54 protein-coding genes, 4 pseudogenes and 1 CRISPR repeat array (2 of these 59 only partly in view) are annotated in these 57671 nt (G+C 36.9%); of the genes and pseudogenes, 26 read left to right on the top strand and 32 right to left on the bottom strand.

Annotated elements, in window-relative coordinates:
• The 10 genes from acnA to MHB44_RS10785 form a co-directional block, all read right to left on the bottom strand.
• Positions 1-572 carry the 5' portion of an aconitate hydratase AcnA gene (acnA, locus tag MHB44_RS10830; protein ID WP_341302775.1) on the bottom strand. The gene continues 2134 nt to the left of window position 1, outside the view, so 572 of the gene's 2706 nt are visible here — the first part of the coding sequence; the start codon lies at positions 570-572; the stop codon falls past the left edge of the window.
• Between the two features lie 990 nt (positions 573-1562).
• Positions 1563-1868 (bottom strand): hypothetical protein, encoded by a 306-nt coding sequence (locus MHB44_RS10825; RefSeq protein WP_341302774.1) that lies wholly within the window; start codon positions 1866-1868, stop codon positions 1563-1565.
• Positions 1869-1925: 57 nt separating this feature from the next.
• Positions 1926-2339 (bottom strand): NUDIX hydrolase, encoded by a 414-nt coding sequence (locus tag MHB44_RS10820; protein WP_341302773.1) that lies wholly within the window; start codon positions 2337-2339, stop codon positions 1926-1928.
• Between the two features lie 349 nt (positions 2340-2688).
• Positions 2689-3300: a hypothetical protein gene (locus MHB44_RS10815; RefSeq protein WP_341302772.1), complete on the bottom strand. Its 612-nt coding sequence runs from the start codon at positions 3298-3300 to the stop codon at positions 2689-2691.
• A 99-nt stretch (positions 3301-3399) separates the two neighbouring features.
• Complete coding sequence (locus MHB44_RS10810) at positions 3400-3600, bottom strand: hypothetical protein (protein WP_341302771.1); 201 nt, start codon at positions 3598-3600, stop codon at positions 3400-3402.
• 208 nt (positions 3601-3808) lie between these two features.
• Entirely contained in the window at positions 3809-4156 is a 348-nt protein-coding gene (locus MHB44_RS10805) for a hypothetical protein (protein WP_341302770.1), read from the bottom strand.
• Positions 4157-4257: 101 nt separating this feature from the next.
• On the bottom strand, positions 4258-4716 hold the full coding sequence (locus tag MHB44_RS10800) for a YkvA family protein (RefSeq protein ID WP_341302769.1): 459 nt from the start codon (positions 4714-4716) through the stop codon (positions 4258-4260).
• A gap of 133 nt (positions 4717-4849) precedes the next feature.
• Positions 4850-6916, bottom strand: a complete 2067-nt coding sequence (locus MHB44_RS10795) for a catalase (RefSeq protein WP_341302768.1) — start codon at positions 6914-6916, stop codon at positions 4850-4852.
• A gap of 207 nt (positions 6917-7123) precedes the next feature.
• On the bottom strand, positions 7124-7597 hold the full coding sequence (locus MHB44_RS10790) for a GNAT family N-acetyltransferase (protein ID WP_341302767.1): 474 nt from the start codon (positions 7595-7597) through the stop codon (positions 7124-7126).
• Between the two features lie 167 nt (positions 7598-7764).
• Complete coding sequence (locus tag MHB44_RS10785; RefSeq protein WP_341302766.1) at positions 7765-9249, bottom strand: methyl-accepting chemotaxis protein; 1485 nt, start codon at positions 9247-9249, stop codon at positions 7765-7767.
• Positions 9250-9387: 138 nt separating this feature from the next.
• Between MHB44_RS10785 and MHB44_RS10780 the strand changes: the two genes are divergently transcribed.
• Entirely contained in the window at positions 9388-10344 is a 957-nt protein-coding gene (locus MHB44_RS10780; protein WP_341302765.1) for an MBL fold metallo-hydrolase, read from the top strand.
• Positions 10345-10888: 544 nt separating this feature from the next.
• Here MHB44_RS10780 and MHB44_RS10775 read toward each other — a convergent pair.
• From MHB44_RS10775 to MHB44_RS10760, 4 genes are read right to left on the bottom strand one after another with little or no spacing between them, the layout of a single operon-like run.
• Positions 10889-11761 (bottom strand): ABC transporter permease, encoded by an 873-nt coding sequence (locus MHB44_RS10775; RefSeq protein ID WP_341302764.1) that lies wholly within the window; start codon positions 11759-11761, stop codon positions 10889-10891.
• Positions 11761-12669 (bottom strand): ABC transporter ATP-binding protein, encoded by a 909-nt coding sequence (locus MHB44_RS10770; protein WP_341302763.1) that lies wholly within the window; start codon positions 12667-12669, stop codon positions 11761-11763. Before MHB44_RS10770 ends, MHB44_RS10775 begins: the two co-directional genes overlap by 1 nt.
• Positions 12670-12675: 6 nt before the next feature.
• Complete coding sequence (locus MHB44_RS10765; protein ID WP_053995660.1) at positions 12676-13080, bottom strand: DUF3021 family protein; 405 nt, start codon at positions 13078-13080, stop codon at positions 12676-12678.
• A gap of 1 nt (position 13081) precedes the next feature.
• Positions 13082-13540: a LytTR family DNA-binding domain-containing protein gene (locus tag MHB44_RS10760; protein ID WP_341302762.1), complete on the bottom strand. Its 459-nt coding sequence runs from the start codon at positions 13538-13540 to the stop codon at positions 13082-13084.
• 485 nt (positions 13541-14025) lie between these two features.
• On the opposite strand from MHB44_RS10760, the gene MHB44_RS10755 reads away from it, so the two are divergent.
• Complete coding sequence (locus tag MHB44_RS10755; RefSeq protein WP_341302761.1) at positions 14026-14298, top strand: hypothetical protein; 273 nt, start codon at positions 14026-14028, stop codon at positions 14296-14298.
• 574 nt (positions 14299-14872) lie between these two features.
• Here MHB44_RS10755 and MHB44_RS10750 read toward each other — a convergent pair.
• On the bottom strand, positions 14873-15091 hold the full coding sequence (locus tag MHB44_RS10750; RefSeq protein ID WP_341302760.1) for a hypothetical protein: 219 nt from the start codon (positions 15089-15091) through the stop codon (positions 14873-14875).
• A gap of 724 nt (positions 15092-15815) precedes the next feature.
• Here MHB44_RS10750 and MHB44_RS10745 point away from each other — a divergent pair.
• Positions 15816-16136: pseudogene (locus MHB44_RS10745) on the top strand (Ltp family lipoprotein); the annotation flags it as partial.
• Between the two features lie 154 nt (positions 16137-16290).
• A pseudogene (locus MHB44_RS10740) lies at positions 16291-17572 on the top strand (IS3 family transposase).
• 279 nt (positions 17573-17851) lie between these two features.
• On the opposite strand, the gene MHB44_RS10735 reads toward MHB44_RS10740, so the two are convergent.
• The 3 genes and pseudogenes from MHB44_RS10735 to MHB44_RS10725 all read right to left on the bottom strand — a co-directional run bounded on the left by MHB44_RS10735 (position 17852) and on the right by MHB44_RS10725 (position 20914).
• Positions 17852-18943, bottom strand: a complete 1092-nt coding sequence (locus MHB44_RS10735) for an S-layer homology domain-containing protein (protein WP_341302759.1) — start codon at positions 18941-18943, stop codon at positions 17852-17854.
• A 279-nt stretch (positions 18944-19222) separates the two neighbouring features.
• Positions 19223-20347: pseudogene (locus tag MHB44_RS10730) on the bottom strand (IS4 family transposase).
• A gap of 240 nt (positions 20348-20587) precedes the next feature.
• The gene (locus MHB44_RS10725) at positions 20588-20914 is read right to left on the bottom strand and encodes a hypothetical protein (protein ID WP_341302758.1); all 327 of its coding nucleotides are present in this window, start codon (positions 20912-20914) and stop codon (positions 20588-20590) included.
• A 922-nt stretch (positions 20915-21836) separates the two neighbouring features.
• Between MHB44_RS10725 and MHB44_RS10720 the strand changes: the two genes are divergently transcribed.
• The 4 genes and pseudogenes from MHB44_RS10720 to MHB44_RS10705 all read left to right on the top strand — a co-directional run bounded on the left by MHB44_RS10720 (position 21837) and on the right by MHB44_RS10705 (position 24029).
• A complete protein-coding gene (locus tag MHB44_RS10720) occupies positions 21837-22151 on the top strand; it encodes a hypothetical protein (protein WP_341302757.1) in 315 nt (104 codons plus the stop codon).
• A gap of 177 nt (positions 22152-22328) precedes the next feature.
• Positions 22329-22523 (top strand): DUF4177 domain-containing protein, encoded by a 195-nt coding sequence (locus MHB44_RS10715; protein WP_341302756.1) that lies wholly within the window; start codon positions 22329-22331, stop codon positions 22521-22523.
• A 419-nt stretch (positions 22524-22942) separates the two neighbouring features.
• A pseudogene (locus tag MHB44_RS10710) lies at positions 22943-23157 on the top strand (IS4 family transposase); the annotation flags it as partial.
• Between the two features lie 563 nt (positions 23158-23720).
• Positions 23721-24029: a tyrosine-type recombinase/integrase gene (locus MHB44_RS10705; protein ID WP_341302755.1), complete on the top strand. Its 309-nt coding sequence runs from the start codon at positions 23721-23723 to the stop codon at positions 24027-24029.
• Between the two features lie 71 nt (positions 24030-24100).
• On the opposite strand, the gene MHB44_RS10700 is transcribed toward MHB44_RS10705, so the two are convergent.
• The 5 genes from MHB44_RS10700 to MHB44_RS10680 all read right to left on the bottom strand — a co-directional run bounded on the left by MHB44_RS10700 (position 24101) and on the right by MHB44_RS10680 (position 29053).
• On the bottom strand, positions 24101-25306 hold the full coding sequence (locus MHB44_RS10700) for an EAL-associated domain-containing protein (protein WP_053995594.1): 1206 nt from the start codon (positions 25304-25306) through the stop codon (positions 24101-24103).
• A 323-nt stretch (positions 25307-25629) separates the two neighbouring features.
• Complete coding sequence (locus MHB44_RS10695) at positions 25630-26733, bottom strand: hypothetical protein (RefSeq protein ID WP_341302754.1); 1104 nt, start codon at positions 26731-26733, stop codon at positions 25630-25632.
• Between the two features lie 14 nt (positions 26734-26747).
• Entirely contained in the window at positions 26748-28079 is a 1332-nt protein-coding gene (locus MHB44_RS10690) for an SPFH domain-containing protein (protein WP_341302753.1), read from the bottom strand.
• Positions 28080-28241: 162 nt separating this feature from the next.
• Entirely contained in the window at positions 28242-28616 is a 375-nt protein-coding gene (locus MHB44_RS10685) for a DUF423 domain-containing protein (RefSeq protein ID WP_341302752.1), read from the bottom strand.
• Positions 28617-28627: 11 nt separating this feature from the next.
• The gene (locus MHB44_RS10680; RefSeq protein ID WP_341302751.1) at positions 28628-29053 is read right to left on the bottom strand and encodes a thioesterase family protein; all 426 of its coding nucleotides are present in this window, start codon (positions 29051-29053) and stop codon (positions 28628-28630) included.
• A gap of 1020 nt (positions 29054-30073) precedes the next feature.
• Here MHB44_RS10680 and MHB44_RS10675 point away from each other — a divergent pair.
• The 11 genes from MHB44_RS10675 to MHB44_RS10625 all read left to right on the top strand — a co-directional run bounded on the left by MHB44_RS10675 (position 30074) and on the right by MHB44_RS10625 (position 44856).
• Positions 30074-30481, top strand: a complete 408-nt coding sequence (locus tag MHB44_RS10675) for a hypothetical protein (protein ID WP_341302750.1) — start codon at positions 30074-30076, stop codon at positions 30479-30481.
• Positions 30482-30583: 102 nt separating this feature from the next.
• Complete coding sequence (locus tag MHB44_RS10670; RefSeq protein WP_341302749.1) at positions 30584-32116, top strand: hypothetical protein; 1533 nt, start codon at positions 30584-30586, stop codon at positions 32114-32116.
• A 93-nt stretch (positions 32117-32209) separates the two neighbouring features.
• Positions 32210-33540, top strand: a protein-coding gene (locus tag MHB44_RS10665; RefSeq protein ID WP_235473289.1) for an IS3 family transposase whose coding sequence is annotated in 2 segments (ribosomal slippage) — positions 32210-32594 and positions 32594-33540 — 1332 coding nt in all. Because the reading frame shifts where the segments join, the coding sequence is not laid out codon by codon here.
• Entirely contained in the window at positions 33480-36923 is a 3444-nt protein-coding gene (locus MHB44_RS10660; protein WP_341302748.1) for a DUF4132 domain-containing protein, read from the top strand. The genes MHB44_RS10665 and MHB44_RS10660 overlap by 61 nt, the downstream gene beginning before the upstream one ends.
• A gap of 379 nt (positions 36924-37302) precedes the next feature.
• On the top strand, positions 37303-38580 hold the full coding sequence (locus MHB44_RS10655; protein ID WP_341302958.1) for an IS110 family transposase: 1278 nt from the start codon (positions 37303-37305) through the stop codon (positions 38578-38580).
• 389 nt (positions 38581-38969) lie between these two features.
• Positions 38970-40175 carry a Ger(x)C family spore germination protein gene (locus MHB44_RS10650; protein ID WP_341302747.1) on the top strand — a complete coding sequence of 402 codons (1206 nt, stop codon included), beginning with the start codon at positions 38970-38972 and terminating at the stop codon, positions 40173-40175.
• 173 nt (positions 40176-40348) lie between these two features.
• Positions 40349-41545 carry an IS256 family transposase gene (locus tag MHB44_RS10645; RefSeq protein ID WP_053993757.1) on the top strand — a complete coding sequence of 399 codons (1197 nt, stop codon included), beginning with the start codon at positions 40349-40351 and terminating at the stop codon, positions 41543-41545.
• Between the two features lie 259 nt (positions 41546-41804).
• Complete coding sequence (locus MHB44_RS10640; protein WP_341302746.1) at positions 41805-42677, top strand: effector binding domain-containing protein; 873 nt, start codon at positions 41805-41807, stop codon at positions 42675-42677.
• Positions 42677-43243, top strand: coding sequence for a GNAT family protein (locus MHB44_RS10635; protein WP_341302745.1), 567 nt, complete (start codon positions 42677-42679; stop codon positions 43241-43243). The genes MHB44_RS10640 and MHB44_RS10635 overlap by 1 nt, the downstream gene beginning before the upstream one ends.
• A 121-nt stretch (positions 43244-43364) precedes the next feature.
• Positions 43365-44300 (top strand): bile acid:sodium symporter family protein, encoded by a 936-nt coding sequence (locus tag MHB44_RS10630; RefSeq protein ID WP_341302744.1) that lies wholly within the window; start codon positions 43365-43367, stop codon positions 44298-44300.
• Positions 44301-44463: 163 nt separating this feature from the next.
• A complete protein-coding gene (locus MHB44_RS10625) occupies positions 44464-44856 on the top strand; it encodes a hypothetical protein (protein ID WP_341302743.1) in 393 nt (130 codons plus the stop codon).
• Positions 44857-45288: 432 nt separating this feature from the next.
• On the opposite strand, the gene MHB44_RS10620 is transcribed toward MHB44_RS10625, so the two are convergent.
• From MHB44_RS10620 to MHB44_RS10610, 3 genes are read right to left on the bottom strand one after another with little or no spacing between them, the layout of a single operon-like run.
• Positions 45289-45579: a hypothetical protein gene (locus tag MHB44_RS10620; RefSeq protein WP_341302742.1), complete on the bottom strand. Its 291-nt coding sequence runs from the start codon at positions 45577-45579 to the stop codon at positions 45289-45291.
• A 17-nt stretch (positions 45580-45596) separates the two neighbouring features.
• Positions 45597-45737: a hypothetical protein gene (locus tag MHB44_RS10615; RefSeq protein WP_341302957.1), complete on the bottom strand. Its 141-nt coding sequence runs from the start codon at positions 45735-45737 to the stop codon at positions 45597-45599.
• A gap of 52 nt (positions 45738-45789) precedes the next feature.
• The gene (locus MHB44_RS10610) at positions 45790-46161 is read right to left on the bottom strand and encodes a phosphotransferase (protein WP_341302956.1); all 372 of its coding nucleotides are present in this window, start codon (positions 46159-46161) and stop codon (positions 45790-45792) included.
• Positions 46162-46370: 209 nt separating this feature from the next.
• Here MHB44_RS10610 and hutG point away from each other — a divergent pair, with 209 nt between their 5' ends.
• The gene (gene hutG, locus MHB44_RS10605; RefSeq protein WP_341302741.1) at positions 46371-47324 is read left to right on the top strand and encodes a formimidoylglutamase; all 954 of its coding nucleotides are present in this window, start codon (positions 46371-46373) and stop codon (positions 47322-47324) included.
• A 51-nt stretch (positions 47325-47375) separates the two neighbouring features.
• Here hutG and MHB44_RS10600 read toward each other — a convergent pair whose 3' ends face one another.
• From MHB44_RS10600 to MHB44_RS10590, 3 genes are all read right to left on the bottom strand, one after another.
• Entirely contained in the window at positions 47376-48632 is a 1257-nt protein-coding gene (locus MHB44_RS10600) for a polysaccharide deacetylase family protein (RefSeq protein WP_341302740.1), read from the bottom strand.
• 216 nt (positions 48633-48848) lie between these two features.
• Positions 48849-49670 (bottom strand): D-alanyl-D-alanine carboxypeptidase, encoded by an 822-nt coding sequence (locus MHB44_RS10595; protein ID WP_341302739.1) that lies wholly within the window; start codon positions 49668-49670, stop codon positions 48849-48851.
• A 120-nt stretch (positions 49671-49790) separates the two neighbouring features.
• A complete protein-coding gene (locus MHB44_RS10590; protein ID WP_341302738.1) occupies positions 49791-51479 on the bottom strand; it encodes an AAA family ATPase in 1689 nt (562 codons plus the stop codon).
• 84 nt (positions 51480-51563) lie between these two features.
• Here MHB44_RS10590 and MHB44_RS10585 point away from each other — a divergent pair, with 84 nt between their 5' ends.
• The gene (locus MHB44_RS10585) at positions 51564-51995 is read left to right on the top strand and encodes a hypothetical protein (protein WP_341302737.1); all 432 of its coding nucleotides are present in this window, start codon (positions 51564-51566) and stop codon (positions 51993-51995) included.
• A gap of 222 nt (positions 51996-52217) precedes the next feature.
• Positions 52218-54254: direct repeats of the CRISPR family, unit length 33 nt; unit sequence ATTTCAATCCACTCTCTTCATACAAAGAGAGAC.
• Positions 54255-54618: 364 nt separating this feature from the next.
• On the opposite strand, the gene MHB44_RS10580 is transcribed toward MHB44_RS10585, so the two are convergent.
• The 3 genes from MHB44_RS10580 to MHB44_RS10570 are packed head-to-tail and all read right to left on the bottom strand — an operon-like array spanning position 54619 to position 55864.
• Entirely contained in the window at positions 54619-54933 is a 315-nt protein-coding gene (locus tag MHB44_RS10580) for a YbjQ family protein (protein ID WP_341302736.1), read from the bottom strand.
• Between the two features lie 2 nt (positions 54934-54935).
• The gene (locus MHB44_RS10575; RefSeq protein WP_341302735.1) at positions 54936-55424 is read right to left on the bottom strand and encodes a nucleoside 2-deoxyribosyltransferase; all 489 of its coding nucleotides are present in this window, start codon (positions 55422-55424) and stop codon (positions 54936-54938) included.
• Complete coding sequence (locus MHB44_RS10570) at positions 55421-55864, bottom strand: GNAT family N-acetyltransferase (RefSeq protein WP_341302734.1); 444 nt, start codon at positions 55862-55864, stop codon at positions 55421-55423. The genes MHB44_RS10575 and MHB44_RS10570 overlap by 4 nt, the downstream gene beginning before the upstream one ends.
• A gap of 150 nt (positions 55865-56014) precedes the next feature.
• Here MHB44_RS10570 and MHB44_RS10565 point away from each other — a divergent pair, with 150 nt between their 5' ends.
• The 5 genes from MHB44_RS10565 to MHB44_RS10545 form a co-directional block, all read left to right on the top strand.
• Positions 56015-56218, top strand: a complete 204-nt coding sequence (locus MHB44_RS10565) for a hypothetical protein (RefSeq protein ID WP_341302733.1) — start codon at positions 56015-56017, stop codon at positions 56216-56218.
• Positions 56215-56631: a hypothetical protein gene (locus MHB44_RS10560; protein ID WP_341302732.1), complete on the top strand. Its 417-nt coding sequence runs from the start codon at positions 56215-56217 to the stop codon at positions 56629-56631. Before MHB44_RS10565 ends, MHB44_RS10560 begins: the two co-directional genes overlap by 4 nt.
• Positions 56632-56646: 15 nt before the next feature.
• The gene (locus tag MHB44_RS10555; RefSeq protein WP_341302731.1) at positions 56647-56883 is read left to right on the top strand and encodes an Imm26 family immunity protein; all 237 of its coding nucleotides are present in this window, start codon (positions 56647-56649) and stop codon (positions 56881-56883) included.
• Positions 56884-56895: 12 nt separating this feature from the next.
• Positions 56896-57174 carry a hypothetical protein gene (locus MHB44_RS10550; RefSeq protein WP_341302730.1) on the top strand — a complete coding sequence of 93 codons (279 nt, stop codon included), beginning with the start codon at positions 56896-56898 and terminating at the stop codon, positions 57172-57174.
• Positions 57175-57240: 66 nt separating this feature from the next.
• Positions 57241-57671, top strand: the beginning of a protein-coding gene (locus MHB44_RS10545) for a YdcF family protein (RefSeq protein WP_341302729.1). Its footprint extends 604 nt past the window's final position; 431 of the gene's 1035 nt are visible here — the first part of the coding sequence; its start codon is at positions 57241-57243; its stop codon lies off the right edge, out of view.

Here is a 57671-nt window from a genome sequence, read left to right as displayed (position 1 = left end):
GGAGCTAAGTACTCTAAGTTTACTTGGTGAACGATACCTGTTGCTGGTGGTACAGCACGGAAATTATCATAAGCAGTTTGTGCCCATTTTAAGAAGTTATAACGCTCAGCGTTACGTTCGAATTCTAGGTCCATATTTGCTTGTAATGCAGATGCATTACCATATTTGTCAACTTGTACAGAGTGGTCAATTACAAGGTCAACTGGAATAGCAGGGTTGATTTTGCTTGGGTCGCCACCCATTTCCTTCATTGCAGAACGAAGAGATGCAAGGTCAACAACTACTGGTACACCAGTAAAGTCTTGTAATACAACGCGAGAAGGTTTGAATGGTACTTCAGCTTCTGGATCAGCACCATTACCCCATTTTGCTAATTCGTTTACGTGTTCTTCTTTAATTACATACGCATCGTATTGACGTAAAACAGATTCTAATAATACTTTGATTGAGTAAGGAAGGTTTGAAACTTTTGCAACGCCAGCTTTTTCAATTGAAGCTAAGTCATAGTAATTGTAAGTTTTACCGTTTACTTCGAATGATGCACGACTATTGTGTAAATTACCTTGTGCCATTTGCGGATCCCCCTAATTATATCTTTTTGAAAAGGCTTTAAAAAATGTAGCATCTTTTCTCCAATACTCATCATAACCCATTTATATTCATAAGTAAATTACATTAATATTATCTTTTTTTATAAGTTTCCCTTATGACTCTGCATCCTATCTACGTGTTTTTAATTTCAAGATTGTTGATATATCAAGGTTTTGTTTTCGTGGTGGTTTCTATACCTATGTATTTAAACGTATTTAAGGGTATTTAACTCAGGTACAATGTGAGGTACAAACTGAGGTACACGTACTTTTTTAAAAAAGTGTACCTCAGCAATAAATAGGTAGGATAAATTTCATCCGGACAGGTATTTATAATAGTTTTTTTTATACATCAACAGTTAGAAATATGATACAATTTATATAAATAAATAGGAACGGGGAACACCCTCGTCATTTACTTACTATCTACAATAAATAGATGGTTTGTTTTTGACGGGGGTGTTTTTGTTTCTATAGAGAAAGGAGATTAAAAAAATGGTAATTTTGAAATGGTTAATAATTTGCATTTTGCTAGTTTTTGCTGCATTACTATATGCTCGCAAACATGACTTATTTGGCTTGTTGGTTGTACTTGCATTTGCACTTGCTATTGTTTTGTAACTCCAAAAGCCCAGGCTCAAAATGAGTACCTGGGCTTTAATTATTTTAGTTACTTTTCATTTGATTTAAATACGTCATTTCACTAGCGTCGCATTAAAATAATTGAATGTGAAATTAAAATCTAAATTTTCAGAAATCATATTTACCCAACAAAAAATCCTTTATAATGGTTGGATGGTAGGAACCTATCCAAATCCAATATAAAGGACATACACATGGACAAGTTTACACGAAAAACATCATTTGAACAATGGCTTTCACCGATTTCCTCGACAAAACTAGAGGAATTGGTGGAAACCCATCAATTATTTTTTATCGGAAATTAAATACATAACTTCATAAGAATTTCGCTTACCGTCCAGTAACCCTAGCTTGAGTAGTTGGTGACGAGCTATATGCACGGAATTTATCAGAGCCTATATAAGGATGATCAAAATAAAGAGTTATTTCCCCGTCAAACACTTTATAAAAAATTGCACCTTCAACACCTGTCATAAAACCATCAGCATCTACTTGGAATTTCTTATCCATGCCCAACGAAATTTTGATGAGTGTAGATACCCATACCCCATGTGCAAGATTAGCTTTGCTTCTTAACTGCAATTCATTTTTTAAAATATTACTAATTTCAATATGTACTTTATATGCAGACACCATTTAACATTCTAGTAATAACTTATCTGAATATAACTCAACTTTACCTTCTTCTACACCTTACATGGTTCCTTGATTGTTATAGCGTGCATATCCTTGCATCAGTTTTTTAATACCCCCTGCATAATAAGGCATTCGTTGATCTGCTTTTTCTATACTAACCCATTCGATTTGCAAAATTTCATGTGGCATACTAATCTTTTTTGTACCTCCAACGACTTGTGCTTCAAATATAAAAAATAGTGTATGATGATTTCTTTTTAAAAGTTTAGCTTCGTTAACAGCCAATAAATCTCCAACTTCAATCAAAAAACCTGTTTCTTCATATACTTCACGAATTGTTGCTTCCACAAGCGTTTCATCCGCTTCAGCCTTTCCCCCAGGAAGTGACCAATGTCCCTCATGATTATCCACCATTAAAATCTGATGATCCCTATTTTTAATCAAGGCATGTACAACTTTCACTTCTTCCACTCTAAAACCTCCGTTGTTTACTAATTATCTGCTAGCCAATAATTGTACAACACATTTAAAATAAAAACACTAAGTCTCTATTGGTCTTTCAATCTTGTTTTCGGTTTGACACTTAGTTTTCGTGCCATAGGTTTACAGTTATCTTGTGCGACTCTTGAAAGCTATCGCCAACCGACATTCATCTCCCACTTACTCATTGGGCTATACCTTACACATTCCTTGGAGCGGGCGTCTTCTGTCGGAAAACGATAAAAAAACAACCGAACTCTTGAATACAAGCCAACTAAAAGAAAAACTGTAGGCATACACAAAATTTCCAGTGCTTCCTACAGTTTCAAAATAATTACCTTTATTCGAAATCATCGGGATACATAAATGTTTCAATAACCTCTCCCGTTGAGGCATCCTTAATAATTATTGCCATTTTAATTTGGTCATGCTCTACATTATTGAAAATATGATAGAACACACCTGTTAGTGCAAGTTCATCTATTGCTAATGTATCTAAACTATTTTCAAATAATTCTTTGTTTACCGTCAAAGTAAACTCCGTAAAATCGTTATTGTGAGTGACATCTTGAATGTATGTAAAGTCTTCATCTGTTTTTACTTCTTCTACCATTTCATTAACGACTTCCTTCAGATCTTCTATAAATCTTTGATGAACAGACTTTGACATCCTTAATGTTAACGAGCCATCCTCATTTTTAATAGCTTCCTCAACGCCATCCTCTTTTGCATCTGCAATCATTTCATCAATCTCTTCACCTTCAAACAAAATTGCTGGTAAAGTGAGCTCCATATCTATAGGCTCTTTCTCTGGTTGTGATGATTTCGTTTCTGCTGATGTTTGATTAGCATCCTCTGTTTTCTTAGCACTATCACTGTCCTTTTCTTCATTACATGCTACTAAAAAAATACTAACTAGCAGGGTAAGTGATAGTATGAATAATTTCTTCATTTTTCAATCTCCTCCTCTATTTAACTGTATATGGATATTAGAGGAATTTCCACATTTATTTTCTTATTTAGACAATTTTCTTAATTTATAACTACACACTCAAATCCCCAAGACGGAAATAATTTGAGTTGATGTACTTTTTTGTTGAATCCAAGCCTGTAATTCAGCAATTAACAAGGCAAGTTGTTTGTTATTGATATCATAGCTTTCTTTAAATTCCCTCTCAGAATAGCTAAATGGACAACCAATCACATCTTTGAATGAATCGGGAGGGGAATTGCTCATTAAAAATCGTTTCATCCCCTCTAATTTCTGATTAATTCATTGCCCTATCTCTACATCTATCTCATTGAAGGCAATTCCTTGTAGCATTTTTCGAAAGCAGGCAAATTATAGTCAAAACTGTCTTCTGTCAAAAAAAGAGAAGATGGGTCCCAGTATTTTCTCTTATAGCGATTAGGTAGAATCTCGATATAACAAACGAATATCATGAATGATTTCAATCATTCTATGCACCTCCTAAAAATTTATTGATAAAGAAAATCGTTAAGCCAAGCATGATTACACTATTGTTAATAAAAGGAATTTTCAAATGAAACTTTATTTTGAAGAAAGACAGCAAGACATAATAAAGCAGTAAAAAGATAGTCAATACAATAAAGTGTGCAAATGAAAAGAAAAAGCTTGCTACGATTAAAAAAGAATTGCTAACATCACCAGGATAGCTATCAGCGGCGGTAAATCGCACACTACCGACAACTAACACGGTTAACCATTGCATCCAGTAGGTAACGAAAATTACTACGGCGAAATAAATCATATAAGTAAAAGATAGCAGTAATGATTTTGTATACAATATGACACATCCTGACAATTAAAGTTATTTCACTGACGCTATAGCAAGCTAATTTGTTGCATAGAAAAAGCATCCCCTTAGTAAGAGAATGCTTTATATGACTATGCTAATTTATTATCAATGTCAGAAGTATCTACATCGTCGCCGAACCAGTCTGTTAGCTTGGCTCTTGCCTGTTGCTTCACATCGTCATCAATATACATCGCAACCTGCACAATAGCAGCTAATAGTGCGCCCATATCATCGGCATAGCCTACACCTGCTGCCATATCAGGAATTAAGTCAAAGGGTAAAATAAAATAACCTAATGCGCCAATAATAATCGCTTTATCTTTCTTTGGCACTTCCTCTTTTTGTAGGACAAAATACAAAATTAATACCGCATAGACAACGGAGGAGCCTGCTTTTTTAGCATATTTCTTAATCTTATGCCAAAGCCCATCCTCAGAATAATGCTCACTATGCTGCTTTAGTATTTCTTCATTTATCGTTTTAGGTAGATGGATTAAATTTTCCTCGCTATCTTCAATTTGCTTGTTCTTTTTAAATTTCTCAAACATTTACATCACCCCTCATTATAAGCTATCATATATTATTTTTATAATCGCTTCAAAAATAAGGCTTTAAGTTGTAAGACAAACATAAATAGACAAAGTCAGTATACCGACTTTGCCTATCAAATAATTTTATTTTTCACCCAGATGAAATACTTGAAGGGTACAGATAACTTGGACGATCCCAGAAGCGCTGCTGAGCCATTATATCAATAAAGCTTTTAGCGAAATCTGGGCTACTATCATTCATTACCCCTATCCTGTTATCATACACTAAATTCAATGGTTCGAGCACTGCCTCGCCATTCTGCATTGTCGCAATTGGTTTAAAATGATTATAGATATTAACCGTGTATTTTTGAGCTTCATACGTAAAATAAGGTGTAATATTGCCGCTTCCTACAATTAAAACCCCATCATATGTTAGCGACGAGCCTGTTAAAAAGCTATCATCCACTTCATATTGAACGCCCTCTGTTCCAGTCACAGTGCCTAATCGATCATGCACAATTACAATTTGCAGCTTTGCCTTGACCAATGTGTCTAATAATTTTTTCACACTTGGACCGTCAAACCCTTCCGCTAAGAACACTCCTACACGTAATGTATCAGGTACAAATGTAGTATTCATTAGACTTAATGCAGGTGAGGACTTTGTGACAGTAGATTCCGGTACATCTGGAACAGTCGTGCCTAATTCCTTTGAAACATTTCTCGCTAAATCATGGCTAATATGGGCAAGTACATTGACCATCCCTTGCCGTACAAAAGGTCGACATTTGCCAAGCTCAAAGCAAAAAGCACCGATAATTTGTTGCTTTTCCACATCGCTCATACTATTCCAAAACATTCTAGCCTGAGAATAATGATCTTTAAAGGATGGGGCTGTTTGTCTTACCTTACGCCCCTCTACTGTTGATGGATAAGTAACAAAACCACCCTGTGTACCTGGAACAGGATAAGGTGTATTATTGGCAAGTCCATTACGATGATAGGAAACTTTGCCACGATCAATAATTAATCTTGATGCCCCATCACGCTGGTTATTGGCAAACGGGCATACTGGTCTATTGATAGGTAGCTGTTGATGATTCGGACCAAGACGAGCCTGTTGCGTATCTGTGTAGGAAAATAATCTGCCCTGAAGAAGAGGATCATTTGAAAAATCAATCCCTCTCACAATATTACCTGGATGGAATGCACTCTGCTCTGTTTCTGCAAAGGCATTGTCTACATTACGATTAATAGTGATTTTGCCTATTTCCCGCAAAGGTACATCTTCTTCTGGCCATAATTTTGTAGGGTCTAGTATATCAAAGTCAAAGGCAAATTCATCTTCTTCCTTAATAATTTGAATCGCCAGCTCATATTCAGGATAATTGCCATTTGCAATATTTGTCCATAAGTCTCGACGATGATAATCTGCATCAGCACCCAGTTGCTGTGCTTCATCCCATATTAATGTATGGACACCCAAAATTGGTTTTATATGGAACTTCACAAAGTGAGAAACACCATCCTTATTGACTAAGCGGAACGTATGCACACCAAAGCCTTCCATCGTTCTAAAGCTTTTAGGAATAGCTCGACCAGTCATAATCCATAACGACATATGTGCAGTTTCTTTATTAGAACCCATAAAATCCCAAAAAGTATCATGTGCAGTTTGTCCTTGAGGATATTCATTATCAGGCTCGGGTTTCACAGAATGAATTAAATCAGGAAATTTAATGGCATCCTGAATAAAAAATACCGGCATATTAATGGCAACCAAATCAAAATTTCCTTCATCCGTATAAAACTTGAGAGAAAAGCCCCTAACATCACGGTTTGTTTCGTTACAGCCTCTTGAGCCAACCACTTGTGAAAAACGGACAAAAAGTGGTGTTTTTTTATTGGGATCCTGCAAAAAATCAGCCATTGTTATATCCGATAAAGATTCATATAGCTGAAATTCTCCATGTGCGCCATAGCCCCTTGCATGTACAACACGCTCAGGAATACGCTCACGGTCAAAGTGTGCTAATTTCTCACGTGCAAGGAAGTCTTCAATCAGTGTCGGCCCACGATCACCAGCGGTTAAACTATTTTCATCATCTGAAATCGGAATCCCTTCATTTGATGTCATCTTTTTGCCTTCTGTTTCATGAATAAAAGGCTCTAATTGCTTGCGTTTTTCATTGGAATAATCTATATTTTCATTCATGCTATTCTACACCTCACATCCGTAATTATTCATTAAGTATAGACAGAGATGTGAAATTATATTCTATATTCTCGGTGATTATGCTGTTCTCCAATAAAGTGAGCCTTCTATAGAAAAACTGCACCGCCAATTGTTCTAACAATTGGTGTACAGTTCCATTTGACTAGCTTATTTTTTCTGTTTACCGTCATTCGAAATACAGAGGAATTACTCTAAAATTTTACAGAACAATATCCGATCCTGGTTTTCTCCACCATAGTTTGTATAGACCGATACATTATCGATTGTTTTATCACCTTTTTCCATTCTAAATCCCATATTTGTATGGAAAGCGATCGACACCTTATTTGTTGGTGATGTTACACATTTTACGATGTTTCGATTGTATTGCTTGACGACATGGAAGAAAACATCATACAGTCTTTTTGCAATATTCTGTTTTCGATAACCAGGATGCACGCCAACAAAATGAATAAATGCTTCATTTGATTGAGACTGCGATAAAAAACCAACAAGAAAACCGATAATTTCACCGTCATTTTCCATAATGAGACTGGTATTTGTGAAATGCTCGAAAAATAATTTTGGCAGCCGATCTGACATATTTTGTTCGCCCCACCACTCATTAATAAGCGGCGATAAAATAGCATAATCTGAACTTTGTAAACTACGAATATTCATTAGTATTCCCTCCTTCAATGAAGTGGTTACGAAGGTTTAAATGTATCCACTAGATAACGCAATGGTTTCTTTAGACTGCTAGCGTTTTTAAGCTCTAACATGATGGTGATGAATAACATTTCTTTACCCTACAATTTGCTTGTTTAATCATACTTATCTTTATCGTATCAGGTTTCCTTCCCCTTTGTCATGACTAATGACTTTAATGTATTACTTAATGCCTCAATGCGATTTGTCGTAGTTGTCATCATCATCAATAGTTGATTTTCATCCTCCACTGAACGTAGAATATCCTCTGTTGACGCTGCGTTATGCTCAGTCATTTCATTGAGCCTTTCAATTTGCATCTGTATAGCCTCAAATTGTGAGATGGCACTGCTTAATTCATGCATCCCCCTTGTTAAATCAGCATTGGTTTGTGTAAAGGAATCTTTTAATAAATCAAAGAAATAACTGACCTCCTGTAACAGTTTTTCGCCATGCTGTAACGCTTTTTCACCATCATCTGAACGCTGATAGACCTCTGTTGACTTTTCGAATAAATTCTTCGTTACATCGGTAATGTTTACTGTAATGGCAGCACTTTCTTCTGCGAGCTTGCGTACCTCATCTGCCACAATAGCAAATCCTTTACCATGCTCTCCCGCTCGAGCCGCCTCAATCGCTGCATTCAATGCTAATAAATTCGTCTGTTCTGCAATATGAGTAATACCCATTAACAGGCTATCGACGGTTTGTAAGCTGCTTTGAAGATTATTGACAGTTTCTGTTGTGGAGCCTATTGCCTGATTCATCACCTTCATCTGTGCCATGGCATCCTGCATTTTTTCCCAGCCTGCGAATACCTCCCGCTGCAGATTTGTTGATTTTGCTACAGTATCCTGCGAAATGGTAAAGGTTTCATTAACAAAATGCACTGAATCCCCCATTGTGCCATGAATCATCTGCAGGCTCGATGCTTCCTGCTGGATACTAGCAGAGATGTCCTCTGTTGCAAGCAATATTTGCTTACTAGAGCCTGAAATTCGCTGCATTGTTTGCTGGAATTGTGTCACATGCTCGTCCAATGCCAGACTGCTTTGTTCAATTTCTTGAAAAGCATTTTGTAATTGCTGAAAGGATATTTGCACATTTTTCTGTTGAATTGCCGCATGTTCAATCAGTTCATTACCCCATTTTGCAATTAAATAAAAGGCTATAATTACCCCATTCATAATGGCAATTAGTGTGACAAAAACAATAATATCGTCAAATGGCCCCAACAATGACGGAGAATTCACCACATATAATATGAAAAAACTAATATTGGTTAGTACCCCAAAAAATACAATTAATTCTTTTTTAAAGTACAGGGCAATAATCGCTACTGTGCATAGCAAAATATAATGCTTATTTAATGAAAAACTATCAAGCAAGAACAATGTAAAAACAATGCTGGCAGGAATTAAACCAAAAATAAAGCCTTTTACATAGGTTTTGATTGGTAAAAAATAATTACACACTGCTAGCGCAATTACAATCAGTCCAACAAATAAAAATAGTACACCCTTCGATAGAATCATTGGTCCACAAATTAAAATGGCCAAAACCGAAATAATAGCTAAATTAACACGATGGACTTTCTGTGTATCATAGCGAAGCTTTTTCTCCATTGCTATCCCCCTAAAAAAATGAATAGACATTCAGTTCAATTTTCTATTATTATATAGTATAACAACTACTTTTTGTAGCTAAATATTGCATATAAAAGCATTTACTATATGTTTTTGCAATAAAAGGAGGAAATTGAATTGGCAAATATCCAGCAAATTGCACCAAATTTTTATTGTATTGATACACACGATTTGAATCACAAGCAACGCACAAGTTCTTATTTATTAGTGGATGAAAAAATTACCCTAATCGAAACATCTGCTAGTCCATCTGTTCCTTATATTATGGCAGGGCTAAAGGAGTTAAATATTGCTTTAGAGGATATTCACTATGTCATTGTGACACATATTCATTTAGATCATGCTGGGGGCGCGGGTTTATTTTTGCAAAGCTGTCCAAATGCTAAACTTGTGGTCCATCCGCGAGGAGCGACCCATATGATTGATCCAAGTCGATTAATTGCAAGTGCTAAAGGGGTGTACGGTGCTGAGTTTGATCGTCTTTTTGATCCCATTGTGCCAATTGCTGCCGAGCGCATTATCGAGGTTCAGCATAAGCAACAATTACAGTTAGGGCAGCATCATTTAACATTTTACCATACAGAGGGTCATGCTAAGCATCATGTGTCCATGCTGTATTCGGCAACAAACGGCTTATTTGTAGGCGATACAACGGGCGTTCGTTATCCAGAAATGGATGGAGAAGCGATTGATTTAATTATTCCTTCAACTTCTCCAAATCAGTACGATCCAGCTACAATGGAGCAATCCATTCAGTTATATGAAACATTACAGGCAAATGAATTATATTTTGGACATTATGGTGCGTATCGAAATCCAGCAGAAGCCTATCGCCAAGTACGTTACTGGACACCATTCTTTTTAGAGGCAGGCAAAAAGGCACGAACAGTATCCAATGATTTTCAAGAACAAGCTCACTATTTAGATGCTCGTTTAAAGGAGCTGTTATTTGGCTATTTACAGGAAAATGGTATTGCCGACACGCATCCTGTCTATCAAACAATTCCATTTGATACAATCGTATCAGCAATGGGCATCCTTGATTATTTAGCAAAAGGAAAAGCATCGGTATAATGCCGATGCTTTTTGCTATATTGATAATCACCTATTCGAAAAGTTTTACCTACTTTTATATGCCTTATAACTTAATTCTATATCATTTTAAAGTTTCTAAATAGTGAGTTCCTTGCGAAGGATTTTCAATTGCTCGATGGTTAGGTTTGTGATTTCTGCGATAAAAGGATTACTCTGTCCATTCATTATCAATTATTTCGTCACTTCCATTCGTTCTGCTTGTCGTCCTTCTTCTCGCCCCTCTTGTTTAAAGGCTTGTAATTGTTCTTCCAAATTCCACTCATGAATCAACTTGCGTGTTGTTCCAAGAAATCTTGCATGATGCCTTGGTTCTTACAGTCTTGGATTGCTTGATGAATGGCATCCGCTTTACTATGGAAAAAAATTTGTACTCCGCTACGTTTTAAATAGAAGTAAATTAGGGAGGGCTTTTAACGAAGATCCCTATATAAGAGATTGCGAAAACAAATGCCCTTCAATCAGTAGAGAGTTTTCTTCATTTGTCGTGCTGAAAACATCTACATTTGAATGATCGTTTGCCCAATTATTTATGTTTCCTTGAAAAAATAATTATTGCTACAACACCAACTACCATAATCGTTCCTACAATAAGTAATACGCTTGATATATTGGAGATTACCGTACCATTTATTTCATATATTATACCATATTGCAGCATATAGTTTTCTGCAAAAGCTTCATTGCCCTTAAAAACGTTTTGAATCGAATCAGCCATAAACGCATCTCTTAGCAGAACCGTTGTATGACTAATTGGAAAATAGTGAATCATTGATTGCACGTAGCTTGGCAAAGCACCCATTGGCACATAAACGCCACATAAAAAGCCAATCGCTGTACCAATAATGGTATTTAATGTGGAAAAGGCATTCTGGGTTTTAACGAAAAGCACCAAAAATAAATTGAGGGTACTGCTTAATATAACTGCTAACAATAAAATACCTATGATCTTTATGGTAGCATACCATGATAAAAGCTCTCCGCCTGTAGCGACTAAAAAGATCTCGCAGCAAATAAAGGCAAGCATCGTCATCATAAAACCAATCAATAAAGCACTGATTACATAGCTCACCTGGATTTTTGCACGAGAGGCAGCCGTTGTTAAAAAATCTGCCGTTGTTTTGGTTTCAAGGTCTTTTACATAGATTCCAAAAACACCGAGCGTTGTTGTTACGGCAATAATCGACAAGAGCCCTGCCACCATCCACTCATTAACCATTTGTTTAATACCCGGTGTAACAGGCATAAATTGTTCAATCGAATCTAACTGCGTTTTCTGAAGAAAAATAGCATAAAGTGCAATAACGATCAGCACTGATAGCATAGAAAAAAATACCAGCATACGATTTCGTGTAAATACTTTATTATGACGACTAACTAAGCTCATAATCATATCCATTAGTGCACCTTCATTTCTTCGTTAATTTGAATAAAGACACTATCGAGCGATCCTTTAATTACTTCAAATGAGGATAAATGTGACGCTAATTCATTAATAATCGGAACTGCTGCCAACGTAGAGGCAATATTCATTTTATACACATCTCCTTGTTGCTCTAATGCTAATCCTAAAGATTTGACAACAGCAGCATCTTTAAAAGAAAGAATAAGTTGATCTGAAGCATATTGTTCCTTTAAATCATTGGGAGATCCTTGGGCTACAATTTTCCCCTCTTTTAAAATAACGATATTATCTGCAACAGCCGCTTCTTCCATATAATGTGTCGTTAGAAAAATAGTCATATTTGTTTCTTTCCTTAGCCTTTCAATAGCATCCCACACAAACTGTCTTGTTTGCGGGTCTAGTCCTGTGGTTGGCTCATCTAAAAATAAAATTTGCGGCTTATGAATAATTGCTCTTGCAATATCAGCGCGCCTTTTTTGTCCACCTGAAAGCTGCCCATATTTTTTGTTTGCAATATCATCTAAGTGTAAATATGCACAGACAAATTCATAATTTTTCTTCAATTGTTTTTTAGATAGATGATAAAAGCGCCCTCGAAGCAGGATATTTTCTATTACTGTTAATTGGGAATCAAGTATACTTTGTTGGAATACAATTCCGATCGATTGACGGATAGCATTGTTTTCTTTACTTGTTCCTAATGGATGATTATTAATAATTACCTGCCCACTACTAGCCTCTAATAATGTACAAAGAATTTCAATCGTTGTGGATTTACCTGCCCCATTTGTTCCTAAAAATGCAAATAGAGAGCCTTGTTCAACGGCAAAAGAAATACCTTTAACAGCCTGATGTTCCCCATATTGCTTGCGTAAATTGTCTACCTGTATTGCCAACTTCATTGTCATCTATCCCTTTCTTTTTTGGATGATTTGATTGATATCCTCAATATCCTTTAATTGCAATACATAAAGAATGCACCACACAATCACGTAAATCACTGCCTCTATTAGCAGAATAAAAGGAATACCTGTATATTGAAACCATTGACCGAAATAGCCAGCGATTAGCACACAAGCTGTAACGCCCAGCAAATGGAGCAGAAGCTGTAGTGTAAAGGTTAAACGCTCCCATTCAAAAATAATGGATAGTAGACCAATAGCAGCACCAAGGATAATAGCAATGACTACTTGTTCAAATAACTCTGAGCCGTTGATTACTGTCCCTTTTTCAAAAACACTACGCGTAACCAATAGATAAGATGAGCTTAATGAAATTAGAATGCCAATAATCATCATGCGTAAAAGTTTCATCTTATAAATCCCTCCCAATCCCTAGGTAACGTTTTAGCTCTTTTAAATATTTGCGGCTTACAGGAATGCTTGTGTCGTTTTCAAGCAATAATTGTGTTGTGCCAATTTTACCCATTTGAATCGATGCGATTTTATGGATATTGACGAGCGTTGATTTATTGACTCTCACAAAATCCTTTACTAACTGTGTCTCAAGCTCATACAATTTACGCTTTGATTCAAACTCATGCTCATTTGTTTGTAAATAAATCTTGGCGTCCTCTGCGTAAATAGAAAAAATATCAGTAATTTTTAGCAAATGAATTTCCTGCTGGTAATAGCCATCTAAGACTTTTGCTTGTGTCGTCTGCGAAGCTTGCAGTTGCTTCATTAACTGTTCAATTTGCTCATTATACACCTTGGCATATATATGAACCTCTGTTTCTTCTAAAGCACTATTAATGGTTAATTGAATTTTCAATGGGAGGCCCCCTATCACTTGATCTCGAATTCGGTATTCTTACTGTAGCATAGAAAAATTCCAGAGCCTGCAAATTTTCCATAAGAGGTCGAATTTCAGTGCTAACGTGTAAATTTGAGGCTATAACCTACATGGTGATTTCAAAAAATAATGGATATATCACTTTTTAAGGTTGTGATCTAATGGTATTTGACAAGAAACCAAAATGGGGTGAGCCGCATGGTGAAGAAGCTTGCACATAAATATGTTATGGGCTTTTTTGTTATGGGTGGTGATGGTGAGATTTTAGGTAAAATATTTATTTTTAATGGAGGATAAATACCTATTGGCTTAATAATAAACGTCATATATTGGTAATGTACCCTACTCGCTTTCCATCTTTGCTCATACCTTCAGCAAGAGACACATCCCCATTTTATTTGGTCACTTATTTTAAATAGATAAGTGACCTTTTTAAATTTGCACCATCCATGCTCTGCATGCATATGATACAAATACTATCCTTTTTTAAGGAGGATTATGGATTGAGTCATAAAAATAACGAGGGAACGAAATCTGTGAGCCAGGCCGCGAAGCTCGCTGTCATCGCAGGAGCAATTACCACACTTGGTGATGCATTAGCCACTATTGCAGCGGGGCTTGCTTTAGAGGATGAATTAAAGGATAACGATCGTAGCACTGATGACATTGACAAGCTACAAAAACAAATTGATGAATTGCATAATGAAATGAAGCAGTTGAAAAGGATGCTTCGTTAATCTAATAGGTAACTCATCTATGAATATTTCTCAGGCAATTAGCTCTTATGCAAAATGATGATGAGGATCACGCCATCCCATACAAGAAAAAACTAGGCTCCCCCTTCTTGGATACCTAGTTTTTTTGTTACTATGCGTGTTCTTTTATAAAATACCATAACACCCTCAACAATTTCTGAACATATTATCTAAAAATACTGTGCTCATAAATACCATATTTTTTTATTAAAGGTTTTTAAATTTTGAAAATGTAGTATTTAGAGTGCTTTATAAAATACAGTAATTTTTATTGACCTAAATAAAGGATTATAAAAGAAAAACAATTGGAGTACTTATGATTTTCCGACTTTGTACTTCACTTATTTATTCGTAGGGACTACGAGGGTAGCCTGCTAAAAAACTGACGGTTACGTTGGTGTTCGCAGGCATCCCCACTTCAAGCGTGAGCTAAGTGGCGAGTAGTTCAAAGGACAGGTGTAGGAAATCGATGCAATCTCACACAAGAAGTCATTCATTATTTTCAAATGAGTGGCTTTTTTAATGAAATAAAAATGACTACCTTATCAGATAGCCATTAATATTGCTTAAAATCAACACCTATTACATTTTCATCCTCACGGATCAGCCTGATTACGTTATAGTCTTGTTCTTGTAAAAGTTTTAAGACCATTTCATCTGTTAGTGCTTCGTACTCCTCGTGGGTCAAAAACAAATTTGATATACCTATAACTTCTAAATCATCTGGTCTGCGCCTGAATAAAAAACGCACTGGCACTATTGTTTTGTAATTCATGATTTTCACTCTCCTTTACAAATGTTTCTGCATGATAAGTTGAATAACCTTCTTGGTACTCTCTTAATATGTTATCTGTTTTTTGTATATACAAATTGTCTAATATTTCCTATAATGAACAGGAAAGGAATTATTGTATATGGATAACTTATTTATGATTTTATTGTTAATTAGCATGTTGGCTTTACCTGTTTTTCTTATTATGTCTGTTATTGCATTTATGAAAAAAGACAATCCAAAAGGCAAAAAAATGTTGAAGTTTAGTGGTATTTCGTTTGTTGCTATATTCATTACTGCTTTTGGAGTCGTAACTACTTCGGACTCTACTGAAACTAACCATAAAAAAGAAAAAGTAGAAACAGTAGCAAAAACACATGATGATAAGCCTGCTACAGTTACACCAGATGAATTTAACAAATTAAAAAATGGAATGAATCTGGAGGAAGTAGAAAAAATCGTGGGTGGGAAACCAAAAAATCCAGATGAAAAAGAAAATGACGATTTAATATTAATTTTGGAGTATGACGGGGAAAATGGAATAGAAAAAGATTCTTCTGTATCACTTATCTTTAAAGACGGGAAATTAAACACTATTCAGCAATATGGTTTAATAATAAAAAAAGAAACAGAGGAAGAAAAAGCTGCACGTGAAGCAAATGAAAAAGCATTAGCTGAACAAAAAGCTAAAGAGGAAGCAGAAGCTCAGGCTAAAGCAGAAGCTCAGGCTAAAATAGAAAATGCGCCACGTGAACATAAATTAGCATTACAAAAAGCTGAACAGTATGCTTCAACTATGCAAATGTCAAAAGCAGGTATTTATGACCAATTGACTTCTGAATATGGAGAAAAATTCCCTGCGGATGCTGCACAATTCGCAATAGATAACATTGTATTTGATTGGAAAGCAAATGCATTAGCAAAAGCTGAACAGTATGCTGAAATGATGAGTATGTCAAACCAAGCTATTTATGAACAACTGATATCACCATATGGAGAAAAATTCACTCCAGAAGAAGCTCAATATGCTATCGACAATTTAAAATAAACATAATAGCCTTCCACTGAAAGTTGTCACTCAACTGAACTGAACCCCGAATAGTGGACACTTTTAAAAAAGTGGACCTATTCGGGGTTTTTCTATTTTCAATATTTGAAAACCTCGTTATACTAACCATACGATTTATAAACGGGAGAACATTATGAGTAAAATAACTTTTAACGAACATCAACGCAGACAAATTGAAGCGAATCCAAATGTCGCCTCCGTATCCGATCGCTCTATTCAATATACAGCCGACCTTAAGTTGAAAGCTGTTCAGGAAAATTTACAAGGAAAAGGTCCAGTCCAAATCTGCAGAGAAGCAGGATTTGACTTAGAGATGATTGGTATCAAGAAGGCTCAAAGTGCAGTTAGCCGTTAGAAGAAAACCTATCAAACACATGGGAAAAAAGGCTTTTTAGAGGAACGTTGTGGAAAGGAGAGTACGGGCCGCTCACACCTTGAAAACTTATCTACAGATAGAAAACTTGAGAAAGCGGAAGTACGTATTCAACTATTAGAAGCAGAACTTTATCTGTTAAAAAGGCTCAACGAACTGGAAAGGCAGGCAAAGAAGAATCGTTTTTAACACCGGAAGAGAAATACTAAGCCGCTAATGAAACGATTCGTTTGTACCAATTAAAAAATATGACACGTCATCCTCATCAGGTAGCGAATGTCAGTTCAAGCGGCTATTATAAGTGGCTTCAAAATAAGGAGAAACACACTTTACGTGAAGAAGCTGATTATCTCTTATTAAAATCACTTTATGATCAAGCGAAAGGGAAAATTGGTTATCGTGGATTTTCTATGGCATTAGTAGATGTGCTGGACACACCGATGAACCATAAAAAGATTCTTCGTCTGATGCGTAAGTTCAATTTATATGCGAAAATACGTCGTGCGAACCCGTGTCGTTTGTTAGAAAAGCAACAGAGGCGCATCGCTGTATACCGAACCATTTAAACCTTGTATTTCAGCAAGAAGATCCAGAAAAAGTGATATTACGTATCTTCCCGATAGAGGTGGTCAAACGACTTATTTATCATGCGTAAAAGATGCCGTAACACAAGAAATTATTGCCTATGAATTATCTACTACGTTAAAGATGTCCCTTGTCTATAAGACGCTTAAAAGTTAAAAACACATCTGGACGGCAATCTCCATCCAGAAGCGACCATTCATTCGGATCAAGGTATTATTATACACATCCAGAATTTTAGCAACGTGTAAGAGAAATGGGGTTTCTTCAGTCGATGTCTCGCAGAGGAAACTGTCTTGATAAAGCACCAATGGAACCGTTCTTCGGTCAGTTCAAAGATGTAGTAGATTAAATTACACACGCTGGTGATGGACTATGGACCATTACAATCACACACGAAAGCAATGGACATTAAAAAGATGGCTCCGCAACTTACCGAAGCCCCCTCATTGCGACTTAACTAACAACTCCATCTCTTTTTATTAAACTGTCTACAAAGTAGGGTTCAGTTCAAAATTACTATGTTTTGCATTATTTTTTCCTTTCTAACCAACAATATATACAAAAGGATATATTTTCACTATATATATTTCCGAAAATTCAAATAATTAAATAACTAGACCATTGTAATCTATCAATAGGTAATAAATGATAAGTAATTTATGTGCTTGCTATCCTCAAAACTTGCACAGTAGCCAGCAAGTTTTGTGTATAAGAAAAAGCACTCAATACGAGTGCTTTAGAAAGGTTTTGGCTCAGAAGAAATATGTGAAACTACACTTATTTCTCCATCCACTCTATATGTGTTTAGTTTTATTGTGTAAGCTGATTTATCCCAAAATGTCGTAATTAAATCATCTTCAATATGTGTTTCATAATCTTTACCAAATTCTTCAGTATATTCTTTTAGATATATCTCGTGTATATCACTAATTGAATTGGATGATTTAACTAGCGATTTCCAATTAAAAATATTTATAATACCAGCAAGTTTTCCATCTAAAAATTCATAAGTAGATTTACCATCTAAACCATTTCTACCTACATTCGTAGAATACCAAATATCAGTTTGCTTATTAGTCATACGATGTTTAATTAACTCATACACTTCTGACTTAGACAAACCTAATTTTATTTTAGAATCATTAATCGGCTTATATCTTTCAGTATGTTCAATCAGAGGATCATTCAAAGGTACTTTAACATTTTGCCCTTCTAAATATTTAACTAATCTTGCCATAAACACATGTAAATGCATCTTTGTTAAAGGTTCATTGGGCTTAAAAGTTCCATTACCATATCCTGTTGTAATTTTTGCTCCAACTAATTTTTTCACAGCCTTATAAGCATCATTTGATTTTGGAACATCTTTAAACTCTTGATTACCTTCAGGCAAATATTTACCGAATGCTCTGTCAATGAATAATGCAAGATGTCCTCGTGTAAGATTTCCCTCAGGTCTGAATGTACCATCAGAATATCCATTTATAATCCCTAACTTAGATAATTCTAAAACTTGTCCACTAAATACATCACCATAATCTACATCCTTATATGGCGTATATGTAGTATACATTTTGTAGCCTATTGTTTTTCCGATTATAGTTACAGCATCACCTCGTGTTGCTTTCTTATCTTTACCAAACGTTTGAGCCTTACCTATAACAGAATCTGATAATAAATCCTTATCATATAAAAATTTTAAGTCATTGTAATTAGGATTGGTTTCTTCAATATCTTTAAAAACAGATTCTGCACTTGCATTACTAGCAAAAATTGTAGAAAAACTAAATAAAAATAAAAATGATAAAATCGTTATTTTTTTCATCATATTCCCCTCCCTATCCAATAATATACATAGAAAGACAGGTTTTTACTATATTTTTCTGAAATTTTATAGAAATAAATGACTAGTCTATTATAATCTATCGATAGGTAATAAGTGATAAACCATTTATGTACTTACACTAACGTCGCGTGAATTTTAATTGAATTTTCTGTTTTTTATTTCTTCCGTTTTTAAAGAAAATGAAAGACACTTAAATAGAGATAGTAAACATCCATTTTTTTACTATAACCGTTGACTGGGGCAACTTACAGTTCAAAATCCTTATGGTACTGTATTTCCTTCTATTTTCCGAAGCCAAATACGTGCCGGTTTCCATAGTATTGCTTTTAAGTACCTAGTAATTTGTAGATACGTCCGTGAACTGTTTGTGTGAAGCTGTGCTAGCACGTTTAAGCAGTATACGATCATTGCAATGTACACCTGATTGTGCACAGCTTGCTCGCTTTGTCCGTAGAACTTTTTAATGTTCAGATGCTGTTTCATCCATTTGAAAAACAGTTCGATGGCCCAGCGTGACTTATAAAGTTCAGCGACTTCATCTGCACTTAAATCAAAACGATTCGTCATCAGATATAGCTCTTTACCAGTTGGATCCAGTACTTTGATACGGCGAAATACATTTTCAGCACGATTTTGCGTGTTACCAATCAGAATCATTTCATCCGATAACACAGATGACTGTTCAGGTACTTCAAATGATTCAATCACACGTGTTACGGCGTTTTTTCGTAAGCGTGAGACAAAGAAAAATCCATCATCTGTCATGCGGTCAAAGCGTTCATAATCTAAGTAGCCTCGGTCAAACACGTACATGCATTCTTTGACATCAACGAGAATTTCAAGCTGACCACGATCATGTTCTTTCGCGTTCGTTAGCACTGCTCTATCAGGGTACGAACAGCCTTTTTCTAGATAAATAAGGCGCAAATGTAACTTCACACCTGATTTTGTTTTACGGAATTCAGCCCATCTATGGTTCTTTAAGTTCAATGGCAGTGTGCTGGAATCAATGATTTTCAGTGGTGTTGTGATTATTCGACGCTGCTCAAAATGTGTTTTCTCATGAATTTGGGTGACTAAATCTAGAAAAATGTGTTGGAAAAACTCTGATGGCACTTGATTTAATCGACGGCCTAGCTGCGAAAAGCTGATGGACTCTAAATGCGGGGCTTTTTGTAAGTCGTCTGATAACAGGGTATCACTGATGGCACGTAGACTTTCGGTTTCATTCAGCTGGGCAAACAGTAATAATCTCAAGAATGAAGCGATGTGAAGCTTCTTTGTATAGGTATTTAATTGATGATTTTCAACTAATTTTTCCATTTGTGTAGAAGAAATAGGTGAAAACCATTGTTCAAATGATGTTTTTCATGTAAACTTATCCATGCTTATGTCCTTTATTTTGGATTTGGATGGTTTACTACCACCCAACCATTATAAAGGCTTTTTTTATGCATGGATAATATTGCGGAAAATTCAGTTTTTTGAAATACGTTGAATTATTTTAATGCGACACTAGTGAGGTTAATTGCATAATAAAAAGCACCTCATAATGAGATGCCTTACATTAACTATTAGAATAATAATATTAAATCTATAGCTAATTTAGATCACTACATTGATTTTTTATGTAACAATCCACTTATACCCATCATTCAAACTGTTAGTCAATGCCTCTTTAACCTCTACAGTACTAGTAGCCGTATCCTTTACCTCGATTACAGAGACGGTTTGTTTCTTTCCTGTTCTATACTGTATCTCCACTTTGAAGTTATTTTTAGTTAATTCTTTAGAATCTAAATGAAAATTATCTGATGTATAAATACTATCTGCAGTTCTTCTAATATCATTTATATCGTTGATTTTGTCTATGATGTCGCTTTTTATTTCTTTTCTTAGTGTGTTGTTTGTAGCACCCATGTTGCGTCCTTTTTCACCTTTTGTACAAGTCATGAGTCTCCCTCTCTTCATCATTAGTTTTTAATTTAACAATTACTTACAATGAAATTATACAGGGAAAAACTTACACTTACAAAGAAAAATTATCGACAATTTTATACAAAATTACACTAAATATTACATATCAATTAAATATATATTTCCTAAAATTTACTCTTACAATAAAAAGGCACGCTCAAAAGAATGTGACCTTAAAAACTCATTGCTCAGCACTTATTAAATTATTTAATTTCTGAATTGTACCATCTACAATTCTTGCCCCTCGTTCAAGATGACTGCTAACAACCATTACATCATCCATCCTATTAATTTCTGGTAAACTGTCTAAGCTCTAAAAAAGTCCATTGCCCTTCGCCTTTCTTTTTGAATTGAAGCGGCCAACTAAAATTTCGTGAAACGGGAAACTGCTTACTAATTTATTAACTAAATATACATTTCTTGTTTTTTAGTCATGTCAAACACCTCCTTCTAGCTAAATATTAGCCTAAATAGAGACATTTGTTATACTTTAAAAGTATTTTAGGCACGCTCTACATTAAACACTTACCCTTTGTACCAGATGATTGTATTTTGTGGTGTTATTACACCAACTTGCACGATGTATACACCGTTTTCACTCATATTAATCGTGTTATTTTTTGTTTGTTGTGTCATGGTTTTGCCCCCTATGATATAATCAATTATCTGACTGAACTTATATAGGGCAGTAACCAATTTGAGCTGTAGCGTCTGATCACGCTACGGCTTTTTTACTCATCATTGGCTCACCACCCGGAATGTTGAGTGTTTTTAAGTGGGAATTTTTATTAAAGTCCACTAAATTACTTAAATATAAATAATATATAAATTCATTCTTTAATGACAACAATAGGTATTATTGTTATATTAATTACATATATAGAAATGAGAGGTTTAAATGAAAGGTATTTCAATTACATCACTTATACTTAGTATTATTTTTTTCATCATGGGATTTTATAGATTATTTTTCTATTCGAACCCTGAATCTACGTTACTTGAATCACGCAATGCCTGGGTAGGTGGAGATGCTTATAATTACATAATTAACGGTACTCAAGCGACTGCATATTTTGTGTTATTTGCGGCTTTTTTTATAGCATTTGTATTAATTAAAACCGCATTACAATTGCAAGACACTATAGAGTCGTCGCATAGAGAAACTAGTAGAAAACTAATAGATGAATATAAATTTATTAACAATAAAGAATAATAAATTCATCTAATATTTTCATGTTAGACCAGGATCTTTTATGAACCCGGTCTTTTGTATAAAAGAATAAAATTTTACTTTCCATCTTTTTTGGCAAAATGTTTTTAGTTTTCTGTAATATGTGACACCGCTACAGCTTTTTTTGTTATGATCTGTTTAAAAGAGGAGTTATTCCTAATGTACGAATATAAATTTGTAAAAATAGAGTTTAAAAAAATATCGAGCAAACCTACTGAGGACTATCGAGAAGTAATTAAAAATCATGCAAAAGAAGGTTGGAGATTTATTCAAATCTTCACTCCTAATTTCACTTCTGCACCTGGGATGGGTACTTACTATGAACTAATTTTTGAAAGACCACAAAATACATAAATCTATTTCTGAGGCTATAAACTAGGAACCTTCGAATTTAGTTACTAAGGGTTACGCTATCACAAGTGACTCTTTTATATTTTCTTTTGGCATTGTGCTTAATTAATTTTCATTGATTACATCGCTCGTGTCGCATTAAAATAAATAATTGCACTATCGTAAATTGAATTTTCTGTAACTTATCGATTGCACAAAAAAAAAGCCTTTATAATGGATGGGTAGTAGGAACCTATCCATATCCAAAATAAAGGACTTAAGCATGGATAGGTTTACACGAAAAACATTATTTGAATAATGGCTTTCCCCTATTTCAACGCACTTATTTGAAGAACAAGTGAAAACCTTCCAATTAAATACTTATACAAAGAAGCTTCACATGGCTTCCTTTATGAAATTATTGCTATTCGCTTCACTCCATAAAATGGATGAAACAACAGCTGACGAGCAAAAAGTTTTACAGTCAAAGCAAGCAAAGTATTCATAACCCAGTGTATCTGACAACGATTGTTTATTGTTTGAATGTACTGGTCCAGTTAAACACAAATACTTACAAATTAGTTGATATTTAAAAGCGGCTTTATGGAAATCCGCACACTTTTGGTTGTGCAAAATCCAAGAAAATAGTGTGCCATAAAGCTTTCTAATCACTGTTACACTCGTCAAAGGTTAGAGTAAAAAAATGGAGGTTTACTATCTTGGTTTTGGTGTTTTCGATTTTTCATTAAAATCGGGAGAATCGGAAACTGAAAATTCAGATGTTATTTAAGCGACCCTAGTGTAAAAATACAATCAAATTTGTTTGTTCTACATTAGGCTCTATATTAAACGATGTAGTTGAAAAGGCATTACGATATACAAGATTAGATTGGAGTAAAGCGCAGCCTACTCGAAAAAAAGACGCATTAACTGCAGCATAGCTTGAACATGTGTTAGTTTACTACTAAAGCAACTGAAAATGCCACACGCTATGCAATTTTGTTAACATTAGCAACTACAGGGATGTGTAAAGATGAATTGACTGGTCTTACGTGGAAAGATATAGACTTTGATAAAAATACTATTTCTATCAACAAAACCTGTGTTGAATATGATGTTTGCTCTCCCAAGACGCTAAATAGTAATCCGTACCATCAACATGAGTAAGGAACTAGCAGAGCATTTAAAGAGCTTTAAAGCATGGTGGTTTGAATCAAAAAAATGTATGGTACTGACTTAACAGACAAAGATTATGTATTTATTACCGTTAATTTAGAACCTATCAGTAGTAACTGTATATCTAAAATGTTTAATGCTTTAAAAAAGAAACATAAATCTGAGCGCTTTTCAGCACATATACTTCGCCATACTTTCGTTAGTATTCATACTACTGAGGGCACTGCTGTTACTACAGTAGCTAAAATTGTTGGTGATACACCTGAAATGGTGATGAGAGCATATGCGCATTCTCTTGCTGATGAAGAATTAAAAGCAACGCAAGTTCTCTCTTCTTTAATTAAGTTCGAGTAAATTTGGGGTACAAAGTGGGGTACAATGTCCAATTATACCCCACAACCCTTGATATATAAGCATTCATCTACTTATCTAAAAATACTGTGCTCATAAAGATAATCGTAGGAAAGATCCACAAATAAATATTCATGTGCATTGATCGCAATGGAAAATGTTCGTGTAATTTCTCCTGTTTCAATATCACGATATAATTCAGAAACTTCCCCACTTTGATCGTTACGCATTTTTATAATGGTTTGTAGGAAATAAGGGCGCCAGCTCCAGTTTTTATTGATGGCTTGTGGCTGCAGTTCCCAATTTCCATTGATTCGCACAATATTAGGCGTTAGCTGAAAGCCATCCTCATTACAAATATAGAGACGGAAGGAATAGCTATCTAATAATTCAGCCAGATGCTCTAGGTGTGAAATATTATCGCTCGTAGGCTTCACACGTTGAACGATCGCCTCTAGCTCCTCTCGTAATTGTTTCAATTGAAAATATTGTGCCTCTAGCATTTTCTTTTCAGAGGTAATAAATTGCTGGCATTCTTTTTTAAAGCGTTCCTTTAATATGTTTTTATCCACAAAGGATGTGGCTGGATTGGCGAGGTATGGTCCTTGATAGAATCGTCCTCCATTTTTCCAAGCAAACTGTAGCTGATACACCGTTTCAATATCTTCAAATAATAAATTCGCCCCAATTTTATAAGCAAGACTGCCGATTGCTGAAATCATATCCGATTGAGCCGACCAAGAATTATAATTTAAGTCACGTGTATTGACCTTTAAAATATGAGGAGCCAATAGAGCAATGTGCTCTAAATGACTTTCCGCTCCCACCTCCTGAATAGCAATTTTCACGCCAAACGTCGTAAAATAACGTAACGCATGATGTAATTGATGAATGTCTCCTAAAAAACGGTGCTCTGATACAACCAAAACAACACGATGTAAATCTTCTTCCCCTATATATTGCTGGATAATATTAAACTGACTTTCACCAAAATCTTGCATTAATAGATTTGGATTGCTTGGAATATAAATATCAATATCTGATCCAATTTCATCAATATTGGCTAGTGCGGCATGTAAGATTTTATGTTCCATATCGATGCGATATTCTTCTGGAATATCTTCATTATTCACAAAATCCTTTAAATTTATTTGTTGCCCTTCAATTTGTAAATGTCCGGAAATTTCGTAGGCAATCACCGTATGTGCATCTGCACTAAATATCGGTTGATAATACCCATGTATTTGATCTAAATTTGTTAACACTTCAATTGCATCCATATCATCGAAACCTCCATTATGAATAACTTTCGTGTCTGTTATTCAAAAATCCATATCCTAAAAAGCTCTTTGACTGTATCATAAGTCGTTTAACATAAAATCGCAACTTCACCGACCGTCATTTATGGAAATTTTGTTTCATCATCATTGTTTATTCATTTGTTTTTGCACGATCTAGTCACTGTATGTTTTTACTGAAGGCTGTATGCATATTTTCTTTATTACTATAATTTATGCCATGCGTCTTATCTATAGCTAGGATAAAGAGTCCTTTTCCATTAAAAAAGCAGTATTCCAACAAGATATTGGAATACTGCCTACTATTATTCAGCTATAAAAAAATACCATATAACCGCGATAACCAGTAATGATAAAATAACAGCGATTGTTACACGGAGCGGCGAAATAGGAGCATCTCCTCCAACTTGGCCTGTTTGCCCATTGACCATAAAGCGATAAATTTTTTCCTTATAGCGAAATGATGATAGCCAAATCGGTAACATTAAATATTTATAGGTAATATCATCATGATTTGTAGAAAAGCGTAAATTTGATACTACATCTGCATTGTGCTCCCAGCGAATTTTAGCTGTAATCTGTGCATGAAGGTGGTCATGAATTTCACCCTTCGCTTGATTCCAGCCATCCTGTAAGCCCACACTGTAGCGCTCTGATAAAAATCCAGCTACATACTCTGGTTTATAGGCTTTATTATTTAATAAATGGAACGGTTCAATTTTCCGCATCATGGCACGATCATAGCGAGTGGTCGCACTCACTAAATGATCATCAATAAATTCCTGATAAAAGCCACTTGTTGAATACCAATCCGTTTCTGTACGTGTTTTTCCTTCTTTATCTGTCACTGTGCGATGTCGCCCATATCTTGCAGAGTATCGGGAGCTTGTTTTTGAGTCAAATGTCCAGTAAGGAAGGTACACGCCTTTAAATGCATCTGGCTTAGCACTTATTTTAGCAGCTTTCGGTGTAAACCACTTCCCTTTAATCCATTGGTGAAAGTTTTCTCCTGCCTGCTTATCGGTAACCTCAAAAGCACATACACCATTTGGTGCTAATGTATTTTCTGCACTAGCCTCCATGACTTGATTGGAGCCACAATAAGGGCAGCTATCGGCAACCTGCAATGCATCGTATATTGTTTCTGCTGCACAAGCTTTACAAATCACCGTTTTTTTCGCTACACCCCAATTGTAATTACCACGTTCCTCTGCCTTCGCAAAATCCATTTCCTGGGCAACTTTTTCTTCCTCCTGCTCAGGCGTAGCAATTTCAGACTCAAAGCCACAATATGGACAAGTTAATTTTCCAGTTGCAGGATTAAACGCGATTGATGCACTACATGACGGACATTCAGCGTCAAAATCAAGCTTAGCTTGGGTCACATTTTCAACTTCTTGTGTTGACATGCACCATCATCTCCTTATTTCGCATCTCGTTCATCAAAAATATCGCCACATTCAGGACAGAATTTTGGTGGATTTGTTGGGTCCTCAGGTGACCAGCCACATTTGTCACATGCATAGAGCAAGGCTTCAGGGGGCTTTTTCGCGCCACATTCACTACAGAATTTGCCCTTATTCACCGTACCACACGTACATGTCCAGCCCTCTTCAGCTGGTTTTGCCACACCACAGTTTGAACAGAATTTTCCACTGTTTTGGTGGCCACAAGTACATGTCCATGTAGCTGATGCTTTTGCTGTTTGCTCCTGCATAGCAGCCTGCGCCATTTGTGCCTGCTTATTTTGCTCATTCATTTGATAAAGCTGGCCAGCATTGACTCCCCCAGCTTGTGCAGCCATATTCATGCCCATAAATCCTGCCATCGCCCCACCATCATTGTTAGCGGCTGCAATCATCGCCTCAGCCTGAGCGCCTGTTAAATGTGCAGCCGCCATTCCTGGATCACGCATTACCGCATTGCGTTGTAATTGCTTAATCATCGCCTCATCTTCTTCAGAGGCTTTCAGGGTGCTAATCCCAAATGACACAACAGCTAAGCCACGTGTAGCAAGCCATTTTTCTGATAAGACCTTATTGAGTGCATCTGCTAATGCAACCGTATGCGCAGGTATTTCACTATAACGAACGCCACTTGCTGAAATTTGTGCAAAGGCTGGCTGTAACGCTGTCATTAATTCTGATTTTAACTGGCTATCAATGGCATCTCTTGTAAATTCACGCTCCACATTGCCACATACATTTGTATAGAATAATAATGGATCAATGATTTTATAGGAGTATTCACCATGGCAACGAATTGCAATATCAATATCTAAGCCAATATTGCGATCGATCACACGGAATGGAATCGGAGCAGGGGTACCATACTTATTCCCTACAATCTCCTTTTTATTAAAATAATAAACTCGTTGATCTTTCGCAGGTTCTCCTCCAAATGTGAAACGTTTACCTATTTGCTTAAATGTTTCCTTAATACTATCTGACAAGTCTGAGCCATACATGATCGAAGGCTCTGTTGATGTATCATAGACATATTCCCCAGCTTCCGAAGAAAACTCTACGACTTTCCCCTGCTCAACAATCATCATACATTGCCCTTCATTGATGGCAATTATCGAGCCATTGCTAATAATATTGTCATTCCCTTTATTTGAACCTCGTTTAGAAGTACGTTTAACACCCTTAGTCACGAGAACATCAGCGGATAATGCCTCACAATAAAAATACTCCCGCCATTGATCCTCTAAAACACCTGTTAATGCCCCAACGCCTGCTTTTAATAAACCCATAAATATTCCCACCTTCACATTGATGTTTAGCTTATTTTATCATCTATCAATACTATGTAATACGCAAAATCAGACAATTTGTTTCATTTTCTTCATATCAACTAAAAAACGAGAAGCTCCTATGATATGAATCATCAGAACTTTCTCGTTACATTCTCTTTATTAGGATAAGGCAGCTATTATAACAAGCACCCACGCAACAATAAATAACATTCCACCGATTGGGGTAATCGCCCCTAGCTTTTTCACACCTGTCACGGCAAGCACATATAAGCTACCAGAGAAGAATACAATCCCTGTAAGCATCAGATACCCTGCCCAAGAAAGCAGACTAGAGCTTCCTACAAGTGCCTCATTAGATAGAATACCAAGTGCAATGATCCCTAAAGCATGATACATCTGATATTGCACAGCTGTTTCCCAAATAGCAACATAACGGGGTGACGCAAATTTATCTTTTAAGGCATGTGCCCCAAAAGCACCTAACACAACACCAAGACATGCTAAAATAGCTCCTAACGCTAAAAATATTTCCATCTGCTACTCTCCTATTTTGCCTCAACGGCAATTTCTTTATATTTAGCATCCCAAGCAGGATCAATTTTACTTAAGGATACAGGACGCAAAGTATCTTTATGCGCTAAAATATGTACGGATTGAGCAGTGGCTGCCACTGTGCCGTCTTCATGTAAAATTTCATAGCCATAGGTTGTACGTAAACGGTCATGCTTTTGAACCCATGTACGTACTGTTGCCACCTGCCCATAGTGCATCGCTGCCTTATAAGAAATCGCTAAATCCATGACCGGCGAGACATAGCCGTCCTTTTCCAATGCGGCATACTCAAAGCCCACATCACTGACAAGCTGTGTACGCCCAATCTCCATCCAAATGATGTAATTTGCGTGATACACCACGCCCATCTGGTCTGTTTCTGCATAACGCACTTCAATCTGTTTCTCACTTACAAACATTTTCTTCACCTCGCCCTACATTATAGCGTAAAACAATTGACTTGGTGAGGTTTTTGCTTAGTGGTAAAGTAAGTGGAAAAATTCCTTTAATGGATGAAGAAATTCTTGGGGAATAAAATAATTCTTACTACTAACAAAAAACCAGATACTCCTCTTTGATGAGTATCTGGCTTTATTGTGAAAGTGAATCTTACTAACTTACTTAGTTTTGATTCGTTTTAATACTACGATAAGTTGGGATGCTTAACAAGTTAAAATATTTTCCAAACCCTGATTTAAATGTTGAATTGTTTTTTCTTCTTTATAAAATAGCTCGTAATAAAATCATAGAATTGTTTAACTGATAGTGACATAATGATGCCGTGTTACAACATGGTATCTAAAATTGTTACTATAGTTGGGTGAAAACGTGTGATTGCAGGATCAGTAGCGTTTTGTGTGACGTTTATCAACCTAGTAGTTTCCAGCTTATTTCACCTTAAATTGGTGAAACAACTAAAAGAGTCCAAAAAATCTAAGTCATTTTAAGCCTTGTTGATGGTATGCATATTCCAGATAATAAATATTCTAAGCAATTAATTATATAAATGATATGATTTCATCATGTGAAGATATAGTTGTATATTTCCACTAAGCATCACAAAAAGACCAGAGGCTCCAAGAACGAGCTCTGGTCTTTTTGTGAAAAGTGAATCTAACTAAGCTTTGCTTTAGCTTTTGTATTCTACTACTGAGTTAGACGGCGAACGTTTCGATAAGTTACATCTATTTTTAAAAATTTTTTTATTCACCCTCTCCTCCATTTTATATCATCTATTATTAGGATAAATGTCCATTTAATAGTTAAATAGCTATAGTTTTTCAATAGGAGCAATGTACGATTGCGAACTAATGTTCTTTTCCTTAAAATAGATAATAGAACAATATTTAATTTATAGCGTAAAATTTTTACCTTATGGGAATAGTTTTGTATCACAGTTGTACATAAGCGATTTAATGATCGAAAAAGGAGTGGGAATATTGCGAATATATGCAAACGTCAAGTCGATTGGTAAAAGGAAGCCTGTGCTAGCACTACAGCCTTTCGATATAGAGACTGTTGAAACATTGCGAGAACTAATTACGCAAATTGTCAAACAAAATGTCAAATCATTTAACGAAGAAAAACCATTCACACGCTATTTATTAGAGGAAGATATTGAGGTGGCACATAAGCAAGGAAAAGTGGGCTTTCATCATCAATATAATGACACTAAACAATCTGAGTCAGCAGCGATTGATGAAGCTCTATTAGCCTTTAAAGATGGAATTTATAAAGTGTTACATGGTGATCTCGAACTCACAGCATTAGATGAGCCCCTCTCTATAAATGAAGAGGATATCTTTACATTTATTAAGTTAACTATGCTGTCAGGGCGTTTATGGTAATAAGGAGCATCCATGAAAGACCGTCTACTGCTACTTTTCCAGTTAATAGAGCGAAAAATTAACAATACTATCGAAATATTTATAGCAAAGGAGGAACATCCTATGAAAAAACAATTATTGCAATTTTTACAGTCAATGGAGCACAAAGCTAAAAAGGAAGGCTATGTGTACCAATATGAAGATTTAGATCAATTTAAAGCGATTATAAAGGAGCATCAGCTAAAGACAGTCGAGGAATTATTTGATAAAGGTCTTTTAGATGCATTGACGGAGCTTTACGAGCAAGCGTTTGCTGAGGAGCTTAAAATTTATTGCTCAAAACAAACAACATATGCCTTTCAAAACGGTCTTTATCGACGTTCCATGCATAGCCATTCTTTAGAGGAACAGGCTACGAATGTGCTTTCCATTCTTGCTGGTGGTTCATTAAATAAAGAAGCGAATGTTATCGATGTTGTACGTTATCATCAAGCACGTTATTATCAAGGATTTGTTAATTTTTACAGTGATCAAAAAGAATATGCTATCGCCTCTCAAGAGTTTGTCCATGCAAAGTTTGCTCATTTATTGGAGGAAGATGATGCAGTGGCGATGCAATATGTGCATGATGCCGTTTTTGGTGAGAACAATGTTGCCCTATTAACCCATTCATTAATTCAAAGTATCGTTCGCAGTAATAATATGAAGGCTGTTGAATGGCTTGGACAGCTACTAATCGCCGCACAGCGCCAGGAAGGCACACGCCAAGCTATTTTAGAAAATGCTGATAGAGGCACCCCTCAAGTGCTTATTTATTTTATAAAGCTAATAAAGGAACATGATTTATTACGTTTTTCTGCTGTACAACGTGCAGTGGAAACATGGATAGGGCTGCAATACGTGGTAGAAGATAAAAAAATCATACAGAAGCTGCTAGATATTGCCTATGATGTACTCGCCAACGGTGCTGACATCGAACCGCTCGTACAGTCAGAGGATGCCATTAAAAACTATGCAGCACTTTGGGCGATTGCTACCCTTCAGGTACAAAATATTGAACCTGCATTACAACAGTTATTACAAGGTAAAAAGCATCAAATATTATCAGCCTTATACTTTGCTCATGCCACAAATCTGGAGCCCTATTTACGCTTTCATATTTTAGATGTTATTATGGCGCATGATGATTTAGATATTTTAACAATGGCCATACAGGATATTTTTCCTATTTATATGCATTCGAAATATCATTTTTATGATAGATCTATACATCCTGATTATTTTAAACATTATCCAAAAACATTGATACCACGTCTCGAACAGATCGTGGAGCTAATGAAAAAGCAAGAATATACACTGCAAGGTAAGCCATTTCCATGGATACATTACACGTTAACGAAAGAATATATTATCAACGGGACAATGCTGTTAGCTGTTGCTTGGAACGACCATGATTACATTATGAAAATTTATAATAATCGTCAAGCCTTAACACCAAATCAGCGTGAAAACCTGCTGGGCTTTATGGTAGAACAATTAAAAATGCCTATTGCCAATACATTTTTAATAGAATGTTTGCAGGAGCGTGGCACTCGTGACTTAGCATTAGAACTTATTAAGAAGAAAAAGGAGCCCTTAGACGATGCACAAATATAAAATGTACCCTATACGATAGACACTTTGAAAAAAGACTATCGTATAGGGTATTTTTCTTTATAATGAGAAAAAAGATGTTGGAGCGGATGAGAGATGACCAAACAATTATTTACAAAAGAAGAACAGAAACAGCTAAAACGTAATCCAAATGTACAAGCAGTTAGCGAGAAAGCGATTACGTATACAGATGAATTCAAACGTCATTTCATCGCTGAAAATGACAAAGGAAAATTACCAAGAGAAATTTTCGAAGAGGCAGGTCTAAATGTAGAATTAATTGGTTTACAACGAATTAGCTCTGCCGGAAAACGTTGGCGTGCAGCTTATCGACAAACCGGTGTGGAAGGCTTACAAGATACACGAAAGACAAATTCGGGACGTCCCTCACAAAAAGAGGGAAGTTTGGAGGAAAAGATTGCCCGCTTAGAAGCCAAAAACCAGCTATTACGTGCAGAAAATGAATGTCTAAAAAAGCTCGATCTACTCGAAAGGCAGATGTTGAAGAAGAAATCACAATCGAAGCGAAACTAAAATTCGAATTAATTGAACAGACACTTCAAAAGTATAAATTAAAGCGCATGGTGAGCTATTTATGTGAAGTAATGGGCGTATCTCGTTCAGGGTTCTACAATTATTTTAACGAAAAATCAGCGCAAAATCGTGCAAACCAAGATGAAGCAGATGAAGTAGTGAAAGCCATTATTTTAAAGGCGTATCACTTCCGTGGACGTAAAAAAGGGGCACGCCAAATTAAAATGACGCTCCAAAATCAATATGGGATTACCTATAACTTAAAGCGAATTCGCCGCATTATGAAGAAGTTCGACATCATTTGTCCGATTCGCAAGGCCAATCCAGCCCGACGTATGGCGAAAGCGACGAAAGAACATCGCACTTGCGCGAACGAACTACAACGCAACTTTAAACAAGGTGTAGCAGGGAAAGTGTTATTAACAGATATCACGTATTTAACATATAAAAACGGCAAGCGTGCTTATTTATCAACGATTAAAGACGCTGAGACGAACGAAATTCTAGCATATGAGGTGTCGCCTTCTTTACACCTGGACATCGCTCTGACCACATTGAAGCAATTAAAAAAACATGCACATTTAGCAGAAGATGCCTTTATCCATTCCGATCAAGGATTTCATTATACAAGCCCGATTTACCAAGCATTGGTGAAGAAAATGGGCTTAGGACAGTCCATGTCACGTCGAGGAAATTGTTGGGATAACGCGCCACAAGAATCTTTCTTTGGGCATTTTAAAGATGAAACAAACATCAAAGCGTGTGAAACGCTAGAAGAAGTAAAACGAGAAATTAAAAATTATATGACGTACTACAATCATTATCGTGGGCAATGGAACTTAAAGAAGCTGCCGCCTGCAAAATACAGACAGCAACTTCAACAAGTTGCCTAGCTCTTTTTCAAAATGTCCTTTACAAAGGGTACACTTTAATAGAGGCTGTCGAGCAGCTTTTTTATTTAAAATCTGGAGCCACGAAGCAGGCGCTTGTCAAAGTGCTTGTAGCACAGCCCCCAGCAAAAATAGTCGAAAGCGCCCAACGTTTAGTAAAAAACACGAAGCAAGATTTACGTCTAGGTGGTTTAGAGCTATTAGTAGAGCTTAAAAAAACAAACCATGTGAGCATGCAAGAAATTTCCGCAATTGTGAATGGCATTGCCAAACCCACTAGCAAGGAAAGGGAATTGATGAATGTTTTAGTAGAAGATACAAGCAAAAAAACGTTAGCGGGTGGCTATGGTATTTTTCAGCCAAATTACGCAAAGGATGCGATTCCCTCACTCAAGGTGGTTATTAAAAATTCAACACATATCCTGACATCATTTGATAGCGAAAAGCTTAAGGCAAAATTACAGCGTTTAGCAGATTTATTTGAGGAACATGCAGCCTATGAATATCAAGCTCGTACATGGGATAATCGTTCTTACGACGCCATTCTTGGTAGCCATTTAAGCCCGTTATACGGTACAGAAAGTGAGCATATTCAAAACTATCCTTTAGCAGATGTTTGGCTACAGTGGAAGGAAGATACGCAATTTACTGAGCTTGATTGTTTAGCGGTCATACTTTTTACAAAACGAGGTTATTTTGGCAAGGAACCCTGGGATAAAGAATTAGTAGACGAAGCAATAGAAATACTCGCAAAATGGATAAATTTCGAGAATATTAATGATTTCAATTATTGGATAAATACATTGGCACATGGCGTTAAGGTGTGCGATGTAATTGATTTACTCTACAATACTGAATACGATCATGCTACATCGTTCACCTATGTTTATAGTGCGCTTGTTGAGATCTTCCAAGAGCTATCAAAAACAGCAAAATGGTTTGAGCGCATTAATATAGGTTCAGAGTGGTCAGCCTATAATTACGAAACATATCCTCTGTATCAAAAATTAATGAGAATTTGTGAGCGTCACCTGAATACAGATGAGCAATTTACGCAGCTATTCTCGCTTTATGCAGCGATTACTACATTGCATGAGCAGTACAATCGAGAGACTGAGAAAGGTCCTACTTATTTACCAATTTTATATGCCAATGATGATATGATTGCACAGGCACATAGCATGAAGCTTGTACCGATTGATGCCTGTTATTTAAAAATGTTTAATCCACAAGCCGATCGTTATCGTGTAGCAGATTTGTTTCATTCAAAACAGCGTGACCAGCTGATCACTAGTTATCCATTTTTAGCTGAGGTATATGAAAACTCAGTGGAGCGCATTATTGATATCGAATTAAGTCGTGGTGATATGCGAACTGAAGTAAGCCATTTTGCGAATCACGCTGTAAATCCAATTGTCGGTGTTAACTATTTTGCCCGTATCTTGCATGCATTAAAGGGCTTAACATTAGTACGTGGCTATTCATGGGCTGGCGATTATACAAAGCGTGAAGTATTTTCAAGTATGCTAGAGCATTGTCAACCTGCGCCTGAGGATACAATGGATGATTTAGCAGCAGCCTTAAAGCCGTATGAGCTAACAGAGGAAGAGCTATTAAATGCCATGATGTATACGCCTGCTTATATTTCGCTTGTTAGTGAATATTTAGGCTGGCAAGGGCTTGAAAGTTCGGCATGGTATTTCCGCGCACATACAACAAACACTTTAAGCGATGAGAGCATGAGCCGTATACAGCTTTATACCAATATTACAGCAAATGAATTCCGCGATGGTGCTTTTGCCAAGGAATGGCTACTAGAATGCTATCATACACTTGGCAAAAAACGTTTTGATAAACTGTATCATAGTGCGAAATATGCTTCTGAGGGGGCCACACATCGCCGTGCCCAAATGTTTGCAGATGCTGCACTTGGTCATTTAAAGCTTAAACCATTGATGGAGGAAGTTATCGATAAGCGCAATAAAGATAAGCTACGCTGTATTGGTCTTATACCCCTTAGCAAACGCAGCCCATTAAAGGATGCCTATCAACGTTACCAATTTATTCAGGCATTTTTACAGGAAAGCAAGCAATTTGGCGCGCAGCGGCGAGAAAGTGAAGGCTTAGCCTGTCGCATTGCCACTGAAAATTTAGCACGCAATCTAGGCGATGATGTTACGCGCTTTGTATGGCGTATGGAAATCTTTGAATTAGAGGCAATTCAACAATATTTTGAACCCATTGAAGTGGATGATATTACAGTACATTTAGAGGCTAATGATAAAGGCCTTGTAGATTTTGTTGTTTATAAGGCAGATAAGTCATTAAAATCGATTCCAGCACGTTTAAAAAAGAATGTCATCGTTCAAGAAATAACAGCTGTACGCAAGCAATTACGTGACCAACAAGGCAGATCACGTAAAGCATTTGAAGAGGCTATGGAAAAAGGGACTATCTTTACCTTTGGCGAAATGAAAAACTTACTCGCCCACCCTGTTTTAGCACCAATGCTTGAGAAGCTTTATATTGTCAGTGGTACAACAATTGATCTAATTAAAAATATAAAAATTGACGATGATGCAGAGGTTCGTATTGCACATCCATACGATTTATATGCAGCAAAAAGATGGGCGGAAATTCAGCACGAGGTATTTACAGAAAAAATCGTGCAGCCCTTTAAGCAAGTATTCCGTGAATTATATGTTGTGAATGCAGATGAAAACGACAAAAATGCTTCATCGCGTTATGCAGGACATCAAATTCAACCACAAAAAACGATTGCCCTCTTAAAAACACGTGGCTGGTTAGCGAGCTATGATGAAGGGTTACGTAAAATTTATTATGATCAAGATATTGTTGTTACAATGTATGCGATGGCCGATTGGTTCTCACCAGCAGATATTGAAGCACCAACCATTGAATATGTGGCATTCTATAATCGCCGTACAGGCCAACCAATCCCGTTACAAGATGTACCACCACTTATTTTCTCTGAGGCAATGCGCGATGTTGATTTAGTGGTGAGTGTTGCACATATTGGTGGCGTGGATCCTAAGGCAAGCTTCTCAACAATTGAAACACGTGCAGCTATTGTAAGAGAATTAACACAAATGTTAAAGCTAACACAGGTTTCGGTTGAAAAGCAATATGTGTTGATTGAAGGATCACTTGCACGCTACAATGTCCATTTAGGAAGCGGTACTGTCCATAAAGTAGGTGGCACAATGATTCCAATTTTAGCTGTCCAATCGCAGCATCGTGGACGCATTTTCTTACCATTTGCCGATGAAGATCCACGCACAGCAGAAATTATGTCAAAAATTGTGATGCTTAGCGAGGATAATAAAATCAAAGATCCTTCTATTTTGCAGTGGATTGTGCAGTAAATAAGGTACACTCCCCTTCTCAATTCACTGCTGAGCCTACATCTGAAAACAGAAATAGTTTTAATTTTCTTTCTATTACCCAGGCAATTAACTATTTCAAAATATCAATATTGTATACAATAATAGTGTAAAGCTAATTAGCCTTACACCTCCTAGATTTGTTACTAGGGCTGCTGTTTAAAACAGTGGCCCCTTTATTATGTTTCCTCCATATTTCCTGCTGATTATTTTACTTATTATTTGCTTATCCTTCATAGAGGAGCATTCCTGTTAGAAGGATTTTCGGGGACTTGAATAAAAAGAGCCCTCTTGGTATGATGCGGGGTGTCAAAACAACGACGAATTGACCCCTAATTTGTTCACCAAGGAGGACTCCATCATGAATTTTAATACGAATCAAAAAATTAATCAAGTTTCTAAAAATACTTTAGTCATTGGCATCGACATCGCCAAACACAAACATTTTGCTTGTGCCATCGATGATCGAGGTCGTATGCTCCAAAAATCATTTCCAATCATACAATCAGAAGTTGGATTTGAAGCCTTTTATGAGCGGTTACTTGCGTTAAAAGTTGCCCATGAAAAACAGGAAATCCTCGTTGGTTTTGAGCCAACAGGACATTACTGGATGAACCTAGCGGCGTTTTTGACAAGCCGCGGGATTCCCTTTGTGATGGTCAATCCGATGCACGTCAATCGCTCAAAGGAACTTGATGATAATCTGCAAACGAAGAATGATCAAAAAGATGCACTTGTCATTGCGCGCCTCATGCGGGACGGTCGTTTCAGCTATCCTAGACAACTGGAAGGAATCGAGGCAGAGTTACGAAATGGAGCGACATTACGTTCAAAGATGCAAGAAGATTTAAATGCGCTTCAAAACCGGATCATTCGGTGGTTAGATCACTTCTTCCCAGAGTTCACACAGGTGTTTAAAAGCTTTGGGAAAATGGCCTATGCGGTGCTCGAAATGACCCCATTGCCATCGGATATCCAAGGGAAAACACCAGAAGAATTACTGTTTTTATACCGTCAAGTAGACGGGATGAAAAGCCCCCAACGACCAAAGGCAAAACAATTAGTCGAGGTTGTGCAAAACTCAATCGGACTGACAGAAGGCATAGTGATGGCCAAATTTGAAATCGCCACACTACTTTCTCAAGTGAAATTAATGCAAGCCCAGCTTGACGAATTAACGGGTCAATTAATCGGGCTTGCGAAACAAATGACAGATTATGCGTATTTAGCATCGGTACCAGGAATCGGAGACGTAACCATTGTCGATTTACTAGCAGAAGCAGGCTCTCTCACGCAATATGCACATCCACGCCAACTAATCAAACTAGCGGGACTGACATTGCGTGAAAACTCTTCTGGTCAACAAAAAGGACAAAAACGGATTTCGAAGCGAGGACGGCGCAAGCTACGTGCGCTCCTGTTTCGCGTCATGATGCCATTAATTCAACATAATCCGGCATTTAAAGCCTTGCATGAATACTACACCACACGTGCAATCAATCCACTCCGTAAAAAGCAGTCGATTGTCGTGCTCTGTGGGAAATTACTGAAGATTTTACACGCCTTGTGCAAAAAGAAAACCATGTTTAACGCACATCAAATGATGACTGATTTCACCAGTCTTGAAACGGCTGCCTAAGCGTTGCCAACAGAAGTCAAAAACAAGAGGATGACACGGAGAAGCCGGCATTATTTTCACCATTCGACCATTGATTGCATTCAAATGAGTCCCTAAAGGAGCATCGCCAGCCTCTGCCTTATGAAGAGACCGAACGAAGGAATGTACGCGCAAACAGACGCCGAGAGACATGGGAGGGTACGTCATCATAAGCAACGCAGAGATCCAAAAGTGCATCACATAACGGAATGGAAAGTTAATGATTGCCAATTGACGTTAGCGTAGCGTATCCACGAACTGTTAAACAATTGAATAACTAGAAAATAGCGAGAAAGAAGTGCAAGAAAAAATATTTTTTTCAGTAATCAAATCGGGTCAAACCGTTGATATACCAATATTTATAGAGGGAGGTGCTTACTATCCGGCATACATTGCCTTTTATCTTATTCATATGCATTATTTTTTTATTAAGCGGTTGTTGGAATAAACGAGAGCTAAATGAGTTAGCCATTGTTACTGCTGTTGGAATAGATAAAACGGACGAGCTACTAGAAGTGTCCGTTCAAATTGTGAACCCTAGCCAAGTAGCATCGAATAAAGCTATAAGTAATCAAGCGCCTGTGTTTACCTATCACGCAAAAGGAAAAACGTTACTTGAAGCTATCCGTAAGTTAACAACATTGACACCAAGGAAGCCCTACTATGCTCATGCTCAAGTGATAATTATTGGTGAAAAGCTGGCTGAAGAAGGGATGAACAGCGTTTTTGACTTATTCCAAAGAGATGCTGAGGGTAGAAATGATATTCATGTTATAATTGCCCATCAAGCTACTGCACAAGAAGTTTTGAGTATTTTGACACCATTAGAAGATATACCTGCCAGTAAAATTATCAAATCCTTAAAGGATTCTGAGGATATGTGGGGTGCTACTGAATCTGTGACGTTAGACCATTTAGTGAATGATTTAACTAGTACCGATCATAGTGCCATCTTACCCTCCATTAAAATCTATGGGAATGCTGATAAAGGAAAGTATAGTTCAAATGTAGAACAAACTGATAGCCCTGCACAATTACAGTATAACGGGTTGGCTATTTTAAAAAACTATCGGCTTATTGGCTTTTTATCAGAAGAAGAAAGCAGAGATTATAATTTGTTAAATAATAATATTAACAGTACATTTGAAACCATTTCCTGCCCTGAACAAGGCAAATTAGCCACTAAAATTTTGCATGCCTCAACAAAAATTACTGGCCATATACTAAATAATCGACCATCCATCCGTATACAGCTTGATATTGAACAAAATATAGCTGAAATAAGCTGTCATCTGAACGTAACAAAATCTGAAACAATTGATGCTTTAAATCAAGAAACGAGCAAAGTTATTCGAGAAAGATTAGTGCGAACACTTCACACCATTCAAAAAACGTACCGAGCTGATCTTTTAAAATTTGATAAAGTACTCTATCGAAAGGATTACAAAGCATGGCATCGGATTAAAAAGGATTGGGCCACTATCTATCCTGAAATAGCTGTTGATCTTGATGTATCTGTAAAAACAAAAGGCTTTGGTACAGCGACAAGCTCAAAATTATCTGAAGACACAAAATGACCAGACTCTTTGCAGGAGTGCTGGTCATTATTTATTAATCTTCAATATCATTGTTTATGACCATTTGAGAGTATAAAATATTTTGTGTAAATAGAAAATTCCATAGAAAAAGGAAGACCCTTTCTTGGTAGAATTAAGTCACCACAACCAATCCTAGAAAAGAGGTCTTCCCTATGAATCAGTTTACAACAGAAATTGTCGATGCACTAGTCAAAAAACAAGATATTACCGAGGTTTTTCGTTCGCACTTGGAAATGGCGATCAACTCGCTACTGGCGACAGAGCTGACGGAATTTTTGGATTACGAAAAATACGATCGTATCGGGTTCAACTCAGGCAATTCTCGCAATGGGTCTTATTCGCGTACACTTCACACGGAGTACGGCGATTTAACGCTTCAAATCCCGCGGGATCGCAACGGTGAGTTTAAACAACAGACAGTGGTACCATATAAGCGCTCGAACGATACGCTGGAAGAAACGGTCATTCACTTGTTCAAAAAAGGCATTACGATGGCGGAAATTGCGCAATTAATTGAGAAAATGTATGGGCATCACTATACGCCGCAAACGATTTCGAATATGACAAAGGCTGTTTCAGAAACGGTAGAAGCCTTTAATAACCGTCCTTTGCACAATCGTTACGTATGCGTGTATTTAGACGCGACGTATATTGCCGTGCGTCGTGATACGGTGTCAAAAGAGGCCGTCTATATTGCAGTTGGTATTCGTGAAGACGGCTCTAAAGAAGTGCTTGGCTATACGATTGCCCCAACAGAATCGGCCTACAACTGGCAGGAGCTACTACAAGAGCTCAAAGACCGTGGTGTAGAAGACGTACTTTTATTCGTATCAGACGGCTTAAAAGGCATGGCAGACGCTGTGTTTAATGTGTTTCCAAAGGCAAAATATCAGGTGTGCCTTGTCCATGTGGCACGCAATATCATGCATAAAGTCCGAGTAGAAGATCGCAAGGAAGTGTGCGAGGATTTTAAAACGATTCACCAGGCAAAGAACGCTGAAGCAGCGAAAAAAGCGCTCGAGACGTTCTGCGAAAAATGGGGCAAATCGTATAAAAAAGTCGCACAAGGCTTACTCGAAAACCCGTATTTACTGACGTTTTACGGCTTTCCCAAGGCGATTTGGCGAAGCATCTACTCGACGAATTTAATCGAGTCGTTCAATAAGCAAATCAAAAAATATACAAAGCGCAAGGAACAGTTCCCGAACGAAGAATCGTTGGAGCGCTTTTTAGTGACGCAGTTCGAAGACTATAATCAACGTTTCGCCACACGCTGCCACATCGGCTTCAATCAGGCCCGTGCAAAGCTAGAAGAAATGTTTGAGCAGCTGCACGAACCGGCAAACTAGACCGGGACGCGCCAGCGCGAAATTTGAGTGTGTAGGAAAGGGCTAGCCCTTTCCTACACACTCAAATCAACACTTCGAACAAGTACAATTGAATACACAGGTGATGAGTTCCCTTGAACGGGTGAATCGTCATTTACACAAAAATATTGACAGTACCGACCATTTTTATTGATTTAATATTTGTACATATAAATTAGCATAGATTATCAAAAAACATTTTTATTTTATCATTACTATTGAATATAGAAAGGATGATGGTATGGATTATTTTGAGCGAATTCAACAGGCAATTGACTATATCGAGGAGCACCTAGAGGATAAATTAACGATTATAGATATTGCTGCACAGTCTTATTTTTCCACTTTTCATTTTCAACGACTTTTTCAAGCAATTACAGGCTTTTCTGTGCAACAATATATTCGCAATCGAAGGCTGTCAAAAGCCGCAACCTTATTAGTGACAACATCTCACAATATATTAGAAATTGCCATTCGCTTTCAATATGGTTCTCAAGAGGCATTTACACGGGCATTTGCGCAGTATACGGGGCTCACGCCAGCGAAATACCGTAAAAGAGTCAACTCTACCCCACTTCAAACCAAAATAAACTTTTTGGACTATAAAATCGAAGGAGTACTACCAATGCAAAAACCAGTAATTATTCAATTGCCAAGCAAGAAAATTACAGGCTATGTCTACGAAACATCATTGCAGGACGAGCAGTATTACAATGACATCTCAAGCTTTTATTTAGATTTTGGACAAAATCAATATTATGAACAACTCTCACATAAAGCTGCCCCCAATATGGCCTATGGTATTTCAACAAACTTTCAGGAAAATGGTGAATTTTCCTTTATTGTAGGCGAGGAGGTTCATATGTTTGAGGAAAATTTAGCAGCAGGCTTTCTCAATCTTAAAGTGCCTGCTGGTAATTATGCAGAATTTACAGTAAATAGCACAGCAAAAGGTATGCAAAATACAAGACGTTATATTTATGGCGTGTGGCTGCCCAATTCGAATTACGAGCGCGATACTGGCCCTGATTTTGAAATAACAGATGTTCTGCGCTCCAGCTACCCAGATGATATGAAAATGAAAATTTATATCCCTATAAAGGAGGAGAGATAATGAACATAGAAAAAATATTTCATCAATTCCCTACCCTAAGCTCAGCGAATCTTGAGCTAAAAAAAATCGAAGGGGCTCATATCGAAGAGCTATTTTTTATTTATGATAATGATAAGATCTTTGAATTTTGCGGCATTATCCCAAAGCATAACCGCCAAACTGTACAAAAAATGATTGGCCATTTTGACAGAGATTATCATAAAAAAAGTAGAATAAAATGGGGTATTTTTGAAAAATCTCAACGTGAAAAATTGGTGGGCATTATTGAAGCAATGGACTTTCAGCAAAAAATCAATATGGTGACAATTGGTTACTATTTAGCGGAGGATTCTTGGGGAAAAGGCATTGCAACGGAGGCAGTAGCAACCGTTGTAAAGTTTTTATTAGAGGAAGTCCACATTAATCGCATTCAGGCGGAGGTGATGCCATTAAATGAGCCATCTAAAAAAGTTCTTGTAAAAAATGGATTTTTAAAAGAAGGGCTGTTACGTCAAGCAGCCATTTGGTCAGGCAAAGGTGTTATTGACTTAGAAATATATGCTTTATTAATGAAGGATTACCAATAGATAACTGATATATTTTTCTTTATCAGTTATCTATTTCTCAATTATTTAATATGCAAGTTCAAAAAAATCTGAACATTCGCTGGATTTTATGGTATTATTCTTGAATGGAGGTGGAAATGACTTGAATTTATTAATTAAAATTAGTCAGTTTGCTAGCAAAACCTTTGCTGTTTGGGTATTGGTGTTTGCAGCATTGGCATTTTTCCTTCCCGAACAATTTACATGGATTGCTCCGTATATTTCAATTTTACTGGGCATCATTATGTTTGGGATGGGGATGACAATTTCAGCCGAGGATTTTAAAGAGGTTGGAAAACATCCGTTGAAAGTCTTGATTGGTGTGTTATCTCAGTTTATGGTCATGCCATTTCTTGCCTTTGCTTTAGCAAAAGGCTTGCGACTAGAACCAGAAATTGCAATTGGTGTTATTTTGGTTGGCTGCTGCCCTGGTGGTACAGCTTCAAATGTTATGACGTTTCTAGCAAAAGGAAATATTGCACTGTCAGTGGCCATTACATCTGTATCTACCCTGCTTGCTCCTATTGTAACACCAGCGCTTATTTATTTACTTGCAAGTGAATGGATGGAAGTGTCTGCGAAAGATATGTTTATATCCGTTATCCAAATTGTTCTTATTCCCATTATTTTAGGATTTACTGTTCAACTCTTTTTAAAAGAACAGGTAAAGAAAAGTGCCGATTTAATGCCACTCGTTTCTGTTTTTGCGATTGTACTAATTGTTGCAGCTGTTGTTTCCACAAGTAAAGATCGAATTATGGAATCTGGATTGTTAATTTTCGGTGTTGTTATTGTACATAATGGTCTTGGTTATTTACTAGGCTTTTTAATTGGTAAAATGTTTAAGCTAACATATGAGGATCAAAAAGCAATGGCCATCGAAGTCGGTATGCAAAATTCAGGACTCGGTGCCGCTTTGGCTGCGGCGCATTTTAGCCCATTAGCAGCCGTGCCAAGTGCAATTTTCAGCTTCTGGCACAATATTTCAGGCGCATTACTGGCTACATACTGGGCACGTAAAGCGGAACGTATGAAATAACAACGATAAAAATACTTTTCATAAAAGTAATTAGACTAGACTCTATTTTGATGAGTCTAGTCTTTTTATGCGACAGACGAATGGACATATTACCAGTTCTAGCCTGCACGTTTACATAGATTAGAAGTAATAGCGAGTAGCTAGGTAAAGGAGCGCTGAAGAAATGAATGAAAATCGATCTTTGACACGCCTAAATTGGGAGTTTAATAACTATCATAAATTCGCAAAATGCCCTTGTGTATCTAAAAGTTACTGCTTAAGTCAGGATATGGTTGAAGAAGATTTAGCTAATATCAAATATTATAATAGCCCTGACAAAGAAGGAGAAAAACATTGTAATAGCTGTGTTTGTCTACACTTAAAGGATTTGAAACCTGGGTCTTTAGTGGATGTATACCTCTCCAATGGTCATAGCTTTTTAAATGTTTATTTTGCCCACCTTGATTTGCAAAACTACTGTGTACACTTTCTTCAAGTCAATGGAGGAAGAACTGTGCCTGTTATGATTGCTTGCTCCAGAATTGATGCCATACGCAAAACGAATCCAGCTATCTAACTTATCAATAAAGACTTGGGTGCTTCAAAAATAATTTTTTTAACATCGAGCTTTTTATCATAACGAAATAATCATATCTACTAAGCCCTACAATGTTGACCTTATTAGTGGATTCATTTGAGTTGTTGATTGAAGATAACTTCTACGAATGGTAGCCTTACACTGCACATCTACTGTAGCCCAATGAATGGTCACACTCGTCATGAAAAACCATTCATTGGGATTTAAACATTCGGCTTTATATCTCCTACAATAACTTAACAACAAGAACATACATTCTCTCTATTTTATTTCTTTTACGTGATTTATTTTGTTTTTTGGTATTGTATTGGGGCGAGTAGATTATTTAAAACTATAATTATAATGTCGGATAATCTGTTATTTATTTTAATAAAAAACTACTTTGAAAAAATAACCATTTTTTGAAGGTTTTTATCGTGCTGTTAAAGCTTGTTGAATAAGGACAGTAGCCATTTGATCCATTTGAGCAAAGCGATCATTTGGTATTTGCCTTTTTATATAGCTGTCATACATTTGTTGACAAATCACGGCCACTTTAAAATAGGCGAATGTACAATAATAGTGAATGGTTGAAATATCTCGCCCGCTTTTCTCTGCACAGCGCTGAATAAATTGCTGTTGTGTATAAAAAGTCGTGATGGATGGTTGTCCAAGTGCATACACTAGCATTTCTGGATCATCTGCTTGCACCCAGTAACTCATGACTATCCCAACATCTGCTAATGGGTCCCCCCTGTTGCTCTTTCCCACTCAAAAAGATCTATCATTTCGGTATAGTCCTTAGAGAACATCGCGTTATTTATTTGGTAGTCATAATGAATAATCGTTGTCTCCTTATTAGAGGGTAGCTGATTTTTCAGCCAATCTATTAATACTGTCGCCTCCGCATGCTCTGCTGTTTTCGCTTGTTCATTAGCGTATTATCCATCCATATACCTGCCGCTCCATAAAACCGTCTGGCTTCCCCTTCTCTTTTAATGGAGTATCCTTATAAGGGATTGCATGGAGCTTCACTAAAAAATCGACCATTATTTCTGATAGTTGACGGGCAAGCTTCTCTGTCTGTTTTGTATCGTTTGGAAAGTGGGTATCGAGAACAATGCCTTTTTTGCGCTCTCTTAAAAAGAAGTCGCTGCCAATTATCGCTGGATCTTCTACATACATATAAGCTTTTGGAACTACTTTAAAAAATGATTGTAAGGCTGATAATAGTGCAAATTCCTGTTTTATAGTACGGGCTTCCTTTGCCAGAGGTCTACGAAGGACTACTTTATCATTCCCTATTTTTAAACAATAGATTAAATGCGGAAGCTCAGAAAATTAGCTTTGTAAAAATAGTGGTAAATTTTCGGTATCTAGGCTTTTTCCTGTCCTTACCTGTCTGCTAAGGCAATGTTCAATTTTACGAATTTTCCAATAAAAAGAGGTAGCCTTTTAATCATTCAGCAAGCTATAATAGTGGTCATGATAACAACAATGGAGTGAAGAAAATTATGTACATATTGACAGAGCAAAAGCATTGGAAAGGCCGTGTTGATTCAACAACCAATAAAAGTAGTTTTCGCTTCCATCAAAAAGTAACAAGAATGGCCATTAACGATATTCGTAATTTCACTGCTAAAAATGCTGCACTTGTTGGTTTTATTTGCGATGAGGGAGTTCGCCGCAATCAAGGGCGTATAGGGGCAGCAAATGGACCAAATGCATTGCGTGAAGCATTATCTAGCTTACCATGGTTATTTGACGATCAGCAGCAAATTATTGATATGGGTAATATTCTTTGTCTAAATCATGCACTTGAGGAAGCACAGCGCGAACTCGCTGAAGTTATTGGAGCGGCACTGCAAAAAAATTTACAATGTGTGGTGCTAGGTGGTGGTCACGAAACCGTCTACGGCCATTACTTAGGTGTTCGTGCAGCATTACCAAAGCAGGCTAAAATCGGCATTATTAATATCGATGCCCATTTTGACTTACGCTCCTATCATGAGCAACCATCATCTGGTACAATGTTCCGTCAAATTTTAGAACAGGACTCCTTTGTCAGTTATTTTGTTGTGGGTATTCAGCGCTATGGTAACACAAAAGAGCTATTCGAAAAAGCAAAGGACTTACAGGTAAAATACGTTTTAGAAGATGACATAACCTTGAATCAACAGCAATTAATGGCTGATTTACAGCACTATATGGATCAACATGATTATGTGCTTTTAACCTTATGTATGGATGTACTTAACGCAGCATTTGCGCCAGGTGTTAGTGCTCCTTCACCATTTGGGCTTGAGCCAGCAACTGTACGGGCTATTATCCAAAAAGTAACATCACATCCACATACACATTCTTTTGATATTAGTGAGGTCAATCCATTATTAGATGAAAATGGGCGAACGGTTAAATTAGGAGCTTATTTTGTTTATGAAGCATTAAATAATTTATTGAAAGAATAAAAAAGAAGCCATGCAACTCTCCTTTACAGACGATTGCATGGCTTGTTCTATTTATTGTAATATCTCACTTACCGTCACCAATTCATAGCCTTGCTTTTGTAAATAAAGAATAACATTTTCAAGACCATTGGCGGTTGTTTGATGGATATCATGCATTAAAATAATACTGCCATCTTGTACAGTGGCTTTCACATACGCTAAAATTTTTTCTGGATTATGGTGTTTCCAATCCAATGTATCAATCGACCATAAAATCGAAGGGATGGTCATGATTGAACGAACTTGCTCATTTGTAGCACCATATGGTGGACGGAAAACCGTTGGATATTGCCCAATCGCCGCATAAACAGCATTATTTGTTCCCTCCACCTGTTGTTTAACATCTGCCATTGATAAGATTGTTAGATTCTTATGATTCCATGTATGATTACCAATCTCATGACCAGCCTCATTTATTTGTTGCACAATGGCTTTATTGCTAGCAACATTTTGACCTACCATAAAAAATGTTGCCTTAGCATTATATTTCGCTAACGTTGCTAAAATCTGCGGTGTTACCTTTGCATTTGGCCCATCATCAAATGTTAATGCAACACGCTTTTGTGTACCTTTTGCTGCAGGATTTCCTTTATTATAAACTTGGCGATTAAGTATATTTGTTAACTCAGCCGCTTTTATATAACCCTTTTGTTCACCGGCTTCGATATAAGTCCAGCCTGCAAGTGTTGTGTACGTTTGAACAATTGTTTTGTTGGCAAGTGTGCCAAGTATCTCTCCACTTGGGCTAGCTGTCAAACGGAGAGCAGCACCGTCTTTAGCATTTATCTGTTTTTTTATAGCTGTAGGCTTTTTTATCGTATTTGTCGCAATATAGCCGATATCATGACCATATTGCACAAAAGACCAGCCACCAGGTGCTGTACCATAAACAAAAATCATACGTCCTTCATAAAGCTGTCCTGCTATTTGCGCATGTCTGCTTGGTGCTGTAAATAAGGTTGTGCCACCTTTTGCTATAACCAAGTATCCCTCAGACTTCACCTTAGCTAATGCCTCGGATTTAACATAGCCCTCCTGCTCGGAAGTTTGAATAAATGTCCAACCTTTACTTACTTTCATCACTGTAACAAAGCTTCCCTTCGTTAGTTCAGCGATTTCCCCACTGTCTATTGATGGTTCTTCAAATAGAATGGTATCTTGTTTAACTTGTTGAATTACAATTGACCCTTCGGCATTTGCTGTTAGCTGTCCTGTAAATAAAGCTATCATAAATAATAAAAATAGAGTAGAAGGTAAAAGTTTGTTCATTGTTCCACACCGCCCTTAGATGTCTTTCCATAAGTAAGTTAGAAAATTAGTATATATATTGAGATATTGTTTTCTATACCCCCTTTCTCAAAAGCTACACATAACTGATACTAGCACCTCCTCTGAAAATATTTTATTTATTGTACAGATATATTCTTTTATCCTAAGACGTTTGAGAAGATAAGAAAGTTTACGTTATTGCATTATTTTTCCTTTCTATAGAATATTCGAAACTGTCAGGGCATCCTCGATATGCATAGGTGTCCAGGTATGCCCTTTTGCATTTGCGGTAATCAATAAAAATTGCTGCCCCTCTTTTTCAATCAGTGACGCTAAACATAATCCTGCCTCAGGTGTGTAGCCTGCTTTGCCTCCTACTATTATCCCTTCCACACCAGCTATTTTAGTATACAATGAGTTCGCTATTGTCAGCTTAGTTGGCACATAGGTTGTATAGCTTTTGGAGGTAAATATTTCATAGAAGATGGGATTCTCCATTGCATAACGTAAAAGCTTACTAATATCTCGTACACTTGATCGATGTGCTTCATGATGGAGTCCACTAGCATTTACAAAATGCGTATCCTTCATCCCCAGCTCGTAGGCCTTGTTGTTCATGAATATGACAAATGCCTCCTCACTTCCAGCAATGGCTTCAGCAAGTGTTGCTGTTGCATCCGCCCCTGAGGCAAGCAATGTACCATATAATAAATCCTCCATTGTCACAAAATCACCTGCACGAAAACCCGCCATTGAAGCATTTTGTGCAGTAAATTTGGTAATCGTTTGTGGCTCCACAATGGTCTGTACTTGTAAATCTTCCGTCATTTCAATCGCAACAATCGCTGTCATAATCTTTGTTAAAGAAGCCGGATAAATAATCATATCCGCATTTTTTTCATACAACACATCACCTTGTGCATTCAGTAATAAAGCATTTTTACTATGTAATGATGGGATTTCTAAGTGCGCAAATTGCTGCGTTTTATTGGCATTATAAAGCATTAACACCGCTATACAGATACAACTAAATAACATAAATTTTCCTATAATAAACGCCTCCTACACATTATAATAGGAGGCAATTTTGAATATTCCTGTAGCTAAGATAATCCATGTTTATTTCTCAGCAAATTTTTCGTTTTGAGCATAAATAAATTAAAAAGTATTATCAAATAAATTTTCTGTAATGCCCTGTAGAATATCCTGCTCTTCAAATGTCATTAATTCATCTTTTGTAATCGCTGCCTGCTTAATTAGTCTATTGGATTGAATCGTCACTAGCTTTTCAAATAGGTTACGAATATAGCGTCCATTGGAGAAATTAGGGATATCCTCAACAGGTATTTGGTGGAGCTGTGTCCTCATATATTGTGCAAATGCTTCGCCAAATTGGTAATCATTCGTCTGACAAAGCATCGCAAAAATATCATAAAGCTCATCTGTAGTAAAATTATCGAACTGCACAAAATGATTAAAGCGTGATTTAAAACCAGGATTGGATTGTAGAAATTCCTCCATCAGCTCTGTATAGCCCGCCACAATAATCACTAAATCATCTCGTAAATCCTCCATTGCCTTTAATAGACTATCAATCGCCTCTTTGCCAAATGCATCCTGTTTATCATTCACTAATGAGTAGGCCTCATCAATAAACAGCACGCCACCCTTGGCTTTATTTACTACTTCCTGAACCTTTAACGCTGTTTGTCCAACATATCCTGCGACTAGCCCTGCGCGATCAGTCTCCACGAAATGTCCGCTGGATAGTACACCTAGATGCTTATAAATTTGCCCAATAATACGTGCCACTGTTGTTTTACCTGTTCCTGGATTACCTGAGAACACAAGATGATACGTAATGGGGAAGCTTGTTAAACCATGGTCGACACGCAAGCTTTGAATTTTTATGAAATTAATTAAATTATGTAATTCCTTCTTTGCATTTGGTAGCCCTACAAGACGATCAAGCTGCTGTTGAAGCTTCTCAATTTCTCGTTCAATTTCAGGGGTAATACGTAAGCGTTCATCATGAATAAACTCACCGCTGTAAATAATTTTTCCATCTTCATTGAAGTAATCGCCTCGTCCATGCTTTTTGCCATTGACAAGCTCACCGATATAGGAAGCCTGTCCATTTGCATAATAAAGTGTCCCCTGACCTGTCATCGCATCCTCTTTGAACTGACCTTCTGCTTCAAGAATGCCCTGTCTCGAGTAAACTTTTCCCTTGCCATGCTTCATATCCTCAAAGAAATGGCCTTCATAGTGTAGGGTTGTCACACCATGTGCTAGCTCCTCAGCAGTTGGCGATTCTGCCGGATAGTATAGCTTCCCTGCTCCCTGCATATGATGCCAAATAAAGTCACCTTCATATTGTAAAAAACCATTTGGATAATACTGCTTCCCCTTGCCCTTTTTCATGCCATGCACAAAATCGCCCTCATATTGTGGTTGATCGAGATGAGGATGCTGTGCACGCAATTCCTGATAGGGCGCAATCATATCCTTTTCATAATATAAAATTCCATAACCATCCATTAAATCATTGCGAAAATGACCTTCATAGTGAATCATACCATCCTTATATAAAATACCGTTGCCTTGTTTTTTATTTTGAATAAATTCACCTTGATAAATCATCTGTCCCTTTAAATACATAATGCCATTCCCCTGCTTCATATGGTTAACAAATTCACCCTCGAATAGCACCTCACCTTCTTGGTCAAACAGCATACCCTTTCCATCATAAATATCATGGCCAAAATCATTTTTCTTGACGCCACCTCGGTACATCACTTTGCCATCTGGATAAAATAGTTCTTTTTCTTCATGATTATGTGTCATTTGATTGCCTTCCTTTATCATTTCAGTATATGCTCAATTATAGCGCGGAACAGAAGACATATGTAAGAATATAAGGAGATCGGTATGAAAAAAAGATATAAACTACTTCTAGGCATTTTACTCCCCCTGTTTATTCTCTATATCTCAACTATCTTGTTAACACGTGATACCGATTTTACAAAGGAAGTAACAGAGCGTCTCGAAATAGAGGGCATACAGGCAATAGAAATAATCCGTGCCTCTGATGAAAAAACAATGATGATAACAGAGGCTAAGAAAATTATTCAAATAATGGAATCGCTAAAAGGGCAGCCACTTAAAAAGGTGTATTTTGCAAAGTCGGATTTTCAGGAAGCTTATTGGCTAACATTGGTGATGAAGGATGACCGTGAAATAGGCTTACGTTTGGATGATACCAAGCATTTATTGGTGTATTTATATGAAGAAAGCTATCTAAAGGATTATAAGCTTCTCTCTGACTTCGATTTAACAGCAATAGAGCAGCTTTTTCACTAAAGAATAACGGGTTGGAACAAAGTAAAAAGCGTGAGAAATCCATTTAAATGGCTGATTTCTTACGCTTTTAAACTTTTATTTTTTAATTTTATCGTCTACTTTTCAGTATGATCCAGATAAAAAAGCAATATATCCTCTACCACAAGTAAGTCTAATTTCAACGCGTTTTCTTTATGTAGAGAGAGGCGCTAAGTCTGGCATTAACAGACTGTGGGATGAAAAGTTTCAATCCACTCTCTTCATACAAAGAGAGACGAATGCTCCAACAGGTTTATCATCGAGAGCTATTAATTTCAATCCACTCTCTTCATACAAAGAGAGACCTAAACATTACGATTGCTCCAATGACAAAGTATAATTTCAATCCACTCTCTTCATACAAAGAGAGACCTTTTTTGCTAGTAACGACTTAGATAAGATTTTCATTTCAATCCACTCTCTTCATACAAAGAGAGACTAAAGGTAGCGTGTTTCTTAACGAAAGCAGTTGGATTTCAATCCACTCTCTTCATACAAAGAGAGACCTTGGTAGATTATTTGCAAATCATAAAGGGCGAGATTTCAATCCACTCTCTTCATACAAAGAGAGACGCCCCTGCGGCTCTACAACGGACAAATAATCTATAATTTCAATCCACTCTCTTCATACAAAGAGAGACTTTGAACGTTTTGACGTACTTGACTTAGATTACGTTATTTCAATCCACTCTCTTCATACAAAGAGAGACAATTCCCTTCGACTTCCTGTATAAATTCATACCTATTTCAATCCACTCTCTTCATACAAAGAGAGACGACTATATAAGTCTTCGAGTAGTGCGGTTTTGCAATTTCAATCCACTCTCTTCATACAAAGAGAGACCTGCCCAATCGACTGTATCAATTACTAATGTTTTATTTCAATCCACTCTCTTCATACAAAGAGAGACTAGATGATAATTTTCATTTAATTCATCGAGGTATTTCAATCCACTCTCTTCATACAAAGAGAGACTTTATCTTTAACATGTCGTTGCCGCAAGACCGCATTTCAATCCACTCTCTTCATACAAAGAGAGACACCAAAGCAAAAGGTCATAGAAATCAAAAAATAATTTCAATCCACTCTCTTCATACAAAGAGAGACGAGAGAGTAACATGGACTTACAAACATTTATTGAATTTCAATCCACTCTCTTCATACAAAGAGAGACGCCAATACCAAAAGTCGTGTCCAGCTGGTGAGTCGTATTTCAATCCACTCTCTTCATACAAAGAGAGACTGCATGTACTCAATCAATTCTTGGTCACCCTGATTTCAATCCACTCTCTTCATACAAAGAGAGACAAGTGTGGCTTAAATCGTGGGAAGAAGCTAATGCTGATTTCAATCCACTCTCTTCATACAAAGAGAGACTTGCTCACGATCCATTTGGTCGTGGACCTCGTCATTTCAATCCACTCTCTTCATACAAAGAGAGACGCTGTGCCATTGAAAATAACGGTGGAATTCCGTTATTTCAATCCACTCTCTTCATACAAAGAGAGACGAAGTTTGTTGGTGCAATCCACCTTACGGACGTATTTCAATCCACTCTCTTCATACAAAGAGAGACTTTCAGGCAGTTAGCAATGTTCATGGATGCCAGTATTTCAATCCACTCTCTTCATACAAAGAGAGACGGGAAACCGTTGACTTATTCACTGATGCTAGTGATTTCAATCCACTCTCTTCATACAAAGAGAGACGAGCCAATTTCTAAGTTTTTCAGTGGTCTATGGATTTCAATCCACTCTCTTCATACAAAGAGAGACAAGGGTTCGTATGGTTATCTTGTATTCCCGGACATTTCAATCCACTCTCTTCATACAAAGAGAGACATGTATTTGTTCCCGTTCTTTATAGCGTCTGCGAGATTTCAATCCACTCTCTTCATACAAAGAGAGACACGTATGGTTTAGTGTTTTTTTATTTTTAAGGAGATTTCAATCCACTCTCTTCATACAAAGAGAGACCAAAAGCGCCAAATTTAGTAATCGAGCATGTAATTTCAATCCACTCTCTTCATACAAAGAGAGACTCAAATCGTAGGCCTACATAAGTATAATCATCTTATTTCAATCCACTCTCTTCATACAAAGAGAGACTTCCATGTGAGTCATATAATTCATCAATAACAATTTCAATCCACTCTCTTCATACAAAGAGAGACGACATTCATTGCCCGCTCTTTTAGCTTATCTAAAATTTCAATCCACTCTCTTCATACAAAGAGAGACAGTGAAAAACAATATAAAAATGATATTTATAATTGATTTTCATAAAAAAATAAATCTATAAGGTCATAATAACCCAAGCTTCCTTCCATTTCAATGGAAAATTAGTTGTTTAATAGGTGCGAATCTCCCTGGGAAATCATGTTTGCTTCACATTCGCACCAGCTAGTTAAAAAGAATAAATATACTTATAGAATTGACATCGCTATAAAGACCATGATATCTTTAAAAATTCTAATAAAAGGTTTTTTCAAATAGCTGTAAAATACATGCTTGTTATTACGGGATTTACTATATTTTCTTGACAAAAAAACGCGAGAAATCTATTTTAAATGCTGATTTCTCGCAGTCTTTGGAAGGCTTATCACTATTTTAATTTTACGGCTGTACCATACACGAGTACTTCTGAAGTTCCATCCATGACAGAGGATGTTGCATAGCGTATGCCTACAATTGCATCTGCTCCTAATTGCTTGGCTTCTTCTTCCATTGCCTCTGTGGCGATTTCACGCGAACGCACAAGCATTTCTGCATACTCCTTCATTTCGCCTCCAACAATATTACGAAGACCTGCTATCATATCACGCCCAATATTTCTGGATTGAACAGAATTGCCCTTGACTAAACCAAGTGTTTCGATAATTTCTCTTCCTGCTATAGTATCTGCTGTTGCTAATAACATAATTATTCCTCCCTATTGCTATAGTGTTGTACGGCCTCCACGGCTTCTTCAATTGAGGCTGTAATAATGCCTGTACGTTTAATTAAACCTACTACAAATAAATTACGGTAGACAAACTGATTTTCCAGTCCATCTCGTACAAGTGCCTCTATTTTTTGCATATTATCGCGCCCTTGTTGACGAACATCTGTCAGTAAGCCAACAATGGGACGATTTAGCATTGCAAATGCACCGATTTCAGCCGCTACCCCTGCATCAATTTCCACACCATCAAGTACAGCGATTAATAGATCACTGTCTTGTAGCATTGCTAAATCCGCCTCCGCAATGGCTTGGCTATCTGCATAGGCAGTTTTATCGTTGATCGCATCGTTCTCCTGCGGGACGTATAGCTCGATGCCTAGTACAGCCTCGCGCATAGCTGCTGCTAGCTGCTCATTTACAAAACGATCTCCTAAGGAAAATAATCCATTTGCTAAATATGCTTTCATTGTGAAACTCCTTCGACTAATAATTTTTCAAAAATAATTTTATGTCTGCCCTGGGCATCCGTAAATGTTGATACAATATCAAAGCCATGCTTAAGATTGACAATTAGCATTGCTTTGTATGTATTTCTGCCGTATGTACGCACCTTCTGAAAGCCTAATGCCTTCATATGCTTATGCTGTGCTATCATTAATTGACTGGCTATTCCCTGTCCTCTTTTGGTATCTCGAACACCGCCTAGCCAGCTATAAAATACGCCATCAAGATGTGGGTAGCCTAACTTAAAGCCAATAAGCTCGTTATTCTCGACTGCCAGCATACACAGCAATCCTTCTTTACTTGCTAGCTTTTCAAGTGGGATATGATCGCCACTAAAAACATGGGCATAGATTTCCTGTAGTTGGTGAAGCCACGCATAAGGAACACCTTCTATTGCCATCATTTGCAAATGCATCACCTCTACCAATAAGTATAACAGAAAAGATTAGAAAACAAATGTTAGGTCTATTGCATTAGCAGCGTATCCTCTTCTTGCCTCTGGTTACAGTGATCCATTCTCCCTATACTTATCTACATAGGAGGAAGATATTATATGACACCATTTACAAGCTGGTTACGCAATGAACTACGTCCTTATTTTGGCCTTCAGTTGCTAGATAAATATTGGGGTATACTGCAAATTCGAGAGGATTACTTTATTTGTCTTGAGGGGGATATAATTAAAAAAGAATTTTTGCCGATGAGCAACACTATTAAGAAGCAGATGTCACTATTGTTACCCGTAATCGTGAGGTGATTATTCCTAAAAGCTCACGCGGCAAAGAAAAGAAATTCAATTACACCAATATTTCCGCTCCGAAAGCAACAGGCATTATTTTCTCGGCTAGTGTAGGTTATGACACTGATCAAGCTAGCTCTATTAGCGTACACAATTCGAAAACTTATTACCAGCTTCCACTAACAGGTTTTGAGCATCTTACAACAAAGGATGATATTATTCAGTGGCTTCAGCAATTTCCAGCACAATTGCCTGCTAATTATGCTACTAAATTAACAAAGCTAACAAACAGGCAGAGTTTACGTTATAAGGCGGTTCCAGGAGATAGTTTCCGCTTTGAAATGGATTTTTTTACAGATGGTTATGTGCTAGTAATTGGGGATTTACGTCAAATGCAAAAGGAGCAGTTATTTGTAGCAGATAGTATTTAGCATGAGGTGATGACAATGCCGCTGTTTGTCCGCCCTTATTTATTCACAACAGCAGAGCGTTCACCTCGTTTTGAAGAGATTATTACAGCGCCATTAGCTGATCAAACATATATTGTGATGGACGATCATTTTTTGCGAGGGTGTTATGAAAAAGTTGGCCATAAACCATTAACAGAGGCTGATATTTTATTTCCTTTAGGGTATAGTATAACGATTGACCAGCGTAAAGAGCCTCAATATCGTCTATCGTAGGGAACTGGAAGCGTGCATAAGCCAGCAGCCGCAACTGCTTTGAACACAGCCACTCGTTTTGCTAATCATGGGGTCTATGAAGGTGTCGCTAATAGTTGGTTGAGACCACAGAAGGAGCATGATTATCCCGTGTCATTCGATAAACCCCATTATTATCAGGAGCGGCTGCAAGCGTTCGCTGAATTCGGCTTTCCACAAAATATCACATATGATGACTTTAACCGTCAAACGGGTGGTCTAACACGTAAAGAGTATCTTCATTATATTTATAACACATATCCAAAAATGTAGCTGGCTGCCAAATCGTTCATTTTACCTTATAATAGAGTGAGTTTAATAATTGAGGTGTGTATTTTTATGTATATTGGCATTATTCCACTCATTATTTTTATTGTTTTTCTTTATTCCTATTTGAAAGATCCACGAAGAATGATCAATGGCTTGTTATTTAATCTTTTTATCTGTTCATTTCTATTGTTTTGTGTAGTGGTATCCATTCAATCTGACCATTACTATCTAAGACTAGTCGTGATTATTCCCCTAATCGCTCTATTTGTGATGATTCCGTTTGCCATTGTGGCATTAATGTTTGGTTTATTTTTAAATGCGAGGGTGTTGATGAAGCGAGAAGGAAGACGCTTTGCCAATTCCTTAACATTACTTGTAGCGATTGGGATTTTATTATTTATGCTATTGCCAATTATTAGCCCAGCAAGTTTATTCTCAAGGCATCTCCAACCGATTTTTGGTGGGATATCGCTGATTACCCTGTATTTCTTTATTCATCT

The organism is Lysinibacillus sp. FSL H8-0500, from assembly GCF_038051955.1.
Lineage (GTDB): Bacteria > Bacillota > Bacilli > Bacillales_A > Planococcaceae > Lysinibacillus > Lysinibacillus macroides.
This window is presented reverse-complemented; position numbering and strand designations above follow the sequence as displayed.

Excerpts from the sequence above, each read along its gene's own strand:
- MHB44_RS10825 (WP_341302774.1), bottom strand. The coding sequence starts at position 1,868 with ATGGTGTCTGCATATAAAGTACATATTGAAATTAGTAATATTTTAAAA.
- MHB44_RS10815 (WP_341302772.1), bottom strand. The coding sequence starts at position 3,300 with ATGAAGAAATTATTCATACTATCACTTACCCTGCTAGTTAGTATTTTT.
- MHB44_RS10810 (WP_341302771.1), bottom strand. The coding sequence starts at position 3,600 with ATGAAACGATTTTTAATGAGCAATTCCCCTCCCGATTCATTCAAAGAT.
- MHB44_RS10800 (WP_341302769.1), bottom strand. The coding sequence starts at position 4,716 with ATGTTTGAGAAATTTAAAAAGAACAAGCAAATTGAAGATAGCGAGGAA.
- MHB44_RS10795 (WP_341302768.1), bottom strand. The coding sequence starts at position 6,916 with ATGAATGAAAATATAGATTATTCCAATGAAAAACGCAAGCAATTAGAG.
- MHB44_RS10790 (WP_341302767.1), bottom strand. The coding sequence starts at position 7,597 with ATGAATATTCGTAGTTTACAAAGTTCAGATTATGCTATTTTATCGCCG.
- MHB44_RS10785 (WP_341302766.1), bottom strand. The coding sequence starts at position 9,249 with ATGGAGAAAAAGCTTCGCTATGATACACAGAAAGTCCATCGTGTTAAT.
- MHB44_RS10775 (WP_341302764.1), bottom strand. The coding sequence starts at position 11,761 with ATGGATATGATTATGAGCTTAGTTAGTCGTCATAATAAAGTATTTACA.
- MHB44_RS10770 (WP_341302763.1), bottom strand. The coding sequence starts at position 12,669 with ATGAAGTTGGCAATACAGGTAGACAATTTACGCAAGCAATATGGGGAA.
- MHB44_RS10765 (WP_053995660.1), bottom strand. The coding sequence starts at position 13,080 with ATGAAACTTTTACGCATGATGATTATTGGCATTCTAATTTCATTAAGC.
- MHB44_RS10755 (WP_341302761.1), top strand. The coding sequence starts at position 14,026 with ATGATACAAATACTATCCTTTTTTAAGGAGGATTATGGATTGAGTCAT.
- MHB44_RS10750 (WP_341302760.1), bottom strand. The coding sequence starts at position 15,091 with ATGAATTACAAAACAATAGTGCCAGTGCGTTTTTTATTCAGGCGCAGA.
- MHB44_RS10735 (WP_341302759.1), bottom strand. The coding sequence starts at position 18,943 with ATGATGAAAAAAATAACGATTTTATCATTTTTATTTTTATTTAGTTTT.
- MHB44_RS10725 (WP_341302758.1), bottom strand. The coding sequence starts at position 20,914 with ATGACTTGTACAAAAGGTGAAAAAGGACGCAACATGGGTGCTACAAAC.
- MHB44_RS10720 (WP_341302757.1), top strand. The coding sequence starts at position 21,837 with ATGAAAGGTATTTCAATTACATCACTTATACTTAGTATTATTTTTTTC.
- MHB44_RS10715 (WP_341302756.1), top strand. The coding sequence starts at position 22,329 with ATGTACGAATATAAATTTGTAAAAATAGAGTTTAAAAAAATATCGAGC.
- MHB44_RS10705 (WP_341302755.1), top strand. The coding sequence starts at position 23,721 with ATGTATGGTACTGACTTAACAGACAAAGATTATGTATTTATTACCGTT.
- MHB44_RS10700 (WP_053995594.1), bottom strand. The coding sequence starts at position 25,306 with ATGGATGCAATTGAAGTGTTAACAAATTTAGATCAAATACATGGGTAT.
- MHB44_RS10695 (WP_341302754.1), bottom strand. The coding sequence starts at position 26,733 with ATGTCAACACAAGAAGTTGAAAATGTGACCCAAGCTAAGCTTGATTTT.
- MHB44_RS10690 (WP_341302753.1), bottom strand. The coding sequence starts at position 28,079 with ATGGGTTTATTAAAAGCAGGCGTTGGGGCATTAACAGGTGTTTTAGAG.
- MHB44_RS10685 (WP_341302752.1), bottom strand. The coding sequence starts at position 28,616 with ATGGAAATATTTTTAGCGTTAGGAGCTATTTTAGCATGTCTTGGTGTT.
- MHB44_RS10680 (WP_341302751.1), bottom strand. The coding sequence starts at position 29,053 with ATGTTTGTAAGTGAGAAACAGATTGAAGTGCGTTATGCAGAAACAGAC.
- MHB44_RS10670 (WP_341302749.1), top strand. The coding sequence starts at position 30,584 with ATGAAAAAACAATTATTGCAATTTTTACAGTCAATGGAGCACAAAGCT.
- MHB44_RS10660 (WP_341302748.1), top strand. The coding sequence starts at position 33,480 with ATGGAACTTAAAGAAGCTGCCGCCTGCAAAATACAGACAGCAACTTCA.
- MHB44_RS10655 (WP_341302958.1), top strand. The coding sequence starts at position 37,303 with ATGAATTTTAATACGAATCAAAAAATTAATCAAGTTTCTAAAAATACT.
- MHB44_RS10645 (WP_053993757.1), top strand. The coding sequence starts at position 40,349 with ATGAATCAGTTTACAACAGAAATTGTCGATGCACTAGTCAAAAAACAA.
- MHB44_RS10640 (WP_341302746.1), top strand. The coding sequence starts at position 41,805 with ATGGATTATTTTGAGCGAATTCAACAGGCAATTGACTATATCGAGGAG.
- MHB44_RS10635 (WP_341302745.1), top strand. The coding sequence starts at position 42,677 with ATGAACATAGAAAAAATATTTCATCAATTCCCTACCCTAAGCTCAGCG.
- MHB44_RS10625 (WP_341302743.1), top strand. The coding sequence starts at position 44,464 with ATGAATGAAAATCGATCTTTGACACGCCTAAATTGGGAGTTTAATAAC.
- MHB44_RS10620 (WP_341302742.1), bottom strand. The coding sequence starts at position 45,579 with ATGAGTTACTGGGTGCAAGCAGATGATCCAGAAATGCTAGTGTATGCA.
- hutG (WP_341302741.1), top strand. The coding sequence starts at position 46,371 with ATGTACATATTGACAGAGCAAAAGCATTGGAAAGGCCGTGTTGATTCA.
- MHB44_RS10600 (WP_341302740.1), bottom strand. The coding sequence starts at position 48,632 with ATGAACAAACTTTTACCTTCTACTCTATTTTTATTATTTATGATAGCT.
- MHB44_RS10595 (WP_341302739.1), bottom strand. The coding sequence starts at position 49,670 with ATGTTATTTAGTTGTATCTGTATAGCGGTGTTAATGCTTTATAATGCC.
- MHB44_RS10590 (WP_341302738.1), bottom strand. The coding sequence starts at position 51,479 with ATGACACATAATCATGAAGAAAAAGAACTATTTTATCCAGATGGCAAA.
- MHB44_RS10585 (WP_341302737.1), top strand. The coding sequence starts at position 51,564 with ATGAAAAAAAGATATAAACTACTTCTAGGCATTTTACTCCCCCTGTTT.
- MHB44_RS10580 (WP_341302736.1), bottom strand. The coding sequence starts at position 54,933 with ATGTTATTAGCAACAGCAGATACTATAGCAGGAAGAGAAATTATCGAA.
- MHB44_RS10575 (WP_341302735.1), bottom strand. The coding sequence starts at position 55,424 with ATGAAAGCATATTTAGCAAATGGATTATTTTCCTTAGGAGATCGTTTT.
- MHB44_RS10570 (WP_341302734.1), bottom strand. The coding sequence starts at position 55,864 with ATGATGGCAATAGAAGGTGTTCCTTATGCGTGGCTTCACCAACTACAG.
- MHB44_RS10565 (WP_341302733.1), top strand. The coding sequence starts at position 56,015 with ATGACACCATTTACAAGCTGGTTACGCAATGAACTACGTCCTTATTTT.
- MHB44_RS10555 (WP_341302731.1), top strand. The coding sequence starts at position 56,647 with ATGCCGCTGTTTGTCCGCCCTTATTTATTCACAACAGCAGAGCGTTCA.